General features: G+C 47.7%; 49 protein-coding genes (2 of these 49 cut by a window edge). 26 read left to right on the forward strand and 23 right to left on the reverse strand.

The features are described 5' to 3' along the window. From ABC831_RS15335 to ABC831_RS15350, 4 genes are all read left to right on the forward strand, one after another. Nucleotides 1-1,812, forward strand: partial view of a homocysteine S-methyltransferase family protein gene (locus tag ABC831_RS15335; RefSeq protein WP_343248982.1) — the 3' portion only. The gene continues 612 nt to the left of window position 1, outside the view; the window shows 1,812 of its 2,424 coding nt (coding positions 613-2,424); its start codon lies off the left edge, out of view; the stop codon is at nucleotides 1,810-1,812. A 152-nt stretch (nucleotides 1,813-1,964) separates the two neighbouring features. Further along, on the forward strand, nucleotides 1,965-2,465 hold the full coding sequence (gene ilvN, locus ABC831_RS15340; protein WP_343248983.1) for an acetolactate synthase small subunit: 501 nt from the start codon (nucleotides 1,965-1,967) through the stop codon (nucleotides 2,463-2,465). A gap of 86 nt (nucleotides 2,466-2,551) precedes the next feature. Next, the gene (gene ilvC / locus ABC831_RS15345) at nucleotides 2,552-3,562 is read left to right on the forward strand and encodes a ketol-acid reductoisomerase (RefSeq protein WP_343248984.1); all 1,011 of its coding nucleotides are present in this window, start codon (nucleotides 2,552-2,554) and stop codon (nucleotides 3,560-3,562) included. A gap of 204 nt (nucleotides 3,563-3,766) precedes the next feature. Next, the gene (locus ABC831_RS15350; RefSeq protein WP_343248985.1) at nucleotides 3,767-3,940 is read left to right on the forward strand and encodes a hypothetical protein; all 174 of its coding nucleotides are present in this window, start codon (nucleotides 3,767-3,769) and stop codon (nucleotides 3,938-3,940) included. Here the strand turns inward: ABC831_RS15350 and ABC831_RS15355 are convergent. The 3 genes from ABC831_RS15355 to ABC831_RS15365 are packed head-to-tail and all read right to left on the reverse strand — an operon-like array spanning nucleotide 3,937 to nucleotide 10,173. Then, nucleotides 3,937-6,099, reverse strand: a complete 2,163-nt coding sequence (locus ABC831_RS15355; RefSeq protein ID WP_343248986.1) for a beta-galactosidase — start codon at nucleotides 6,097-6,099, stop codon at nucleotides 3,937-3,939. The two genes, ABC831_RS15350 and ABC831_RS15355, sit on opposite strands and share 4 nt — an antisense overlap. Then, the gene (locus tag ABC831_RS15360) at nucleotides 6,083-9,160 is read right to left on the reverse strand and encodes a glycoside hydrolase family 2 TIM barrel-domain containing protein (RefSeq protein ID WP_343248987.1); all 3,078 of its coding nucleotides are present in this window, start codon (nucleotides 9,158-9,160) and stop codon (nucleotides 6,083-6,085) included. The genes ABC831_RS15355 and ABC831_RS15360 overlap by 17 nt, the downstream gene beginning before the upstream one ends. After that, nucleotides 9,157-10,173: a LacI family DNA-binding transcriptional regulator gene (locus ABC831_RS15365; RefSeq protein WP_343248988.1), complete on the reverse strand. Its 1,017-nt coding sequence runs from the start codon at nucleotides 10,171-10,173 to the stop codon at nucleotides 9,157-9,159. Before ABC831_RS15365 ends, ABC831_RS15360 begins: the two co-directional genes overlap by 4 nt. 452 nt (nucleotides 10,174-10,625) lie before the next feature. Here ABC831_RS15365 and ABC831_RS15370 point away from each other — a divergent pair, with 452 nt between their 5' ends. From ABC831_RS15370 to ABC831_RS15415, 10 genes are all read left to right on the forward strand, one after another. Then, nucleotides 10,626-11,696, forward strand: coding sequence for a sugar ABC transporter substrate-binding protein (locus ABC831_RS15370; protein ID WP_343248989.1), 1,071 nt, complete (start codon nucleotides 10,626-10,628; stop codon nucleotides 11,694-11,696). 120 nt (nucleotides 11,697-11,816) lie between these two features. Next, entirely contained in the window at nucleotides 11,817-13,331 is a 1,515-nt protein-coding gene (locus tag ABC831_RS15375) for a sugar ABC transporter ATP-binding protein (protein WP_343248990.1), read from the forward strand. Nucleotides 13,332-13,361: 30 nt separating this feature from the next. After that, complete coding sequence (locus tag ABC831_RS15380; protein ID WP_343248991.1) at nucleotides 13,362-14,342, forward strand: ABC transporter permease; 981 nt, start codon at nucleotides 13,362-13,364, stop codon at nucleotides 14,340-14,342. Between the two features lie 428 nt (nucleotides 14,343-14,770). Then, nucleotides 14,771-17,047, forward strand: coding sequence for a bifunctional diguanylate cyclase/phosphodiesterase (locus ABC831_RS15385; protein ID WP_343248992.1), 2,277 nt, complete (start codon nucleotides 14,771-14,773; stop codon nucleotides 17,045-17,047). A gap of 78 nt (nucleotides 17,048-17,125) precedes the next feature. Beyond that, nucleotides 17,126-18,067, forward strand: coding sequence for a hypothetical protein (locus ABC831_RS15390; protein ID WP_343248993.1), 942 nt, complete (start codon nucleotides 17,126-17,128; stop codon nucleotides 18,065-18,067). A 92-nt stretch (nucleotides 18,068-18,159) separates the two neighbouring features. Beyond that, nucleotides 18,160-19,431 carry a glycosyl hydrolase family 18 protein gene (locus ABC831_RS15395; RefSeq protein WP_343248994.1) on the forward strand — a complete coding sequence of 424 codons (1,272 nt, stop codon included), beginning with the start codon at nucleotides 18,160-18,162 and terminating at the stop codon, nucleotides 19,429-19,431. Between the two features lie 1,166 nt (nucleotides 19,432-20,597). After that, nucleotides 20,598-23,384 carry a 1,4-alpha-glucan branching protein GlgB gene (glgB, locus tag ABC831_RS15400; protein ID WP_343248995.1) on the forward strand — a complete coding sequence of 929 codons (2,787 nt, stop codon included), beginning with the start codon at nucleotides 20,598-20,600 and terminating at the stop codon, nucleotides 23,382-23,384. A 351-nt stretch (nucleotides 23,385-23,735) separates the two neighbouring features. Further along, nucleotides 23,736-24,644: a mechanosensitive ion channel family protein gene (locus tag ABC831_RS15405; protein WP_343248996.1), complete on the forward strand. Its 909-nt coding sequence runs from the start codon at nucleotides 23,736-23,738 to the stop codon at nucleotides 24,642-24,644. Between the two features lie 45 nt (nucleotides 24,645-24,689). After that, complete coding sequence (locus tag ABC831_RS15410) at nucleotides 24,690-25,934, forward strand: adenosylhomocysteinase (protein WP_343248997.1); 1,245 nt, start codon at nucleotides 24,690-24,692, stop codon at nucleotides 25,932-25,934. Nucleotides 25,935-25,992: 58 nt separating this feature from the next. Further along, the gene (locus ABC831_RS15415; RefSeq protein WP_343248998.1) at nucleotides 25,993-26,403 is read left to right on the forward strand and encodes a DUF3842 family protein; all 411 of its coding nucleotides are present in this window, start codon (nucleotides 25,993-25,995) and stop codon (nucleotides 26,401-26,403) included. Nucleotides 26,404-26,405: 2 nt separating this feature from the next. On the opposite strand, the gene ABC831_RS15420 is transcribed toward ABC831_RS15415, so the two are convergent. Both ABC831_RS15420 and ABC831_RS15425 read right to left on the reverse strand, forming a co-directional pair. Then, nucleotides 26,406-27,584, reverse strand: coding sequence for a hypothetical protein (locus ABC831_RS15420; RefSeq protein WP_343248999.1), 1,179 nt, complete (start codon nucleotides 27,582-27,584; stop codon nucleotides 26,406-26,408). A 53-nt stretch (nucleotides 27,585-27,637) separates the two neighbouring features. Continuing rightward, a complete protein-coding gene (locus ABC831_RS15425; protein WP_343249000.1) occupies nucleotides 27,638-28,192 on the reverse strand; it encodes an ECF transporter S component in 555 nt (184 codons plus the stop codon). A 457-nt stretch (nucleotides 28,193-28,649) separates the two neighbouring features. Between ABC831_RS15425 and ABC831_RS15430 the strand changes: the two genes are divergently transcribed. After that, nucleotides 28,650-29,888: a 6-phosphofructokinase gene (locus ABC831_RS15430; RefSeq protein ID WP_343249001.1), complete on the forward strand. Its 1,239-nt coding sequence runs from the start codon at nucleotides 28,650-28,652 to the stop codon at nucleotides 29,886-29,888. 67 nt (nucleotides 29,889-29,955) lie between these two features. Here ABC831_RS15430 and ABC831_RS15435 read toward each other — a convergent pair whose 3' ends face one another. Together ABC831_RS15435 and ABC831_RS15440 are read right to left on the reverse strand one after the other, a co-directional pair. Beyond that, a complete protein-coding gene (locus ABC831_RS15435; protein WP_343249002.1) occupies nucleotides 29,956-30,297 on the reverse strand; it encodes a cupin domain-containing protein in 342 nt (113 codons plus the stop codon). A gap of 43 nt (nucleotides 30,298-30,340) precedes the next feature. Next, nucleotides 30,341-31,105 (reverse strand): tRNA lysidine(34) synthetase, encoded by a 765-nt coding sequence (locus ABC831_RS15440; RefSeq protein ID WP_343249003.1) that lies wholly within the window; start codon nucleotides 31,103-31,105, stop codon nucleotides 30,341-30,343. A gap of 332 nt (nucleotides 31,106-31,437) precedes the next feature. On the opposite strand from ABC831_RS15440, the gene ABC831_RS15445 reads away from it, so the two are divergent. The 10 genes from ABC831_RS15445 to ABC831_RS15490 all read left to right on the forward strand — a co-directional run bounded on the left by ABC831_RS15445 (nucleotide 31,438) and on the right by ABC831_RS15490 (nucleotide 44,175). Then, a complete protein-coding gene (locus tag ABC831_RS15445; protein ID WP_343249004.1) occupies nucleotides 31,438-32,733 on the forward strand; it encodes an AI-2E family transporter in 1,296 nt (431 codons plus the stop codon). Next, nucleotides 32,730-33,167 carry a D-aminoacyl-tRNA deacylase gene (gene dtd, locus ABC831_RS15450; RefSeq protein WP_343249005.1) on the forward strand — a complete coding sequence of 146 codons (438 nt, stop codon included), beginning with the start codon at nucleotides 32,730-32,732 and terminating at the stop codon, nucleotides 33,165-33,167. Before ABC831_RS15445 ends, dtd begins: the two co-directional genes overlap by 4 nt. A gap of 75 nt (nucleotides 33,168-33,242) precedes the next feature. Further along, nucleotides 33,243-34,049, forward strand: coding sequence for a Cof-type HAD-IIB family hydrolase (locus ABC831_RS15455; protein WP_343249006.1), 807 nt, complete (start codon nucleotides 33,243-33,245; stop codon nucleotides 34,047-34,049). A gap of 115 nt (nucleotides 34,050-34,164) precedes the next feature. Further along, a complete protein-coding gene (locus tag ABC831_RS15460) occupies nucleotides 34,165-35,115 on the forward strand; it encodes a helix-turn-helix domain-containing protein (RefSeq protein ID WP_343249007.1) in 951 nt (316 codons plus the stop codon). 289 nt (nucleotides 35,116-35,404) lie between these two features. Continuing rightward, a complete protein-coding gene (locus tag ABC831_RS15465; RefSeq protein WP_343249008.1) occupies nucleotides 35,405-36,700 on the forward strand; it encodes a TrkH family potassium uptake protein in 1,296 nt (431 codons plus the stop codon). A 62-nt stretch (nucleotides 36,701-36,762) separates the two neighbouring features. Then, nucleotides 36,763-37,428: a potassium channel family protein gene (locus ABC831_RS15470; RefSeq protein WP_343249009.1), complete on the forward strand. Its 666-nt coding sequence runs from the start codon at nucleotides 36,763-36,765 to the stop codon at nucleotides 37,426-37,428. A 1,118-nt stretch (nucleotides 37,429-38,546) separates the two neighbouring features. Then, a complete protein-coding gene (locus ABC831_RS15475) occupies nucleotides 38,547-38,984 on the forward strand; it encodes a MarR family winged helix-turn-helix transcriptional regulator (protein WP_343249010.1) in 438 nt (145 codons plus the stop codon). Between the two features lie 46 nt (nucleotides 38,985-39,030). Next, nucleotides 39,031-40,764 carry an ABC transporter ATP-binding protein gene (locus ABC831_RS15480; RefSeq protein WP_343249038.1) on the forward strand — a complete coding sequence of 578 codons (1,734 nt, stop codon included), beginning with the start codon at nucleotides 39,031-39,033 and terminating at the stop codon, nucleotides 40,762-40,764. Further along, entirely contained in the window at nucleotides 40,757-42,670 is a 1,914-nt protein-coding gene (locus tag ABC831_RS15485; protein WP_343249011.1) for an ABC transporter ATP-binding protein, read from the forward strand. The genes ABC831_RS15480 and ABC831_RS15485 overlap by 8 nt, the downstream gene beginning before the upstream one ends. Before the next feature lie 899 nt (nucleotides 42,671-43,569). Next, nucleotides 43,570-44,175, forward strand: a complete 606-nt coding sequence (locus ABC831_RS15490; protein ID WP_343249039.1) for a DUF4317 family protein — start codon at nucleotides 43,570-43,572, stop codon at nucleotides 44,173-44,175. Between the two features lie 15 nt (nucleotides 44,176-44,190). On the opposite strand, the gene ABC831_RS15495 is transcribed toward ABC831_RS15490, so the two are convergent. The 3 genes from ABC831_RS15495 to ABC831_RS15505 all read right to left on the reverse strand — a co-directional run bounded on the left by ABC831_RS15495 (nucleotide 44,191) and on the right by ABC831_RS15505 (nucleotide 46,692). Next, a complete protein-coding gene (locus ABC831_RS15495; protein WP_343249012.1) occupies nucleotides 44,191-45,246 on the reverse strand; it encodes a tyrosine-type recombinase/integrase in 1,056 nt (351 codons plus the stop codon). Between the two features lie 621 nt (nucleotides 45,247-45,867). Continuing rightward, a complete protein-coding gene (locus tag ABC831_RS15500; RefSeq protein ID WP_343249013.1) occupies nucleotides 45,868-46,020 on the reverse strand; it encodes a hypothetical protein in 153 nt (50 codons plus the stop codon). 327 nt (nucleotides 46,021-46,347) lie between these two features. After that, nucleotides 46,348-46,692, reverse strand: a complete 345-nt coding sequence (locus ABC831_RS15505) for a LysM peptidoglycan-binding domain-containing protein (protein ID WP_343249014.1) — start codon at nucleotides 46,690-46,692, stop codon at nucleotides 46,348-46,350. Nucleotides 46,693-46,938: 246 nt separating this feature from the next. On the opposite strand from ABC831_RS15505, the gene lexA reads away from it, so the two are divergent. Further along, nucleotides 46,939-47,556 (forward strand): transcriptional repressor LexA, encoded by a 618-nt coding sequence (lexA, locus tag ABC831_RS15510; protein ID WP_158353960.1) that lies wholly within the window; start codon nucleotides 46,939-46,941, stop codon nucleotides 47,554-47,556. Between the two features lie 166 nt (nucleotides 47,557-47,722). Here the strand turns inward: lexA and ABC831_RS15515 are convergent, their stop codons facing one another. The 13 genes from ABC831_RS15515 to ABC831_RS15575 form a co-directional block, all read right to left on the reverse strand. Continuing rightward, a complete protein-coding gene (locus ABC831_RS15515) occupies nucleotides 47,723-48,475 on the reverse strand; it encodes a GNAT family N-acetyltransferase (protein WP_343249015.1) in 753 nt (250 codons plus the stop codon). 42 nt (nucleotides 48,476-48,517) lie between these two features. After that, nucleotides 48,518-48,886: a ribosome silencing factor gene (gene rsfS, locus ABC831_RS15520; RefSeq protein ID WP_343249016.1), complete on the reverse strand. Its 369-nt coding sequence runs from the start codon at nucleotides 48,884-48,886 to the stop codon at nucleotides 48,518-48,520. 19 nt (nucleotides 48,887-48,905) lie between these two features. Beyond that, on the reverse strand, nucleotides 48,906-49,559 hold the full coding sequence (yqeK, locus tag ABC831_RS15525) for a bis(5'-nucleosyl)-tetraphosphatase (symmetrical) YqeK (RefSeq protein ID WP_343249017.1): 654 nt from the start codon (nucleotides 49,557-49,559) through the stop codon (nucleotides 48,906-48,908). A 12-nt stretch (nucleotides 49,560-49,571) separates the two neighbouring features. Continuing rightward, entirely contained in the window at nucleotides 49,572-50,204 is a 633-nt protein-coding gene (nadD, locus tag ABC831_RS15530) for a nicotinate-nucleotide adenylyltransferase (RefSeq protein ID WP_343249018.1), read from the reverse strand. A 53-nt stretch (nucleotides 50,205-50,257) separates the two neighbouring features. Continuing rightward, complete coding sequence (gene yhbY / locus ABC831_RS15535; RefSeq protein WP_343249019.1) at nucleotides 50,258-50,548, reverse strand: ribosome assembly RNA-binding protein YhbY; 291 nt, start codon at nucleotides 50,546-50,548, stop codon at nucleotides 50,258-50,260. A gap of 9 nt (nucleotides 50,549-50,557) precedes the next feature. Then, a complete protein-coding gene (gene obgE / locus ABC831_RS15540) occupies nucleotides 50,558-51,853 on the reverse strand; it encodes a GTPase ObgE (protein ID WP_343249020.1) in 1,296 nt (431 codons plus the stop codon). Nucleotides 51,854-52,005: 152 nt separating this feature from the next. Next, nucleotides 52,006-52,290 carry a 50S ribosomal protein L27 gene (gene rpmA / locus ABC831_RS15545; protein ID WP_158344223.1) on the reverse strand — a complete coding sequence of 95 codons (285 nt, stop codon included), beginning with the start codon at nucleotides 52,288-52,290 and terminating at the stop codon, nucleotides 52,006-52,008. Between the two features lie 4 nt (nucleotides 52,291-52,294). Further along, nucleotides 52,295-52,627 carry a ribosomal-processing cysteine protease Prp gene (locus ABC831_RS15550; RefSeq protein WP_343249021.1) on the reverse strand — a complete coding sequence of 111 codons (333 nt, stop codon included), beginning with the start codon at nucleotides 52,625-52,627 and terminating at the stop codon, nucleotides 52,295-52,297. Between the two features lie 2 nt (nucleotides 52,628-52,629). Then, nucleotides 52,630-52,938 carry a 50S ribosomal protein L21 gene (gene rplU, locus ABC831_RS15555; RefSeq protein ID WP_158344225.1) on the reverse strand — a complete coding sequence of 103 codons (309 nt, stop codon included), beginning with the start codon at nucleotides 52,936-52,938 and terminating at the stop codon, nucleotides 52,630-52,632. A gap of 249 nt (nucleotides 52,939-53,187) precedes the next feature. After that, nucleotides 53,188-53,955, reverse strand: a complete 768-nt coding sequence (locus ABC831_RS15560) for an enoyl-CoA hydratase/isomerase family protein (protein ID WP_343249022.1) — start codon at nucleotides 53,953-53,955, stop codon at nucleotides 53,188-53,190. A gap of 126 nt (nucleotides 53,956-54,081) precedes the next feature. Further along, nucleotides 54,082-55,197 carry an acyl-CoA dehydrogenase family protein gene (locus ABC831_RS15565; RefSeq protein ID WP_343249023.1) on the reverse strand — a complete coding sequence of 372 codons (1,116 nt, stop codon included), beginning with the start codon at nucleotides 55,195-55,197 and terminating at the stop codon, nucleotides 54,082-54,084. A gap of 216 nt (nucleotides 55,198-55,413) precedes the next feature. Next, on the reverse strand, nucleotides 55,414-56,391 hold the full coding sequence (locus ABC831_RS15570) for a LysR family transcriptional regulator (protein ID WP_343249040.1): 978 nt from the start codon (nucleotides 56,389-56,391) through the stop codon (nucleotides 55,414-55,416). A gap of 149 nt (nucleotides 56,392-56,540) precedes the next feature. Continuing rightward, nucleotides 56,541-57,671, reverse strand: the 3' portion of a protein-coding gene (locus ABC831_RS15575; protein WP_343249024.1) for an Rne/Rng family ribonuclease. 102 nt of this gene lie beyond the right edge of the window; only the last 1,131 of its 1,233 coding nucleotides appear in the window; its start codon lies beyond the right edge, outside the window — the gene reads right to left on this strand; its stop codon occupies nucleotides 56,541-56,543.

Below are 57,671 nucleotides of genomic sequence, written 5' to 3' on the forward strand. Positions count from 1 at the left end.
GGCGTAAACTGTTCCTCCGGCCCGGACACCATGCTAAACTTCGTGCGGGAGATGAAGAAATACGCCAAGGTGCCGTTGATTGCGAAGCCGAACGCGGGTCTTCCCGGTATCGATGAAGCCGGTGAGACGATATACGATATGGATGCCGATACCTATGTAAAACACATGCACGCGCTGATCGATGCGGGTGCCACGATTCTTGGCGGCTGCTGCGGCACAACACCGGAGTTTATACGAAAGCTCGCAGCATCCCTTCCGGACCGCCGCATCACATTCCAGCCCGCAGCGCCCGTAAGGCTGCTGGCTTCTGAAAGGAAGGTGCTGGCGTTTGGTTTGGGCGATCGGTTCCATATAGTCGGAGAGAGGATCAATCCCACCGGAAAGAAAAAGTTTCAGGAAAAACTGCGGGCCGGAGACTATGGCATGGTTCGGTCCTTTGCGGAGGATCAGACCGAATGCGGCGCATCCGTGCTGGATATCAATGTGGGAATGAACGGTATCGATGAAAAAGAAACCATGTTGAAAGTACTGGATGAGGTGACGGCTGTAACGCCCCTCCCCCTGTGCCTGGATACCAGCCATATCGAAGTGATGGAAGCGGCGCTTCGGCGATATCCGGGACGGGCGCTGATCAATTCCATTTCTCTGGAAACGGAGAAGTTCGAGAAGCTGCTGCCCATCGCCCGAAAATACGGAGCCATGTTCATCCTGCTTCCTCTGTCCGACGAGGGTCTGCCAAAATCACTGGACGAAAAGAAAGAAATCATCCAAAAAATCCTGGACCGTGCGTTAACCCTTGGCTTCACCAGAGAGGATATCGTAGTGGATGGTCTGGTGGCCACCGTAGGAGCGAATCCCAAAGCTGCCTTAGAGACCCTGGAAACCATCCGCTACTGCAAGGAAGAGTTAGGACTGGCCACGATCGTGGGCCTTTCCAACATTTCATTCGGCCTGCCCGAGCGCAGTTTTATCAACGCCGCCTTTTTGACCATGGCGATACAGCAGGGCCTGACGATGGCTATCGCTAACCCGTCCCAGGACCTTCTGGTAAACAGCGCGCTGGCCTCAGATCTGCTCATGAACAAACCGGATGGAGATCTGGCCTACATCCATCGGATGAATGCCAGAAAAGCGGCTGAAACACCTGAAACGAATCCGGCGCAGAAGGCAGCACAAGCAATAGCAGAGCTCCCCCATGTATATGAAAGTGTAAAGAAAGGGAACCGAAGCGGTATTCTGGACCATGTAAAAGCAGCACTTGCAGACGGATACACTCCTTCCGCCATTATCAATGAAATGCTGATCCCTGCCATCCACGAGGTGGGAGAACTCTTCGACAAACAAATTTATTTCCTGCCCCAGCTGATATCCAGCGCGGAAGTTATGAAAAAGGCGATCGAATATCTGGAACCCATGCTGGAGCAGGAGGAAGGCCAAAAAGAAAAACCGGTCATCGTCATTGCCACCGTGGAGGGAGACATTCACGACATCGGCAAAAACCTGGTCGGACTGATGTTAAAGAACTGCGGCTACGACGTCATAGACCTGGGCAAAGATGTTCCCAAGGAACAGATCGCCAAAGCTGCCATGGAATATCACGCAGCCGTCATCGGCCTGTCCGCGCTGATGACCACCACAATGCAGGAAATGCGCCATGTCATCGCCTATGTAAGAGAACTCGGCATCGAAGCCAAGGTAATCATCGGCGGCGCTGTGATAACCCAGAGCTATGCAGATGAAATCGGAGCGGACGGCTATTCTAAGGATGCCGCTGAGGCGGTTAAATTAGTCGAACGGTTGTTGGGGAGATAGGTTTCAGCGAAGGGTCGGGGGTGCAAAGAGCGGACGGCTCCCCTGCTTTCCTACTTAAGCACAGTAAAGTGTTGAAATTCTATTTGACAAAAATTTTAAGACTTGATAGAATAACACTTAGTACAATTCTATAAAGAAAGCAGGTTGTCTGTATGGATCAAACCGTATTATCAATGTTGGTTGACAATACCTCCGGTGTGTTAAGCAGGGTGGCGGGCTTGTTCAGCCGCAGAGGCTATAATATTGAAAGTCTGACCGTAGGAGTGACAGCAGATCCCAGATTTTCCAGGATGACGGTTGTTGTCCGCGGAGATGAGGTGATTATTGAGCAGATCGAGAATCAGCTTCGCAAGCTGGTGGATGTGGTTGATATCAAAAAGTTATTAGATAAGGAATCGGTGAGCAGGGAGTTGATCCTGTTAAAGGTGCGGGCCCAGGCCGAGGATCGCCAGGCGATTATAGCGGTGGCAAATATTTTCCGGGCGAATATCGTGGATGTGGCGCCGGATTCCCTTATTATTGAGTTGACAGGAAACCAGTCCAAGCTGGACGCGTTTATCGGTCTGTTATCCGGATATGAGATTCTGGAGCTGGCCAGAACCGGGATTACCGGACTGTCGCGCGGTTCTAAGGATGTCAGATATTTTGATTAAAGAGTGCTAGAGGCTTAAATAACCTTTAACCATATTTTGCCGGGAGATTCCGGCGTACATTTTATAAAAAATGGAGGATGAGTAAAATGGCAAAGATTTTTTATCAGGAAGATTGCAACCTGGCTTTACTGGAAGGTAAGACCATCGCAGTCATCGGCTATGGCAGCCAGGGACATGCACATGCATTGAACCTTAAGGAGTCCGGTTTTCATGTGATTATCGGCCTGTACGAGGGCAGCAAATCCTGGGCTAAGGCTGAGGCAGCCGGATTTGAAGTATATACCGCGGCAGAGGCTGCAAAGAAGGCAGACATCGTTATGATCCTGATCAATGATGAGAAGCAGGCGAAGATGTATAACGAATCCATCGCTCCGAATCTGGAAGAGGGTAATATGCTGATGTTCGCCCATGGTTTCGCGATTCATTTCGGACAGATCATTCCGCCGAAGAATGTGGACGTCATCATGATCGCTCCCAAGGGACCGGGCCACACCGTAAGAAGTACATATCAGGAAGGCAAGGGAGTTCCCTGCCTGATCGCTGTTCATCAGGATTACACCGGCAAAGCGCATGATATCGGCCTGGCCTATGCACTGGGGATCGGCGGCGCAAGAGCGGGCGTCCTGGAGACGACCTTCCGTGAAGAGACTGAGACCGACCTGTTCGGCGAGCAGGCTGTTCTGTGCGGCGGTGTGACAGCCCTTATGAAATGTGGATTCGAAGTTCTGGTGGAAGCCGGATATGAGCCGGAGAGCGCTTATTTCGAATGTATCCATGAGATGAAACTGATCGTAGACCTGATCTACCAGAGCGGTTTCGCCGGCATGAGATATTCCATCTCCAACACGGCGGAGTACGGCGATTATATTACCGGACCGAAGATCATCACCGAGGATACCAAGAACGCTATGCGTCAGGTTTTAAAGGACATCCAGGAAGGCGTATTCGCCCGCAACTGGCTGTTAGAGAACCAGATCGGATGCACCAACTTCAACGCGAAGAGAAGAATGGAATCCAAACATCAGCTGGAGGAAGTCGGCGCAGAGCTTCGTAAGCTGATGAGCTGGACGGATGAGAAGAAACTGATCGATAACTGATTGGACGGTTCCATCTGAATGTTTCGGCGTAAAGCCGGAGGATATAGAAAATTCGAAATGATTTTTAGATAATAAGTGAGTAAAAACAGACTCCCGATTTGCAATACAGGAATGTGTATTGTAAATCGGGAGTTTTTATATTAACAGAGAATTTCCTGATGTTAATTGGGAAAGTTCTCCAAACAGCCAGCTTTTTTGTGCTAGATGATTCCCCTTCAACTAAAAGATCCTGGAATCCTGACGGTGGAAGCCACCAGGTTCCGCGCGCCCCTTCTCAAAGTACAGCTGGATGAGAAGGATGCGCAGCGAATCGCCTACTCCCCGTACCGTGTCCGGCCGGCATCCTCAAGGCCCCGGTCATTACCCTGGCCCGGCTAAGCCAGTAACGCGGCCGGGCAGTTGAATACCATCACGCCGAATTTCGGAAGAAGGATACTGCCTGAAAAAGTCTTACCGGACAGAAGCTCTGACATCCCGTCCTTTAACTGCACCGCGATCTCATACGGCTTGTAGTTCAGGAGGAACAGATAAGCCATTCTGCCGTCTGTGCGAACGGCTAGTTCACACTCCGGCGGAAGCTCAAGCAGATCACCGGCCGGGCTTCTCAGACCAAAACGCTGCAGGAGCATTGCGGCGATATCCTCTGTCACACTGGCTCCGCAGTAGCAGGCGGCCCCTTTGCCGCATGGATGCACGCTTACCGCCGGATATCCGGCATAATCCCCGTGGACATAGACAGCAGGCACTACGACTTCAGCGGATTCCGGCTGCAGAACATCGTAAAAAAGGGGAACATCCAAAAGCAGTTCTTCCGTCTTTTCTCCCGGATAGGTATCTGCAAGGCGTGCTTTAGGAGTCTCTTCTTTCCACAGAATCTGCTGTCCGGGAGCCAAAGAAGAGACAAAGGTAAAGTCCTCCACCCGCACACCCATGCAGGGTCTGAGATACCCCGGCATATCAAGGGAAAGGCAATGACCATGTTCTTCCTTATAGCCGGTTCTGGGCCCGACGATCAGTATGCCCCCCTGCCGCACATATTCCTCCAGAAGACCTGCCGTCCGTTCAGGCAGGATTGCCAGTTTACTGGCGATCAGTACCCGGTAGTGCAGCAATTCTGACACCGTCAGCGTTTCCGTCAGATAGAGATAGTCAAAAGGGACATGTCCCTTTTGGAGGGCTGCGATCCAGCCGGACTCCCCAAAACGTCCTACCGGGCCGCACCAATTGTCCTGTTCACTGTCAAAGTCGTTGGAATAATCCCTCAGGAGCGCCACATTTGCATAAAAGCGGGTGCCTGTGACCGGGGTAAGCTTTTGGATATCCCTGCCCAGCGCATCCAGCTCAAAGAGGCGGGGCGTGGGAGTACGGCTGTAGTTGTAGAATCCATGCCAGTACATTTCCGAGCCCACAGGACAGGTCCGCCAGCGGAAGAAGCTCACCAGGCCGGCGCCATGGGCAACCGACTGTAATGCCCACAGCCGCATCTGTCCTCTGAGGGGAGTAGGCTGGCTGATCCGCCCGTAGGAACCACCGGGACCGCACTGCTGTTCGGTAACAGCGAAGGTGGGGGACACACAGCGGGCCAGGGCCAGATTCTTTGCCCATTTCCGGTCCAGCAGCCCGGTGGAATCCGCTGTGATATCCTCTGAGAGGATCGATCCCTCTACACCCGCTGAGCCGGTAAACGCGAAATTCGGATAGCTGTCATAGCTGATAAAATCCAGGGATTCCCCGGTCATGGCATGGTAATCCAGATGATCGAACATACCGTTGTGTGTAATAAAACAACCGGGCCTTACGTAACGGCGCAGGATATCCGCCTGCATTCTGCAGTATCTGCGGATCTGATGGGAGATGAATCTTTTTTCTTCCAGCAGCAGGTGCGGATTCGTGGTCCCAACTACCGTCGGCCTGGGAAGATATAACTGGGCCCAGGAAGTGTAGGTCTGATTCCAGAACCGGGCACCCAGCGCTTTATTCAGGGCTTCCAGCGTGACATATTTTTCCTGCATGTATCGGCGGAACGCTTCATGGTCTGCCTCGGAGTGATACAGATTGTTCTCACAGTTGAATTCGTTGTCGATCTGCCAGCCGATGATGGACGGATGCGGACAGTAGTGCCGTGCCAGCTGTTCCACCAGCCTGTGGGACAGCTCGTAATATTTTGGACTGCTGTAATTGCAGTGCCTGCGGAAACCATGACGGTATAACACTCCATTGGGATCGGCGTTCAGGATTTCCGGATAGTCCTGTGTAGCCCAGATGGGAGGGATCGCGGTGGGGGTGCAGAAGATCACCTGCATACCGGTATCCCGGCACACATTCAGAAATTCATCAAAGAAGGAAAAATCGTACTCCCCTTCCCGGGGCTCGAACATTGTCCAGGTGAATTCTGCGACACGGATCACGGATATGTGATGTTCCAGCATGGTAAGAAGATCCTGGCGCCACCAGTTCTTATCCCACATTTCCGGATAGTAACAGACACCCAGGCTGATCTGTTCCGGTTCCCATTTCTCTTTACTTCTTACATTCAAACGAGGCCGCCCCCTTTCCGGAGTCTGTGCATTTATCATATGTTTTTGCCAACCGTTCAAAAGAGAGAAGGAAATCCCAGTGAAATGCGGTTTCGCTGAACCGGTATTCGTCCGCCAATACAGGCCCGCAGCTGTTGGAACCTATCCCGCTCATAGCGTAGTCCACGGTGAGATGGGTGCAGCCGGATTTTATTAGTTCATAACTGTGATTCCTTCGGGTCAATTCCTCTGCGGAGTAGGGCAAAGCCTGGAACGAAAAGGGCTGTTCAGCCGTCACGGTGACGGCATGGTGTGGACTTTTGAGGCGCAGATATTCACATCCATAGTGAGAACCGTTTTCCTGAGGCTTCACATAGTCCTCAAAGAGCTCATCCACCGGCGCATGGAACAGGCCCATATAATCCGCCCGATGTTTATCGCAGTAGCTTTCGTGCGGACCATAGCCGAAATAGGTGACCGATCCGAATTCCAGGGGCAGGGCGAAATGAATACCGAAGCGGGGGAGATAGGGAAAACAGGGATCTTTTTTCGCGTCCACCGATACCCGGATACGTCCGGCGGCATCGATGTGCCAGGTGACGTCAAGAAAGATAGCCGGCTGTAAGGCGACCGCAGTCAGAGACAGGCGGCAGTCAATGCGGACTGAATTTTCCAGGATGCGATATGCGCTATTGTAAACCCGGGGAAAGGTCCTGTCGTAACCTGCGGCTTCCCATTCTTCCCGGATGTACCGGTCATTATCGGTCGGAGCCCGCCACAGAGTGTATGCGGCCGGTTCTGTCAGCAGTTCTTCTCCATCCACACACAGACGGTCCATAGAGGCGCTCAGACGGTTAAACCGGTAGAGAAATCCATTCCCCAGGATGTGATAAGCTTCGGCTTCCTCCCGGACAGTCAGCACTCCTGATTTGTCCAGGCATCCGGGAGCAAATCCGGTTCCCGGGACCGGTAGCTCGAACTGCTCAAATCCATATTCAAATTTCTCGCCGCCGTCTGCGAACGGCACGGTCTGCTTCGCAACCATACGGATTCGCAGAAAGCATCTTCCGGATTCCGGCAGCTGATAGGGGACGTTGAATGTTTCCGTCTGAAGAGGAGGCACGGGGGGGCAGGGGATCCGGCCGGATTCCCATGGAATTCCGTTCCGGGTAATCTCATATTCCAGATCCAGCTGTTCGGACAGATCCGTAAAGGAGAGAAGGCTGGTCAGCGCAAAGGAACCCAGGACCAGGTCGCAGGCTTTGATCCTGGCAGGCCGGAACACATTTTTATGTTCAAACAGCCCGGTGTGCGGCCGGCCGTCCGGATAGGTGATGCCGTCCACGCAGAAGTTGCCGCAGTTGGGAAAATCTCCATAGTCCCCGCCGTAGAAATATTTTCTCCGTCCGTCATCCGTATGTCCCATGTCCGCAGACTGGTCCCGCCATTCCCAGATAAATCCTCCAGCCAGGTTCGGATACCGGCTCATAAGCTGAAAATAGTCCTCGATATCTCCGGGGCTGTTGCCCATACAGTGTATATATTCGGTTAAAATGACCGGCTTTTCCGTGGCGGGATCTGCAAGGAGTGCTTCCAGTTCCGGTATCGGTAAATACATCCTGCTGAACACGTCGATTCCGTCTATGTCCCGGCACATGATCGGATGAGTGCTGCTCTCATAATTCAGAAGCCTGGTGGGGTCCAGTTCTTTTACCAGGCGGCCTCCCGCTTCCATATTAGAACCGTATCCGGTCTCGTTGCCGAGCGACCAGATCAGAACGCAGGGACGGTTCTTATCCCGGGCCACCAGTGCGGTTTCCCGGTCCAGGATCGCGGCCCGAAAGGCGGGATTATCCGCAATCGTACCGTTGGTGCTCTGCTGCATGGCTTTGTATAGCTTAATGATGCCGTGGGCTTCCACATCCGCCTCATCTATCACATATAGTCCGTATCGGTCACACAGTGTGTAAAGCAAGGGGGCGGCGGGATAATGGCTGGTTCTGACTGCGTTGATGTTATGCTGCTTCATCAGGCGGATCTCCTGTTCCAGCTCTTCGGCTGTGACGGTGTAACCGTGCAGCGCGTGAAATTCGTGGCGGTTTACCCCGTGAAACCGAATGGGGGTAAAGTTTAAAAGAACCTGTCTGTTTTGCACCGAAATATGACGGATTCCGACGGATTCCTGAATACATTCCCCGTCAACACGCAGAAGAAGAGTATAGAGCTGCGGATTCTCATCACTCCACAGCCTCGCGTTGGGTACCTCGATCACAAGTTGCTCGTCGGCCGTGGTCCCGGAAGAGATCTTTTGTCCGTATGGGTCTGTAAACACGTAGTTTACCGGAACAGAAGCGCGGCGGTAAACAAAACTGATATGAACATAAGCCGTGGTTCCGCTTTCCGGTACGGTCGTAGTCACCCGATAATCCCGGATATGTTCCGGCGGACGTCTCAACAGATAAACGTCCCGGAAGATACCGTTGAGACGCATCTTATCCTGACATTCCAGATAGGTACCATCGCACCATTTTAATACCAGAACCGCCAGCCGGTTTGTTCCTTCCCTTATGTAACGCGTTACATTAAACTCCGAAGAAGAGTGGGATATCTGGCTGTAACCTACAGGATTTCCATTTACCCATACATAAAAACAGGAGTCCACTCCCTCAAAATTCAGATACCGCTCCAAACCGTCCCGGGGAGAACAGGTGAAGTCGGTCAGATACAGCCCACAGGGATTCTCAACCGGAACATACGGTGGATCATAGGGTATCGTGTATTCCAAGTTGGAGTAATGGTAGTGCTCATAGCCCAGAGACTGCCAGGTGGACGGAACCGGAATGGTGTCAAAGGAATGCAGCGGGAATTCGGGAAAAACCGCCTGTTCCGGGACCTGCCGTGTGTTTTCATAATAGCGGAACTGCCAGTTTCCGCTTAACAGCTGGAATCGGTCCGAGTCCTTTCTCTCCTCAAAATCCGGTCCAGGGACCAAAAGAGGGGAGAAGGGAATATAATAGGCACGGGGATCCTCCGTGCCCACATGAAATACAGACAGATCTTCGTGGTAAGTTGGAAGCTTCATGAATTAACTCCTTTCAAATTGGTTGACTCCCGCACAATGAGAGCCGGGTCGATCAGAATACTGTTGTGGCGGATCGGGTGGTTTTCTATCCGCTCCAGCAGAAGGTCGAATGCGGCGGTCGCCATATCACGCCGCCTGTGGTCCAGAGCAGTGATGGAAGGGGTGGTTGTATCTAATAAAAAGGAATTATCACCTGATATGACGCACAGGTCCTCCGGAACCCGCAGACCCAGCGTGTGAGCGGCCTTAGTGATGGCCGGCGCATACAGGTCTATGACACCGAAAAAGGCATCCGGCTTGTCGTCAAGGCTAAGGATCTTAAGCGCCTCCTGGTATGCAGCGCCGAACTCCATTGTGGGGAGGGAACTCATCCATTCTTTTCGCACCTGGACCTTATGTTTTTTCATGGTATCCAGAAATCCCTGCTGATAGTTTTTGGCAAAATTGGCCTCCAGGGCATAGTTCAGAAAGGCTATCCTGCGCCGGCCGTTAGCCAGCAGATGCTCCGTGCCCATCTGCCCGCATTTATAATCGTCCACCGAGACATAGGGAATCGACGTCCCGGGATTGTGCTCGCAGCACTGGATCAGCGGATATTTGGCCGCCATCTCCTCCAGGTAGGGGATATCCTGATTGTGATTGGCCAGGATCAGCCCGTCTGCCAGCCGACCCTGGAGAAGGCGGATATAAGAGGAGAGTTTGGCCTGGTCGTTGCCGTAGTGGCCCAGCAGGATATTGTAGTTGTTCTCCGTAGCGGCTTGCTGCATAGTATCCATAAAGTCCACATAAAAGGGCTTGCTGATCGTGTTGGCCATGACGATGACAACCCCGCTGCTGGACTGACGCAGGTTCAGGCCCAGCATATTCGGGTGATAATCCAGCTGCTTGATGACTTCCATTACTTTTTCCCGGGTATCAGGCCGGACGTTGGTCTTATGGTTCAAAACGCGGGAGACTGTGGCTACAGACACTCCGGCCGCTTTGGCTACTTGTTGTATTTTGATATTTTCCATGTAAGGGACACCTCCTGGGAAATACTCTGAAAACTCTTTTTTGTAATTTAAAGTCGAAGTATATTGACAAGAATATGGAAACCTGATATTCTGATATCAACGAGTTAGCTATTTTGCTAAATGTAACGCATTTCATTTAATTGCATTATACCAAAGTGCACAAAAAAAGTCCAGAGGAAAAACAATTATTTTAAAAATAGTTGTAAAACGAAGGAAAAAGCCCAAAAGTGTGGTCAAGTTTACCGGACAAATCAGTGCGTACCTGACCAAAACAACGGGAACCAGGGGTGGTGAATACAGAACCCGGAGGTGATGAATGAACGATTTGTTTTTTTACAGGAGAAATGAAACGCGTTACATTTTCAGAAGATGCAAACTCCGGTCATGCAGGAGTCAAATCGGTAACGATAAAAGAGAGTAAAAAGGTAAGGCCATTGAAAGGAGAAGGTTCGATGAAAAAGTATGTCAGTTTATTGCTTGCAGGTCTGTTGATAGGTTCTGTATGTATGAGTGGATGCGGGTCCGGGGAACCGGATAAGGAAGCCGCGCCGGCTGCCGGGGAGGACCAGAGCGGCCAGGTGGCTAAAGGCACTGATGCACCGGCCCAGGGAAAAGAGTCGAAGGACGGGGAAGCGGATTCCTCTCAGATGCTGATCGGTATTGCCTGTTACAGCGCCGACGAGTATCAGAAATCCTGGCTGGATACCTTTGAAGCGGCAGCCGAAAAGAAAGGGAATATAAAAGTAGTCTCTACCAATGCAGATGCCAATGTGGAGAAACAGGTCAGTGATGTGGAATCGCTGATCGCCCAGAATCCGGATGTCATCATTTTACGGGCAGTTGACGCGGATGGCCTGGCGGCTTCGGTGGACGCCTGTGTGACGGCCGGTATTCCGGTGGTGGCGTCCTCTTATGAGGTTAATAATGACAAAATCGCAGCATGGGTGGGAGCAAACCAAAAAGATAACGGAACCCTCCAGGGAGAGTACCTCCAGGGGATTTTAGAGTCAAATCCGGAAATGAAAATGAATCTTTGTTATATCTGGGGCGGGTTCGGACTGACCGGCACCCAGGAGCGTTATGATGGACTGATCGATCCCTTTGTCAACAACTTAAAGGCTGACGGCAGAGGAGAACTGCTGGCGGAGAAAGCCGGTAACTGGTCTGCCAGCGATGCAATGGCCCTGACTGAGGACTGGATTCAAAGCTTCCCGGACATGAACGTGATCGTCTGCCAGAATGATGAGATGGCAGCAGGTGCGGCTAATGCGCTAAAGGCAGCGAACGTGGATATGGACCAGTTCTATCTGCTGGGGATCGACGGCTCGGCAAACGGCCAGCAGTATATCCGAGACGGCCTCATCGATGCGACGATCTGGACCGATCTGAACGATGAGATCAGTACGAATCTGGACGTGGCGGTAAAGGCTGCAGGCGGAGAGACTTATGCGGACCCTGTCTATCTGAACAGTTATAAGCTGATGACAAAGGACAACATCGACGAACTGCTGGGCAGCAAATAACCATAGAAGCCTTAGATAAAGATAACGCGCTGCGGGTAAGAGGCCGCCAGTCTGCGGATTAACGGACCGGCGGCCTTGTTAGAGAATGAAGCGGTATTCCTGTACCCGCGCATAAAGGATGTGAAAAAGTATATGGGAGAAAATGACCTGGTATTAAAGGTAACCGACCTGTCAAAATCCTTTTCCGGAGTGGAAGTTCTAAACAGGATTCAGTTTGAACTGAGAAAGGGAGAGGTCCACGCCCTGTTGGGAGAAAATGGGGCAGGTAAATCCACATTTATGAAAATTCTGTTGGGAATCCATACGGCGGACAGCGGATGTATCCTGTTCAAGGGCAAAGAAGTCCGCTTTAAAGAACCCTACGATGCCCTTCAGGCGGGTATCTCCATGATACATCAGGAAATCAGTCTGATCCCGAACATGACGGTGACGGAAAATATCTGGGTGGGCCGCGAAAAGCAATTTTACAGACATGGATTTATCGACCGGAAGAGACAGCTTGCAAAGACCCGGGAACTTCTGGAAAGTCTGAAAGTTTCCATAGACCCGCAGGCGATTGTTAAAAATTTGAGCATTGCTAATATGCAGATGGTGGAGTTGGTGCGGGCAGTATCCTATCATTCAGACATCATTATTATGGATGAACCCACTTCGGCATTGACCCAGTCAGAGATCGAGGTGCTGTACCGGGTGGTCAGAGGCCTGGCAAAAGACGGGGTATCTGTAATCTTTATTTCCCACAAACTGGAAGAAGTGTTCGAGATCTGTGACCGGGTAACCATCCTGCGTGACGGTCATTATATCGAGACCAGAGAGTGTGCAGGAACGGACATGTCTACACTGATCAGACTGATCGTCGGCAGGGAATTGAATCAGATGTTTCCCAAAGAGGAGGTCCAAATCGGGGAGGAAGTTCTCTCTGTCAGACAGTTGAGCAGAAGCGGCGTATATGAGAACATAAGCTTTCAGGTCCGGCAGGGGGAAATCGTCGGAATCTGCGGCCTTATGGGAGCCGGACGTACGGAGATCATGCGGGGGCTGTTTGGCGTGGACCCAGTCGATTCCGGGGAAGTATCTATCCGGGGAAAAGTACATAAGATCCGCTCCCCCAGGGATGCCATAGGCTGTGGACTGGGCATGGTGACCGAAGACCGGCTGCAGCTGGGCGGAATCCGGATACTGTCCATAAAAGTGAATATGACACTGGTATATCTGAAAAAGTTATGTACCGCGAAATTATTTGTGCGAAAGACAGAAGAGGCCACCAGATGCCGTGACATGATGGAACTCATGGAGGTCAAGGCGGCGTCCATGAACCAGACGATCAGCCAGCTAAGCGGTGGGAACCAGCAGAAGGTGATTGTCGGTAAATGGCTGATGAACCAGCCGGACATTCTGATCCTGGACGAACCCACCAGGGGAATCGATATCGGTTCCAAATCAGAAATCCACCGTCTCATCTCAAAACTGGCCAAACAAGGGATGGCCATCCTGATGGTATCCTCGGAACTCCCGGAGATACTGGGCATGAGCGATCGCATTCTGGTGATCCGGGAGGGTAAAATCGTAGCGGAACACAACCGGGGGGATGTGGATCAGGAGATTCTGATCAAAGAAGAATTCGGTACATCCTGAGTAAATCACGGAAAGAAAGGTGTAGTCATTATGAAAGAAAAAAATCAGGAACGAAGGCTTGGCCAGTTCCTCGTCAATAATAAAGCAATCGTGATCTTTTTGTTTCTGGCAATTGTACTGTCCTTTGCCACAGACAATTTCATGACAAAGACCAACCTTTTGAACATGGTCCGCCAGGTCTGCGTCATGAGTGTTATGTCCATCGGATTCACCCTGATTCTGGCTTCCGGTTCCATCGACCTGTCGGTGGGCTATATGCTGGGTCTGGTTGGCGTTTTCTGCGCTTTGATCAGTAAAGTTCAGGGACTACCGGTGATACTGGTCCTCGTATTCAGCATTTTGTTCGGAATGTTTCTGGGCTTCTGCAATGCATTCCTGTTTCTCACTTTTAAAATGCCCCCTTTCATTGTAACCCTCTCCACTGCACAGATCTTCCGGGGAATCACGCATCTGCTCTGTGACGGAACCCCGGTCAGCGGTCTTCCTGATGCGATCATCGCTATCGGCCAGGACTATTTTCTGGGAATCCCGGTACAGATCTATATTATGGTCATCGTGGCCGTTATCATGGCTGTGTTCCTGCGCTCCACCTATCTGGGCCGTCACGCGATCGCCATGGGTGGAAACGAGGAGGCCGCCCGGGTATCCGGGGTACATGTCAAGCGGATGCGCTACACCGTCTATATCATCATGGGAGCCTGCGTTGCGATTGCAGCTATCATAATGGATGGGCGCGTGGCCTCTGCCCAGCCCACAGCCGGTGCAGGCATGGAGATGGACGCTATCGCAGCCGTTGTGATCGGCGGAACTCCTTTGAGCGGCGGTTACGGAAATGTCCTGGGTTCCGTCTTCGGATGCCTGATCGTAGGTCTGATCAATAATGGACTCAATATCCTGAATGTCAGTTCCTACTGGCAGTGGATCGCCAAGGGCGCGCTGATTATCATCGCCATCATGCTGGATGTGCAGACTTCCTCCCTTATCCGGGCCACAAAGAAGAGAAAAGCCTGAGGTGCAATTACAATATGTCCTGTAGTCATTCACGGGCAAAAACGGCGTTCTTTATGGTTTTTAAACCAAAAAGGGCGTCTTTTTATCTTAATATAATATGAGAAAAAGATATGAATTCAGTTATAACCGTCCGGCACTCAATATTAAAAAGTCATGTAATATAAGTAGATTCAACACTCTGTCCAAAAGGGATACCAAGAATAGCAGAATCGCATGTTTGCAAGTGAAAGGATGGAAAATAAGGGCGTGATGAGTGCTTCCGGAGCTGGAAGTGCTCATCACGCCTCTTATCTCCCGGCCCCTAAAAATACAGTTACAGCCCCCTAATAATACGGTTATTTCTTGTATTTTCCAGTCGATTAAAGTAAAATAGTAAAGTACGCTCTCGTTAGCGTCGCTACATTGTAATAGAAGGATGGCACATAACGATGAAAAAGGAAAAATTACGGGAAGATAAAAAACTGAGACTGGAATTTGCGGGGCTTATTGTCCTTGTGATAATAGTCGCGTGTGTCTGTACGTTCTATGTGAAAAATCTGGAACGGAATATGAAGGTGGAATCCGATCGCTACCTGGGGGAAGTGGCTTCACAGGTGGTGAACGTATTGAACGACAGACTGGACGCCGTATTTCACTCAATGGATATATTGGCGCTTACCTGTGCCAATATGGACAGTACCGATCAGCAATTGAGCTATCTTAAGATCGTAGAGGAAAAGACGCGGGATGAACTGATGGGGGTCGTGGACCTGAACGGAATCATGCGGCTTAGCAGCGGCGGTTCGGTGGATCTCTCAGATGTTCAGGCAGTGCAGAGTGCGTTGGCCGGCACACCATCCCTTTCGGGCTGCATCAGTTCTCCGGCGGATGGCTCGGACATTTTCCTGTATTGTGTTCCCATGAATAGCGGCAATGGCGTAGTTGGTGCGGTCGCGGCCAGCATGTCCGCCGCTCAGTTTCGGGAACTGCTGAACGTGGAGAGCTTTAACCAGGAGGGATACACACAGATAGTGGATGCAAATGGAACCTTCATCATCGACTCCCAGAATAAAAATGCAGTTAAAAATCCGACGAATCTCTTTCAAACCCTGGAACAGCAATGCAGGCTGGATCGGGGATACACTGTAGCCGGAATCCAAAGCAAGATCGGGGAAGGAATGCCCGGCGTCCTGTATTACAGGACGGAAGATGGGATACATAAGGTCATGAACTATCAGCCGCTTGCCAGGGAGGGATGGTACCTGTTGTCCGTGGTTCCGACAAAAGAGACGGAAGATCAGTGGAATTCGTTTATCCTGCTGGCGATTGCCATTAATATCTCTATTGTGCTGCTGTTTGCAGGGCTTATCTGCCTCATGATCCAGATGCAGAAGAAAAACCGCAGGCGTCTGGAAAATATCGCATTTGTAGATCCGGTGACCGGAGGCATGAACCGGACCAGATTTGAGATGGAAGCGCAGGGCCTGATCGAAAAGGCAGAGGCGGATACCTATGCGCTGATTTCTCTGGATATACAGAAATTCAAACTGATTAATGATGCGTTTGGCAGCAGCATGGGGAATAAAACGTTAAAATATGTCCATGATGTTATTCAAAGACATCTAAAGACCGGCGAGATCGTATCCAGGATCTCCGCGGATACCTATGACGTTCTGATGAAAAACCGGCCCCAGGAAGAATTCCTGATCTGGCTGAAGGAGCTGGTGGAAGAGATCAACGCATTTAATGAGGATCTGACAGACAAGTATTTTCTTCCGATCTATGCCGGAGTCTATGTGATCCGGGAAAAAGGACTGCATATGATAACGATGCAGGACAGAGCCAACGTGGCCCGGAAAAATAACAAGCAGATCAATGAGACGAAACTGTACTCCTGTGTATTTTATTCCGATATGGAGCGGGTGAGGATGATCCGCGAAAAAGAGATTACGAACCGGATGCAGACTGCTTTGGAAAACCGGGAATTTGTGGTCTATCTGCAGCCGAAGATGGATATCGAGACAAATACCGTATCCGGAGCGGAGGCTTTGGTTCGCTGGCAGGATCCTGAGAAGGGGCTGCTGCAGCCCGGGGAATTCATACCCGTGTTCGAGAAGAACGGTTTTATTGTGAAAGTGGATTTGTTTGTATTCGAGGAGGTCTGCCGCCTGCTGCGCCGGTGGATCGACCAGGGTATTACCCCGCTTCCCATATCGGTGAATCTGTCCAGGGTCCACCTGAAAAATCCGGATTTCCTGGATCAATTCCGCAAGATCTATCAGCAGTATCAGGTTCCGCCAGAGCTGCTGGAGATCGAATTGACCGAGACGTTAGTGTTTGAGAATCTGGAATTCCTGATCCATGTGATCGAGCAGATCCATGATATGGGCTTCCGCTGTTCCCTGGATGACTTCGGCAGCGGGTATTCTTCGCTGAATATGTTAAAGGATGTCCCGGTGGATGTCTTAAAACTGGACCGGGCTTTCTTCCAGGAAAAGAAAAGCAATGCCCAACGGGGAAAATGTGTCATCGAAAATGTTATAGAACTGGCCAGAAAGCTGGATATGGATACCGTCTCCGAAGGAGTGGAAACCATGCACCAGGTGGAATTTTTAAGAGAGGCCAAGTGCCATATGGTGCAGGGATATGTTTTTTCGAGACCTATCACCATCTCCGACTTCGAGGCGTTCGCGTTTTCCGGGAAATCCAGTGACAAGCCGGAATAGACGAGTCCGGGAAAGGATTCCTTTTCACTTATCAATCTGAATATAGATGACGCCGTCCATGCGTCGCTGGAGGAAATTATGCCTGCTTTTACATTACATTATCTGTTCGGAACGGACACACTGCATGACCTGAATGACGGCCGGATCAAAAGGGCGGCCAGGAACCATCCCTGCGCCTTCTCTCTCGGATTACAGGGGCCGGATATCTTTTTTTATTATCTGCCGATGTATTTAAAAGAAGAGAAAATCGGGACCATGATGCATGACGGCGGCGCAAATCTCTTTTTCCGGAATCTCATGACCTATCAGGAGAAGCTTGCCGATGAGGACGAGCGCCAGCTGGTTCTGGCCTATATGGCCGGTATGCTGGGTCATTATTCCCTGGACACGGTGTTCCATCCTTATGTCTATGCCTACACGGATTTTCACCCGGGTCTAAAGCAGAGCAAATCTTATTATGCCAAACATTTTGCTATGGAATCTGATCTGGACCTGCTATATCTGCGGGAGCAGAAGGGAATATCCCCCGGGGAATTCCGCCAGTACCGTACCATTGCCCTGGGCTATCAGGAACAGCGCAGGATCGCAAAAGCGCTGTGTTACGCGATTCTGCGGACTTATCAACGGGGATTCCCGCTGCCGGCCATGATGGCTGTGATCTACAGTATGCGCCTGGGAACAGCTGCTCTTCGGGATCACACAGGTCTTAAAAAATGGCTGGTCCAAAAGCTGGAGAAACCATTCTTCGGCTGTCCGCTGGTTTCCTCCCTGATCGAGGGAAGCCGGGTTACGGACCCTCATAAACTGCTTAACAGGAATCACGAGAGTTGGAGGAATCCATGGGATCTGACGGTAGAATCCAAAAAGAGTGTAGCGGAGCTTTATCAGCAGGCCAAACTGCGCTATGTCGGGATTCTGAGGCTGCTGGAAGAGTATCCCGGAAGTGACCGCCCAGGGCGGCAGGAACTATGGAGCCGGATCGGCAACCTTTCCTATCACAGTGGTTTAGATATTAAATAAAACAGATTCTTAAAACAGTTTCACGATGTACTTCTGAATAGGCCCCTTTTCTTAATATACTTAGATATAGAAAGGAAAGGGGCTTATTTTTTATGATACATGTTGTCGCAGAGGGGGAAACCCTGTATTCCATCGCAGAACGCTATCAGGTATCCCAGGAGAGGATCCGTTATGACAATCAGATCGTGGACCCTGTTGACCTGGTACCGGGGCAGGCACTTCTGATTCTCATACCCGAAATCGTTCATGTCGTACAGGCAGGAGAATCCCTGTACGGAATCGCGGAAGAATACGGGACTACGGTTCTGGCACTTCTTCGGAATAATCCATATCTGGACACCAGGGCTTATCTCATTCCTGGGGAGGCCATCGTGATCAGTTATGAGGAAAAAGGGACCAGGGACGCTGTTGTGGGCGGCTATGCCTATCCATATATACGGGAAGACATTCTGAGGGAGGCTCTGTTATATATAAGTGAGCTGATGATATTTTCCTATGGATTTAATACACTGGGGGATCTGGTCGCTCCGGATGACGAATGGCTGATCCGGGAAGCATTAAATTACGGGGTGGCACCGATTATGGTACTGACTCCTATCTATGAGGGACGATTTAACAATTATCTGGTAAACCAGGTAGTTGAAAACCCTTCTGTGGCGGAGAACCTGATCGACCAGATCCTGCAGACTGTGGAAGAAAAAGGATATGCGGGGGTCGATGTGGACTTTGAATACATACTGCCGGAAGACCGAGAGGGATATGCGGCCTTTATCCGGGATCTGACCGAACGCATGAATGCCCGGGGCTACCGGGTAAGTGTGGCTCTGGCCCCCAAGACCTCCGCCGAACAGCGCGGGGTGTTATATGAGGGAATGGATTACCGGCTTCTGGGCGAGTACGCGAACTGGGTATTTCTGATGACCTATGAGTGGGGATATACCTACGGTCCTCCCATGGCAGTAGCTCCGATACCAAGTGTGCGAAGAATCCTGGACTATGCCGTTACGGAAATCCCGCCTGAAAAGATATCCATGGGTATTCCCAATTACGGCTATGACTGGCCGCTTCCCTTTGTGCGGGGCACCACCCGGGCCGCTTCCATCGGTAACCCCGAAGCAGTGGCTCTGGCAGCCAGGAACCGTGTTGAGATCCAATTCGACTCCGAGGCCCAGGCTCCGTATTTTTACTACGTGGATTCCGGCGTTACCCACGTCGTCTGGTTCGAGGATATGCGCAGCATCTCAGCCAAATTTTCACTGGTCGAGGAATATGATTTCCGGGGAATGGGGTACTGGAACCTGATGCGGTCGTTTCGGGCCAACTGGCTGCTGCTGAACAGCCGGTTTGGGATTCTGAGGGGGTAGAACTGCTTAGGGCCAGGACTACTTAGGGCCGGAACTGCTAAGGGCCGGGAAGAAATCTGGGGGGTGGGATGGGGGGCTGCGGTTTTGGAACCCGCGTCAGGGCGGGCACCTGTCCGTTGGCGGGCGACGGGCTGTCTGCTGGCAGCTGCTAAGGGAAATCGGCCCCCCGGGTTCTGGAACCGAGCCTATTCACCAGGAACACTGATGTGTTCCCGGTTCAGAGGCTCTTGCCCGTCGGACGTGAAGTCCGCCGTGCATCCAGAACCCGGGGGGCCGATTTCCCTAAGCAGCTGCACAGCCGCCCTATGCTCCGCCAACGGACAGGTGCCCGCCCTGACGCGGGTTCCAAAACCACAGCCCCCCATCCCACCCCCCAGATTTCTTCCCTGCTTTAGTAAAGGGGTGGCAGTTATGTGCTCATAACTATGAATGTTTATCTTTTTGATACTTAGTTCTATTTGCTAATTAATTCTTTGTTTCAATCCACTCTCGGTAATTTCACAGAATACGCCTTTTATTGCTGCGTGCCTTGACCTCATGTCAGTGGGGGCTACCGATTTCTCTCCGCCCACCACTGCCGTTAATCTTGTTTTGGGTGATTCATCTCGCCACCTGCAGAGGTGGGAGAATTCTCACTTATTTCGTTAAAAATAATATATAACATTACCCTGACAAAAAGGCCATCGGTAAAGCAGGGATGAGAGGGCTGGGGCGTGGGCTGCAATGCCGGGCGGCAACTCTCGCGGGGGAAAATCACTTGAGACCGGGCCTTAGAACGAGTTACGCAGATGGTGGGAGAACCTCGCAGGGCCTGGAACACTGTCCGAGCCGTATATTGGCGAGTTTGTTCCAGGCCCTGCTAATAAGAGGTTCTCCCGCCATCGGAGTTACTCGTTCTTAGGTCCGGCCGAAGTGATTTTCCCCCGCGAGAGTTGCCGCCCGGCATTGCAGCCCACGCCCCAGCCCTCTCATCCCGGCCCTTAGTCCCCACCCCCAGCATTTTTATCAGGCAACTACCCACCCAAACTGAACGGCCGGTCAAAAATATGAGAAGATTCTTGTGTTTCATTTTCATTGATGATAGAATAAAACCATAGAATATTCCGAATTACCGTTTCACCGGAGGGGAAATGGCGGGATATGGAACCCGTTAGGAGGATGTTAACATGGATAAAACATTGTATGATTTAATGGATTGGGCCGCGATCGAAGCGATTGTGTATTCGGAAGAGGACAATCCCCACAATATTCTGGGGCCGCATGTGGTGGATGCCGGAGTATTGGTACAGACATTTATTCCTACAGCAGAAAAAGTGACCGTCAAGTTGAAAAGCAATGACAGTGAATACCCAATGGAACAGGCAGATGAAGAAGGCTTCTTTGCCGTACTGCTTCCAAGAAAGTCTGTTCCTGAATATACTTACGTGGTAACGTATGATAATGGAACCGTACAGGAGATCGGAGACCCTTACCGATTCGCCCCACAATTTACAGAAAAAGAGACCAAAAAATTTAACGCAGGTATCCTCTATCAGATTTATGAAAAAATGGGAGCTCATCCCATGAATATAAAAGGAACCGATGGCGTTTATTTTTCAGTTTGGGCACCGAATGCCATGCGGGTCAGCGTGGTAGGTGATTTTAATCTCTGGGACGGGCGCAGACACCAGATGAGACGTCTGTGGGATTCCGGTATCTTTGAACTGTTTATTCCTGATCTGGGAGTGGGACAACTCTACAAATTTGAGATTAAAACAAGAACCGGACTGGTAGTGCTTAAGGCGGACCCTTATGCGAACGCGGCAGAACTGCGTCCCAACACCGCTTCTGTAGTCACGGATCTGAATCATTTTACCTGGAAAGATGATAAATGGCTGGAAAGACGTAAAAAAGCGGACACATACAAAGAGCCCATGTTCATTTATGAAATGCATCTTGGTTCCTGGCGGAAACCGGAAGACGGCAGGAATTTCTATAATTACCGGGAACTGGCTCCGATGGTGGCAGAGTATGTGAAAGATATGGGATATACGCATATCGAACTGATGCCGGTGATGGAACATCCCCTGGACGCGTCCTGGGGTTACCAGGTGACCGGGTATTACGCGCCGACCAGCCGTTATGGGACGCCGGAGGATTTTATGTTCTTCATGGATTACATGCATGAGCAGAACATCGGTGTGATACTGGACTGGGTTCCGGCTCATTTTCCCAGAGATACCTGGGGAATGTCGAACTTCGATGGGACATGCCTGTATGAACACTCGGACCCCAGAAAGGGATCGCATCCGCACTGGGGAACTTTGATCTATAATTATGGACGCCCGGAGGTCAAGAATTTCCTGATTTCCAATGCGCTCTTCTGGATTGATAAATTCCATGCTGACGGAATCCGGATGGATGCGGTGGCTTCCATGCTGTATCTGGATTACGGCAAAAATGAAGGAGAATGGGTGCCGAATATCTACGGCGGACATGAGAACCTGGAGGCCGTGGAGCTGTTTAAGCATCTGAACAGCGTGATTAAGGGCAAAAAGTCAGGGGCCGTTATGATCGCGGAAGAATCTACTTCTTGGCCTATGGTGACCGGAGACGTGGAGGAGGACGGACTGGGATTTGATTACAAATGGAACATGGGATGGATGAATGACTTCATCGGCTATATGCGGTACGACCCGATCTTCAGGGGGGCGCATCATGGTGAATTGACGTTCAGTATGATTTACGCTTACAGTGAGAATTTTATTCTGACTCTTTCCCATGACGAAGTCGTGCACGGGAAAGGTTCCATGATCGGGAAGATGCCCGGCGAGCGGGAGGCAAAGTTCGCGAATCTGCGGGCTGCTTATGGTTTTATGATGGCACATCCCGGTAAGAAGCTGCTCTTTATGGGGCAGGATATGGCTCAGTTTTCTGAGTGGTCCGAGGAGAAGAGTCTGGAGTGGGATCTGCTGGAATACGAAGATCATTCTCATATGAAGAATTATGTGAAGGCACTGGTGACATTGTACCGCACATATCCTGCGCTTTATCAGCTGGATTATGATCCGAAAGGGTTTACCTGGATTAATAATATATCTGCAAATGAAAATATGCTGGTATTTACGAGAAATACGAAAAAAGCAGAAGAGACGCTGCTGGTCGTGTGCAACTTCTCGGCATTGGAATATGAGGACCATAAAATCGGGGTCCCTTATGCCGGAAAATATAAGGAGATATTCAACAGTGACAGTACCCAGTTCGGCGGAACCGGCGCGGTGAATCTCCGGCTGAAGCAGTCCAGAAAAGAGGAGTGTGACGATCGTCCGAATTCGATCAAGATCAAAGTTGCGCCGCTTAGTATTTCCATATTTACCTATACAAAGGCCGTAGAAAAGATCAGTACCAACAAAGCAGCGAAGTCCAAATCCTCAAAGGCAGCCGTACCAGCCGCGAAAAAGGACCTGAAGGCCGAGCTGGCAGCGAAATTCGTGGAAGAGGAATTGTCTGCGGCAGACCCTGTTTTGGAATTGCCTAAAACAAAGGGGGAAAAGTCCGATGGTTTGAAGTCTGCGTCTCAAAAAGCTGAGACTGCGAAAATAGCAACCTCAAAGGCAGAAACAAAAAAGGTTGATATGAGGAAGGTTGAGCCCAAAAAGAAGAAAACTGTAAATGCGGAATCGAAAAAGGCAGAGACAAAAAAAGCTGAGGCGAAAAAGGCAGAACCGAAAAGAGTAGAAACGAAAAAGGTGGAACCTAAAAAAGTAGAAACGAATAAAGTAGAACGAAAGAAAGTAGAGACTGCAAAGGTCGAGCCGAAAAAAGTGGAAACCACGAAGGTCAAGCCGAAGAAAGTAGAGACTACGAAGGTCGAGCCGAAGAAAGTGGAGACTACAAAGGTTGAGGCTAAGAAAGTGGAAACCAAAAAGGCTGAGACCATAAAGGATAAGCCCACGAATGAAGAAATAAAATAACTAAGAAATAAAATAAATTATAGATTATAGGTAATTTACTAAAACAATAATTTGTTTCAATCCACGCTCGGTAATTTCACAGAATACGACTTTTATTGCTGCGTGCCTTGACTTCATGTCAGTGGGGGATACCGATTTCTCTCCGCCCACCACTGCCGTTAATCTTGTTTTGGGTGATTCCTCTCGCCACCTGCAGAGGTGGGAGAATTCTCACTTATTTCGTTAAATAACCATAAGAAATATCAGGAACCAAAAACAAATGAAATCCATTAGGGTGCTTCATTTTATCGACAATCTGCGGGCGCGGTCAGCGCGCCCGTGTTTTATGCGAAAGATAATCAGGAGGAATTTATGTATTTGTTCGCACTGTTGACAACCAGTACGGAAGAGCTGCCGGATTTAAAGGATCTGCAGCCGGAGGACGTTAACCGGTTAGTGAAATATGTCAAAGACTCGATACCTGGTCTGATTGATTTTGGAATTAAAATTGTCATCGCTATCGTTCTGTTTTTCATCGGAACCAGACTAATCAAGTTAATCCAGAAACTGATCTGTAAAGCAATGCAGAGGCATGGATCAGAGGTTGGTGCCGTTCAGTTTGTCGGATCATTTGTAAAGGCGGCTCTATATTTTCTGCTGATCTTTATCCTGGCTGGATATTTGGGAGCAGATACGGCATCGATCGTAGCACTGGTTGGATCGGCCGGTCTGGCGATTGGTCTCGCCGTTCAGGGGAGTCTTTCCAATTTTGCGGGAGGAGTTCTGATCTTGCTGCTGCGTCCCTTCAAAGTGGGGGATTACATCATAGAAGGAACCTATGAGGGCACCGTTGACAAGATCGAGCTTTTTTATACCAGGCTGCTGACTGTAGATAACCGGATGGTGATTATCCCAAACGGGATTCTGTCCAACAACAGTCTGACGAATGTCACCGCCCAGGAAAAACGTCAGATCGATATCCGTGTGGGAATCGCCTACGACGCGGATCTGAAAAAAGCAAAGGATCTGCTTCAGAACATAATGGATCAGGATGGCTGTGTATTAATGGAAGAGGATACAAAAGTGTTCGTAGACAGCCTTGCGGACAGCTGCGTACAGCTGGGCCTTCGATGCTGGGTAAAAACGAATGATTACTGGCCGACCCGCTGGCGGATGACGGAAACTATTAAATTGTTATTTGACGAAAATCATATTGAGATTCCCTTTAACCAGCTGGATGTCAATATCAAAGATAATGCTATAGCAAATAAAGCCAAATAATGGTACATTTGATTACAAAACAGGAAACTACAGGAGGAATACGAAGTGAGCGAAATCAGAGATATCACACTGGCAGAATCCGGTGCCAGAAAAATTGAATGGGTAAAGAAGAACATGCCGCTGCTGCGCAATCTGGAGATTGAATTTGAGAAAGAAAAGCCCTTTGCGGGCAAACGGATCGCTCTGTCCATTCATCTGGAGGCCAAGACGGCCTATCTGTGTAAGGTGTTGGCAGCCGGAGGAGCCGAGATGTACATTACCGGAAGTAATCCCTTGTCCACACAGGATGATATCGCGGCCGCCCTGGTGGAGTGCGGGCTGAATGTTTACGCCTGGTACGGGGCTACGGAGGATGAATATAACCGTCATATCAGTTCGGTGTTAGAGCATGATACCAACATCATCATTGACGACGGCGGGGACCTGGTCCATATGCTTCATACAAAGTATCAGGACAAGATCTGCCATGTGATCGGCGGGTGTGAGGAAACTACGACCGGAATCATCCGTTTGATTGCGATGGAAAAAGCGGGGGAATTGAAATTCCCGATGGTGCTGGTCAACAATGCGGAATGTAAGCATTTCTTCGATAACCGGTATGGCACCGGCCAGTCTGTATGGGACGGTATTATGAGGACGACGAATCTGATCGTGGCAGGCAAGGTAGTCGTGGTAGCCGGATATGGCTGGTGCGGAAAAGGGGTGGCCATGCGTGCCAAAGGGCTCGGGGCACAGGTAATCGTCACGGAGGTCAATCCGGTGAAGGCCATAGAGGCTGTGATGGATGGTTTTGATGTGATGCCGATGAAGGAAGCCGCCGCTTTGGGCGATTTCTTCGTGACCGTTACAGGGTGCAGCGGTGTCATTACAGAGGAAGACTTCCGGGTGATGAAAAATGGAGCTATCCTTTCCAACGCCGGACATTTTGATGTGGAAGTGGACGTGAAGGGGCTGAAAGAGATCGCGCTGGAATCCCGGGAAGAACGTAAAAACATCATGGGTTACCGTATAGACGATGACCGCTGGATCTATGTTCTGGGCGAGGGAAGATTAGTGAATCTGGCCTGCGGCGATGGACATCCGGCGGAAATTATGGATATGAGTTTTGCCATCCAGGCTCTGAGTGCCAAGTACCTGGTGGAACATGCCGGTAAGCTGACTGAAAAAATCATACAGGTTCCCAGGGAAGTGGATGAGGAGGTCGCTGCCAGAAAGCTGAGTTATATGGGGAAAAAGATCGACAACCTGACAGCGGAACAGATCGTATACCTGAATAGTTCTACGGTCTGATGTAAAGATCTGGCAGTGCGGGCGGCACAGGATGCCGTCTTATATAAGGAGATATAACATGCGTATCGTGGTAATAGACGGTCAGGGCGGCGGGATCGGAAGCAGCCTGGTAGGAAAATTAAGGGAAGCGGTTTCCCCGGAGACGGAGATTATCGCTGTGGGAACGAATGCGCTGGCGACATCAGCTATGCTTAAAGCCGGCGCCATGGCAGGCGCTACCGGCGAGAATGCGGTGATTTTCAATGCAGCCAGAGCGGATGTGATAACCGGCCCCATGGGGATACTTCTGGCCAACGCAATGTATGGGGAAATTACCCCGGACATGGCGCAGGCGGTTTCCTCTTCGCAGGCATTGAAGGTTCTGGTTCCTATCTCTCAGTGCTCGGTCCGGGTGGCAGGCGTTGCAGGCAAACCTATGGCCGCTTATGTAGAAGAAGTCGCGGCCATAATTCTGGACTGCAAAAACTGAAATTATGCAGGGTGATCCTGGGGTGCGGATATCATTTCTGTATTATCCAGGACCATATGACAGTTTTCTTTGATTCCATAATATTCGAAATATCGGTTCTCCATAGGAATCCATTCCTGTAAAAAGCGCCGGTGCATATGCGGTCCATTTCTTTGCAGAATGCACCGGCTTTGTGCATCCTTTGAGACATCCAGGAAGATTTTAAGATCCGGTTTTAAGCAGCATCCGGGATGCAGACTGTAGGCGCCTTCCACGATCCGCAGGGGCTTTAAAGGAACTTTTATGTAATCCTCCAGTGTCATCGTGGCGCACTGGAACTTTTGATAGGTAAATTCCCGGTGGCAGAGTAATCCTTCGGCTGTCTCCGCGCAAAAACGTTCATAGTCAATATTTCCGCCTGGTTCTTCCAGGCGTTTTTTTGTGCGCTGCGATGCCTGCAAAAAGAAATCGTCCATATGAATCACAGCGGCATCAAAAACAGAGTTTAACAATTCCGCCAGAGTGGATTTACCAGAAGCACACCGGCCATCGATGACAACGGTCACATACTCCTGTTCCGACAGAAGCTCTGCAATACGCCCGATGACAGGCAGATAGTAGCCGTAAGCCTCATAGACGATCCGGTAAGCGGGCCGATAAGCGGCGTGGTAGGCGGCGCTATGGCTGAGAACCGGATAGCCCATCTCCCGATAGGTATTCATATAACTGTGGTATTCGTCTTCCGGGAAAGGAAGATCACCCCGGCGGCAGCAATTCTGAAGCACCTGGCATTTTTCTTCAAAAGAAGAGAGGGAACCCTTTACCGTATTTGCTGTCAGACAGAACATACGATGGATGCAGCCCAGCAGCTGTGCTGGTATCCGCCCATTTATATAGAGCCTGCACAAACCGCTGCCGATGGATTCATAATATCCGCCGGTGGCGATACCGGCATCCTGACTGGTATCCGCCGCTCCGGCCGTCATGGGTTTTGGAGCACCGGACTTACGATTCTGTCCCCACTCTTGATTCTGTTCCCACTCTTTTTTCAGACGGGCAAAGGCTTCCGGCTCGTTTTGAATCATGTGTCCGCCGCCGAATTCATTCTGATAGATAAGCTTTATCAGATCCTGCAGCTTAAGACACGGATAAGTTTGATATTGCTTGATTAAAATATTTGAGAGTTCATGATGGTCAGCCATAAGGTTCTTCCTTTTCGTTCCATTGGTGTGATCCTGCAGATGGATAGGCGGCGTTACACTCGCACAGGTTCATCGCTGGAAAAAAGGTGTGTCCGTTTCAATGCCAGTACGACCGGAGGAATCACGACCAGCTGTAGGATAATACCGGGAACCGCGTTCAGAACGGCTCCGCCGGCGAAGAACTGCCACGTAAAGAGCGTGCCGGCTATGGTTGACAGAATCATGCTTACGATTCCCCATACAATCCTTCCGCCGATCATAGATAAGATCAGGGACAGATAAACTGTTGACACCTTCTTGCGCAGTTTCCAGTAAAACAGGCCGGAGAGAGCACCATAAGCAGCCAGTTCAAAAGCCATAGCCAATGCCGTGGGAAATAGCGGGGGCATACCAAACAACGCGCTTCGCAGAAGCGGGGTAACGATCCCGACTATGAGCCCTAATGGCCAGCCGCAGATAAAGCCGCATAACAATACCGGAATATGCATGGGCAGCAGCATACTTCCGATCTGAGGAATCTGACCGGTAAAGAATGGTAAGACAATTCCTAATGCGATAAAGACCCCTGCAAATACCAAATTCCTGGTCGAAAAATAATTGGTTTTCATAATTTCGTCTCCTTTGGGTAAGCTTTAAGAGGTGGTTCCTGAACAGAAACACAAAAACACCTCTCAAGAATGAGAAGCAGATACCTTCATGGTAATTAGAATGTCTTCCTGAATTCCGATCAGATAAATGAGATCTGTAAAACATGCCTTCCTGGCATTTTTTTTAATTATACTCTGGAAGAACATTCCAGTCAAATGATAAATACAGCATTTTGCTGCAATTGTTAGGTGAAACAGCAATTGTTAGGTGAAACAGCAATTTTCAGGCGAAACAGCAATTTTCAGCATACGTCAATATTCAGCATATCCCAGCAATCTGGGCTTTTAAAGATACAGGAAACTGCACAATCAAGATTAAAAACTTACAATAAATATTAGAAATCAAAAAAATAAATTGTACAACATGCATAGCTCTGATATAATAAAAACAGTATATTTTGAAATGGAGGCGGGCATCATGAAAGGTAATGTAATTGTAGGACAGTCCGGGGGGCCGACTGCGGTAATCAATTCCAGTATCGCCGGTGTATATCGAACGGCGATCGACAGAGGGGCCAGGAAAGTGTACGGAATGCTGCACGGCATTCAGGGCTTTCTCGATGAAAAATATGTAGATCTGAGTGATCACATCCGCAACGACCTGGATGTGGAGCTGTTGAAGAGAACCCCATCCGCATATCTGGGATCCTGTAGATTCAAATTGCCGGAGATCCATGAAGATCGCGATATTTATGAGAAGATCTTCGGGATTCTGGATAAACTGGAGATAGAAGCATTTATCTACGTGGGCGGCAATGATTCTATGGATACGATCAAGAAATTATCTGACTATGCGATCGTAACCGGACACGATTGTAAGTTCGTGGGAGTGCCCAAAACCGTAGATAACGACCTGGCTCTCACAGACCACACACCCGGATACGGAAGTGCGGCGAAATATATCGGCACCTCCACAAAAGAGGTGATCCGGGATGGGCTGGCATTGACCTACGACAAAGAACAGGTTATCATCCTGGAGATTATGGGGCGTAATGCCGGATGGCTGACCGGGGCGGCGGCTCTGGCCAGAAGCGAGGATTGCGACGGGCCGGATCTGATATACCTTCCGGAGCTGACCTTCGATGTGGACAAATTTAAGAAAAAAGTTGGAGAACTGCTGGAGAAAAAGAAATGTGTCGTGGTTGCCGTATCCGAGGGGATTAAAGTGGCGGACGGCCGCTATGTATGCGAACTGTCGGAAGGCATTAATTCCGTAGATCCTTTCGGGCATAAGCAGCTGACCGGAACCGCCAGCTATCTGGCTGGTATGCTGGCTGCCGAATTCGGCTGTAAGAGCCGCGCCATAGAGCTGAGTACCCTCCAAAGAAGTGCGTCCCATCTGGCGTCCCGGGTGGATATCAATGAAGCGTTCCAGGTCGGCGGTGCCGCGGTGAAGGCTGCGGACGAAGGGGAAACAGGGGTAATGGTAATCCTGGAGCGGGTATCCGACGACCCGTATCAGTGCGCCACCGCGGTTAAGAATGTCCATAAAGTTTCCAATGTAGAGAAACTGGTGTCCAGAAAATGGATTAACAAAGAAGGTACGTATGTGACTGAAGAATTCCTGGACTATGTCAGGCCGCTGATTCAGGGAGATTACCCGCCTGTTATGGTAGAAGGACTTCCCAGACATCTGTTTCATAATAATAAATGGTAATAATGGACAGTCCCCTGCGAAATGCTCCGGCATTTCACAGGGGACTACTTTAAACTGCATTCTTTTGCTATTTCTTTTCATCATTGATGATCAGCGCCATAAATACCAGATCATCTTCCCCGGCATTTGCGATCCCGTGACCGTTGCCGGTGGGCGTATATGTAGTATCGCCGGCAGTTACACTGCGTTCGCTTCCATTATCCGTGTAAATGCCGTTTCCGGTCAGGAAGTGAAATGTCTCACTTTCCCCCATATGCTCATGGTAGCCAATCGAACATCCTTTCGCAAGGGTAATCTTCGCGTACAATCTGCACATACCGTTCATCTGCGCATCATCCAGAATATGCTCAATCACTACCGTACCGTTACCGCCGCGCATACCTTCTCTTTTTTCAACTCTGTTGGACATGACGGAAACCTCCTTTCTAATTGATCAGTTCTTTGTTATTTTATCACAGCCCGGACGGGTTGTCGACTTTTTGCGCCGTGCCGGTATCCAAACGATCGGGCCAGCCGGGTATCCGGCCGTTTAAGATGGCTCGGAACATCCGCTCTCTGGCGCCCGGATGCTCAAAGTTTAACTGCCTGACCAGGTTTTTCGCGTATTCCCGCTTAGTAAAACCATCGATGGGACAGCGGCTTTTCGCCACGGGCAGCTGATACTTGTTCTGAAATCCGATCACATCCGCCTCGTTTACATACATCAGAGGGCGGATCACCGTTACATCCATGCGGTCCAGGTAGGTCTTTGGCGAAAAGGAGTAAAACCTGCCTTCAAAAATCAGGGAGAGCAGCATAGTTTCTATTATATCGTCTTTGTGATGGGCATAGGCGACTTTATTACAGCCTAATTCCTTCGCTTTCGTATTGAAGGCACCTTTCCGCATTTTGGCGCACAGGGCGCAGGGATTGGGTTCTTTTCGGTCCTCAAAGATGATTTTGGCGATCTGGGTATCCACCACGGTATAACGAACGCCCAGCTCCCGGCAGAGTGCCCGTACAGGCTCCACGTCGAATTCTTCGTATCCTAGATGCACGGTAACCGCCTCTATGGTAAACTTCCTGGGATAGAAACGCATCAATCCGTGCAGTGCATAGAGCATCGTCAGGCTGTCTTTTCCGCCGGATATCCCAACGGCGATTTTATCCCCCTCCTCAATCATCTGATAATCATCCACGGCCTTTCTGGTGTAACTCAAAAGCTGTTGTAGTTTCATTCCTATTTCCTCCAGTGGCGCGTACGCTGCGCCATTCATTTCACAGATATCTTATCCTCAGACATTACATCATGATTGCACGCAAGCATACTCCCTCTGGGAGATGCACACTCCGCGCCAAGGCAGGCACTACGGCGCAGCTCTAATGTCTATCGACATTATAGCATGAGCCGCCGGATTCAGAAACTGTTTTTCTGATTGAATTATGATTGAATCGGAGTATTAATTCTGATTTTTTATGGAGAGTGTGGTATAATTTGAAAGGATAATGGTCAGAAAACGACTGCGGGAATCCGAATATGTGAAAAAGAGAAAAAAGGTTGGACAAAAAGATGAAATTCAAATGGGACAAGAAGTATCTGCAATGGGGCATAACGGTATTTCTGACCGCTGCTGCCATTCTTATTTTTTACTATTTTATGTTTCACGGGGATAATATACAGGCAGGGATAATGAAGGTGGTCAATATCTTAATGCCGGTCATTTACGGGGCGATTCTGGCCTATCTGCTGACCCCGATCATCAATTTTTGGGAGAGGCATACCTTTGCCGTATACCGGAGAAAGCATGGCGATCCCTCCCGGAAGCTGTGTAAATTCTTTCGGTTCTTTTATATCCTGCTGGCATTGATCCTGGTGGTCGTCGGTCTGTTCGGCCTGCTCTACATGGTCGTTCCCCAAGTCGTGGCAAGCATCGCCACTATCATAATGGGGCTGCCGAAAACTTTACATGATATGGAAGAGTGGGCGCTGGAGCTGCTGCGGAATAATCCGGATCTGGAGCAGGTGATCAGTAACGTGCTGGAGAATGCCACACAGGATCTTCAGAACTGGCTGACGAACGTATTGCTGCCGTCTGTGAATACACTGCTGCTTCAGATATCCCTTGGCGTGGTGGATGTGGTGGTGGTGCTTAAGAACCTGTTTATCGGCTTTATCGTATCCATCTATATTCTGGTCAGCAAAGAAATCTTCGCGGCGCAAAGTAAAAAACTTTTATTTTCCCTTTTAAGACCCCAGAAGGCAAACCTGCTGCTCTCAAACCTCAGATTTACCAATAAGACATTCGGGGGATTTATCAGCGGAAAATTAATCGATTCCCTCATCATTGGTATTTTATGTTTTATTTACACAAAAATCGTAGGCGCGCCCTATGGGATGCTGGTCAGCGTAATCGTTGGAGTTACCAACATCATTCCCTTCTTCGGCCCTTACATTGGAGCGGTTCCCAGCGCACTTTTGATCCTGATGGCCGATCCTATGCAGTGTGTATATTTTATCATCTTTATCATCGTACTGCAGCAATTTGACGGAAATATTCTGGGGCCTAAGATCCTGGGCGGGTCCACCGGATTGTCCAGCTTCTGGGTGCTGGTCTCCATTCTGCTGGGTGGCGGTCTGTTCGGGATCGTTGGAATGTTCGTGGGTGTTCCATTGTTCGCGGTGCTGTACGCCGGTGCGAAAGCTCTGGTGAATAAGTCCTTAAGCGCTAAGAACCTGCCCACGGATACCCAGGTCTATCTGAAGTTACAGGCCGTGGACGTGGAGACGAAGGAATTTGAATATCCGCAGGAATCTGCCGGACATTTGAAAAAGAACATACAGGAAAAGGAGACAGATAAGAAATGAGATTGGTGATTCAAAGAGTGAGCCAGGCGTCAGTACAGGCTGACGGTGAGACCGTAGGGCAGATCGGCGTCGGATTGTTGGTGTTTGCCGGCGTTTCCGACCGGGATACCAAAGAGGACGTGGACAAGCTGGTTCAGAAAATAATCAAACTGCGAATCTTCGAGGATGAGAATGGAAAAACAAACCTATCCCTGAAAGATGTGGGCGGCGAACTGATGATTGTCTCTCAGTTCACGCTGTACGCTGACTGCCGGAAAGGGAACCGGCCCAGCTTCACCGGTGCCGGCAGTCCCGCGCTGGCGGAGCAGTTGTATGAGTATATGATAACTCAGTGCCGCAAAGAGGCAGTGAAGGTAGAACACGGTATCTTCGGAGCGGATATGAAGGTTCAGCTTACAAATGACGGACCTTTTACGGTCATTTTGGAAAATTAGTTTACGTAATATATTTATGTTTACCATATATTATGTAAAACAAATATGCAGATTTACAGAAAGAGGAGAGGAACGTTGAATAAAGCAGCAGTATTTTTTGATCTGGATGGTACGATCTACGATATAAAAAAGGGAATGCCCGATGACACGATGGAGGCAATTCACAGATTGAAGGCGAATGGGCACAAAGCTTTTCTGTGTACGGGCAGAAGTAGAGCCTATCTGCCCAAAGAACTGTCCGCACTTCACCTGGACGGCATGGTAGCTGCCTGCGGGGCTTATATGGAATATCAGGGGCACTGCATTTACAATGAACGGATGTCTGCCCCTGTTGCTAAAAAAACTGTGGAAATTCTGCGGGCCAACGGTTTGGTTCCTGTCATGGAAGGCTGGGATTATCTCTATTATGACAAAGAGGAATATCACAGCGGTATAGACTGGTACGCGGATCTGATCACAGAACAATTAGGTGGACGTTTGCGGCCGATCCGGAACTATGAAAACATAATGGATATCAATAAAGTAAGTGCCAAACGGACGAAAGGGTGCAGTTATGAAAAAGCCCTCCAGGAACTCTCCGAATATTATGACTATATCAATCATGGGGAACATGGGTTTGCCAGCAATACAATCGAACTGGTTCCCCGGGGGGTGTCAAAAGCGACCGGAATCGAACGGATGATCCGGACGCTTGGGATTGCCAGGGAGGATACCGTGGCTTTTGGCGACAGCAATAATGATATGCCGATGTTTGAATATGTACATACCAGAGTGGCTATGGGAAATGCAAGCCAGCCGTTAAAGGAAATGGCGGATTATATTACCGATGATATGTGGAAAGGCGGAATCACCAGCGGCCTTCATCATTTACAGCTGATCTGAATTTACAGCTGATCTGACGGCAGGCCGCATAGAAGCAACCGATAGTTGACAGGCAGTTGGTAGAAAGTTGCGGGTACGTCTGGTATGATCAGACCAACAGGAAGGAGCGAAGATCATGCTGGGAGAAAAAATCAAAAATCTGAGGGAGCAAAACGGATATTCACAGGAAAGGCTGGCGGAACAGTTGGGAGTCAGCCGGCAGGCCGTATCCAAATGGGAAACCGGACTGTCCAGGCCGGATATGGGAAATTTGATCGCGCTGGCAAAACTGTTTCATATTTCTTTTGATGAGCTGATCGGGAATGGGGAAGCCGATCAAAAGACCAACCCCGCTGTTGTGGAAATGCCGTTTGACAGTGAGACGTCTAAGATAAACGAAAATCCGCAAAACATCCCGGAAGAGTCCAACCATATCAGGCACAGGAGTGCAGCAAAGAAGAAAAAGTATTGGAAGAAAAGCCGGATATACTTCACTGCGAGTTGTATGTTAGTCCTGTTGATATGCGGTTACCTCTATTTCTGCTATTATGACACGAAGGGAACAGGTAACCCGGATTCAGGTAAATCAGGTTTAGGTAAAACGGATACTGATAATACAGATCCAGGTATTCTTGAAACCGGAGGGAGCAAAACAGGAGGGAGCGAAACAGGTGAGATGGGATTAAGTGAAGCCGATCCTGGCAATACGGGGATAGGGCGGCCTACGGCAGAAGATCCTGAAGATACGAATATGGATCAACCGCAGGACAGCCTGAACACGGTGGATAGCGTTCAATTCCAAACAGTAGTACAGAATTTTGCAAATGCCTACTTTCGTTCCGATCCGGAAGAGGCTGCGCGATATTCCGTGATTGCGGAAGATGAGATCGAGGTATATCCAGAGGATATTGCAGAGGATCTCGCTTATATGGTGTTAAAATGGAATCCGGAGGACCTGTCCGACCAACCTGTCCGTGTCCAATATCAGTGGCAGGTAAAGGGAAGCGACAGCGCCGATTATCTTGGCCTGGAGGTCATGAAAATCAATGACGAATGGAAAGTCACCTTATGTTATCTGGAAAAATGAGATTCCGCAGTTAAGACAAGTTAAGAATCGCTAAGAAAATGTTAATTTTCCTGTTCCGCAGTTGACGGCCGCAAGGACCATGCATATAATACGCATATAGCTCAAAATAATGAATGCATTGGAAAGAAGCGCCATGGAACAGGTGGATTGTGAAGCGGACCCATATAATAACTTCATATTCTTATATGTATTTTACAGGCATAGACTGTGTGGAAACAAACGCACAAGTCATGCCTTTTTGTGTGCCAAAAGTTTTACAGGGAATCGGAAATAAAGGGGAGTGACATCAATGATACAGTTTTTGAAAAAGCAATCGCCCGGGCGGTTGATCACTATGGGTTTTGCGAGCGTCATATTGTTAGGGGCCGTACTGCTCATGCTGCCATGTGCAGCCAATGAGGGGGTAAAAGTAACTTTTATCGACGCGTTATTTACCTCCACCAGCGCGGTATGTGTAACCGGACTGATCGCCATTGACACAGCGGATCATTTTAACGTGTTCGGACGAACCGTCGTGGCGATGCTCATACAGATCGGGGGCCTGGGAGTTACCTCCGTAGGGGTTGGTTTCATCCTGATGGCAGGAAAGCGGGTCGGATTCAAAGGACGGATGATGGTACGGGAAGCGATGAATATGAATACATCCAAAGGAATGATCCGGCTGGTGAAATCTATCCTGCTCATGACCTTATGCTTCGAGGCAGCGGGAGCGTTCTTAAGCTTCTTTGTATTTGTCCGGGATTACCCCCCGCTTCAGGCGCTGGGAATCAGTTTGTTCCATTCTGTGGCAGCATTTAACAATTCCGGATTTGATATACTGGGCGGCTTACATAATCTGATTCCATATCAAAATAATGTGATGCTGAATCTGATCACCAGCGGTCTGATTATATTCGGCGGCCTGGGATTCCTGGTTATCCTGGATGTGATCAAAAAACATTCCTTCAAAAAGCTGTGCCTGCATTCCAAAGTGGTTATCACCACCAGTATCCTCTTGTTGGCGATCGGAACGGTCCTGTTAAAATGCACGGAAAATATCAGCTGGCTGGGAGCCTTTTTCCAGAGCGTATCCGCCCGGACGGCCGGTTTTTCCACCTATCCCATCGGGACATTTACCAATGCGGGCCTGTTTGTCCTGACCATACTGATGTTCATCGGTGCTTCTCCAGGGTCCACCGGAGGCGGTATCAAGACAACTACGCTTTTCACCCTGCTGCTGACCGCCAAAAGCGCAGCAACCAATCAGCATTGCCTGGCTTTTCACAGGAAACTATCAGACGAGGTGATATCGAAAGCCTTCATTGTAGCATTCTTATCCCTGTTGGTCGTCAGCCTCGGTACACTGGCGCTGTGCATCTGCGAACCGGAATATTCTTTTATTCAAATTTTGTTCGAGGTAACATCCGCGTTCGGTACCGTCGGCCTCTCCACAGGCATTACACCGGATCTGGGTGTGGCAGGAAAGCTGATCTTAATTCTTACGATGTTCATCGGAAGACTGGGGGCCCTGACGATCACTTCCATCTGGGTATTCAAGACCACCTCCAATGTCAGATATACCGAAGAAATGATAACAATCGGTTAAAGAAAAAGCTCCTAACAATTAACATAACGAAAAGAAAAACAAAACGGAAAGGAAAATATGAGATGAGAGGAAAAGAGACTTATTCATATGGAATTATCGGATTAGGAAGATTTGGAACCGCACTGGCCAAAACCTTATCAGAAGCCGGTAAAGAGGTGGTGGTAATCGATCATCTGGAGAGCAAGGTAAAAGAGCTTCGGCAGTACACAGAAAACGCCTTTGTCTCTGAGGATCTAAGCAGGGAAGTATTAGAGGAGATCGGAATCCAGAACTGTGATACTGTCGTAGTCTGTATCGGTGAAAAAATAGATACCAGCATTCTTACCACATTAAATGTAGTAAGTCTGGGAGTACCGCGGGTAATCGCCAAAGCCATCAGCCCGGAACAGGGCGAGGTGCTGGAAAAAATAGGCGCCGAAGTAGTATACCCTGAGCGGGATATGGCCCTGCGTCTGGCCAAGCGGCTCTTAACCAACAATATCCTGGATTATATCAATCTAAACAATGATGTGGAGATCACAGAGATCAGCATCACCCAGGTAATCGCCGGCAAAACCGTCCTGGAGCTGGATCTGCGCAAAACCTACGGACTCAATATCATTGCGGTGGAGCATGACCGCCGCACAGACACGGAAGTAGGACCAGACTATCGTTTCCAGCAGGGCGATATCATCGTAGTCATTGGTAAAACACAGAATGTCAAACGGTTTGAACAATATCTGTCGTAGGGACTTGGGAGGGTGACTATGGTCCGGGCTGAGAGGGGCGCGGCGGGATCTTCCGGGGATGCGCGGACAATCTCGTGGGGCCAAATCGCTTCGGCCAGCCTAAGAACGGGTAACACAGGCGGAGGGAGAACCTTTTATTAGCAGGACCCGGAACAAACTCGCCAAAAAAACGGCTCGGACAGTGTTCCAGGTCCTGCAAGGTTCTCCCTCCACCCGTGTAACCCGTTCTAAGGCTGACCTCAAGCGATTTGGCCCCACGAGATTGTCCGCGCATCCCCGGAAGATCCCGCCGCGCCCCTCTCAGCCCTGCATTATAACAAACCGAGTTCCATGGTCGATATAGCCAGGATTGTTAAATAGGATCTGGTTTAGTAGGTTTGGGTTAATCCGGACTTATTTATATTCAGATGCTTTATATATTGATGTTTTATATATTGATACTTTATATTAGGATACATTATTATTTTAACTATCTATAAAAACATTATTTTAACTATTGACGGAATTCTAAACTTGTTTGTTCTTCAAATAAATTTATTGATTGATTTTTTGAAATTCTTTATTTTTAATTATCTTTACTATTAATTTTATTTTTACTACTAATTATCACCTTTACTACTAATTATCATTTTTATTTGAACGAATAACTAAATTTAGGAAAATGAATCTCAGGTTTCACAAAAGCAGGGGCAGGAGGGCACAGGGAGAGATTCCGGGGGGCGGAGCAAAAAAGAAACGGGAGCCAAATCGCTTGAGGCCGGACCTTAGAACGACTTACGCAGATGGTGGGAGAACCCCGCAGATCCCGGAACACTGTTTGAGCCGCTTTTTGGCGAGTTTGTTCCGGGATCTGCTAATAGGGGGTTCTCACGCCATCGGAGTTAGTCGTTCTTAGGTCCGGCCGATGCGATTTGGCACCCGTTTCTTTTTTGCTCCGCCCCCCGGAATCTCTCCCTGTGCCCTCCTGCCCCGGCCCTTAGTAAGAATCCCTTAGTAAGAACCCCTTAGTATCCCTATCCCAAAGCAGCCAGCAGAACAGTTAACTTAGGTCTTTACAGTTAATCTTTTAGTTAGTATACTAATAATTAGGTTGCTAATTTAAGAGAGGATGCATATATATGAATCATATAAGGGATTCCCTTCATTTGTTGATATTTAAAACGTTTCGTGCACAGCGTAATAAGATCAGGCCGAAGCTGTCAGGGATCGGTCTGTCGGTGGGGCAGCCTAAGGTACTGCAGTATCTCTCGGAACATACGGAATGCATGCAGAAGGATCTGGCCGCTTATTGTGATGTGGAACCGGCTACTATTTCTAAGATGCTGGATACAATGGAAAAAAACGGGTTAGTGAAACGGGAAGACCGAAAAGAAAACCGCAGGGCGTTTCGAATCGTGCTTACCCACGAAGGAGAACTTCGGCTGGCTGCCTGGGATGAGATCTGCAGGAGCATAGACGCAGTGAGCCTGAATGGATTTACCGCGGAAGAAGAACGGCAGTTTAAGAATTACCTGTGCCGAATGTATGAAAACTTGACAGGGAAGGCCCTGGAATAATATTTTTTTGATTGGGACAAATGAATATGGAAAGGGGAAGAGAGCTGTGCTTCGGCGTTACTTAAAATATTTTCATAATTATAAGAAATATCTGTTTATCAGCTGTATCTGCGTAGTGTTGGAAACCACCTTTGAACTGATTATTCCAATGCTGATGGCCAATATTATTGATATTGGGGTGGCCAACAAGGATCTGTCCTATATTTTTCGCAGAGGCGGTGAGATGGTATTCTGCGCGCTGCTGTCCCTGATGCTGGGGATCTTGTACGCGAAATTCGCGGCGTTATCCGGTCAGGGATTTGGGGCGGAATTAAGAAAAGAGGAATTCCAAAAGCTCCAGGAGTTTTCCTTTGGAAATATGGACCGGTTTTCCACCTCGTCGCTGGTGACTAGACTCACCAGTGATGTCACGATTCTTCAAAATGCCATCAGCAATGGAATCCGTCCTACGGTCCGGGGACCGCTGATGTTAATTATAGCGCTGGCAATGTCCTTTTGGATTAACGCCAGGCTGGCTCTGGTTTTTGTGGTCGCACTCCCGGTACTGGGCGTCGCGCTTATACTCATCATTCGGCATCTGCGGCCCATGTACGGAAAGATGCAGCGGGCCGTGGACCTGGTGAACCGGACTGTCCAGGAGAATCTGATCGCTATCCGGGTGGTGAAGTCTTTTGTCCGCGGGGATCATGAGATTCAGAAGTTCCGGGATGTCAATGAAGAACTGAAGTCTGCCAGTGAAAAAGCTTTTCATTATGCGGTATTGAATATGCCGTGTTTTCAATTTGTCATGTACGGGACGATCATCGCTATCCTCTGGTTCGGCGGTAATCTGATTACGGTCGGGGGAATGCAAGTCGGGGCTCTGACGGGTTTCCTAAGCTATGTATTACAGATTTTGAATTCGCTCATGATGCTCTCAAATGTATTTATGATGCTGACCAGAAGTATCACCAGCGCGGTACGGATCGAGGAGGTTCTGGAGGAAAGAAGTGAAATCACGGACGAAAACGTAAGAGAGATCGAAGTCAGGCGGGGTGACGTGGATTTCGAGAATGTCAGTTTTAAATATAAGTCGGATGCGAAGGAATACGTTCTGAAAAATATTGATTTGCATATGAAAGCGGGACAGACGATCGGTATCATCGGAGGCACCGGTGCCGCCAAATCCACATTGGTTCAGCTCATCCCCAGGCTGTACGAAGTGACGGACGGATCTGTGAAAATCGATGGGATTGATGTGAGGGAATATCCCATGCAGCATCTGCGGGACGCGATCGGTATGGTGCTGCAGCGAAATACCCTGTTCTCCGGATCGATACGGGATAATCTGAAATGGGGAAATGAGAGCGCGGATGACGAGGAACTGTTAAGAGCCTGTGAGATCGCCTGCGCGGATGAATTTATATTTAAAATGCCGAAGGGGCTGGATACCGATCTGGGCCAGGGAGGCGTCAATGTATCCGGCGGGCAGAAACAGCGGCTGTGTATTGCCAGAGCTCTGCTGAAAAAGCCCAGGATTCTGATCCTGGATGACTCTACCAGCGCCGTGGATACCGCCACGGAACAAAAAATCCGCAGGGGGCTTAACAAAGAGCTAAAGGATACCACGAAAATCATAATCGCTCAGCGCATCAGTTCGGTAAAACATGCCGATCAGATTATCGTGCTGGAAGACGGGGAAATAAACGCGGTGGGAACACACGAAACATTGTGCGCCGCGAACCCGATCTACCAGGAAATATATTATTCCCAGCAGGAAGGAGCGGAAGAGAATGGCTAAATTAGTCGACTATAAAAAGCCCAAAAACGTCCGGAAGACTCTGAAACTTCTGTTCCGGTATCTGCGCAGGCACCTGATTGCATTTCTGGCCGTTACAGTGATGGTTATCGTATCTGCCCTGGCCAATATATATGGTACCTATCTGCTGAAGCCGGTCATCAATCAATATATCGTACCCGGCAATGTACCAGGGCTGATTCGAATGCTGTTGTTTATGGGAGCCATCTATCTTACGGGGGCGCTGTGCACGCTGGGTTACACGCAGTTAATGGTTAAAACCGCGCAGCAGGTAGTGAAGGAGATCCGAAGTGACCTGTTCATTAAGACACAGAAGCTGCCGATCGCTTATTTTGATGCAAAGACTCACGGGGAACTGATGTCCCGCTTTACGAATGATATGGATACGGTTCAGGAAGGCTTAAACAACAGTTTTACGATGATTATCCAGAGCTTTATTATCACAGTTGGCACCTTAGTTATGATCGTGGTGCTGAACGCCAGATTGTCTCTGATCGTATTTATCGCGTTTGTCTGCATGTTCGCATTTATCCGCTACAGCAGCAAAAAAAGCCAGCAGTATTTTAACGAGCAGCAAAAGTATCTGGGGAATCTGAACGGTTTTATTGAAGAAATGGTGGAAGGCGCTAAGGTAGTAAAGGTCTTTAACCATGAAGAAAAGAATATGGAAGAGTTCAGCCGCAGAAATGAGGAGCTGCGCAAAGCTTCCACATCGGCATTGACCCATGGCGGCCGGATGGTTCCGGTGGTGGTCAGCATTTCTTATCTGAATTACGCGGTTTCGGCTTGTATCGGCGGTCTGTTTGCCATCAGCGGACTGATGGACCTGGGAAGCCTCTCCAGTTACCTGGTCTATGTGAGGCAGACTGCGATGCCCATCAACCAATTCACACAACAGATGAATTTTATCATGGCGACCATCTCCGGTGCGGAACGGATCTTCGAGGTGATGGAAGAGGCGGAAGAGCTGGACCGGGGCGAAATCACGCTGGCTCAGGTCTGCACACAGCCGGACGGAACTTTGGCCGAATGCATTGTCTCATCTGATGAAAGAGGTATGGCTTCTGAAAAAAATAGGATTTTGCAGGAGAGAGAAGAGGAGGAGTGGGCTTGGAAATGCCCGCAGCCGGACGGCAGCTTTGTGCTCCGGCCGATGCAGGGAGATGTCCGATTTCATGATGTGACCTTCGAATACGTCAAGGGCCAGCCCATCCTTCACGATATAGATTTGTATGCCAAACCGGGACAGAAAATAGCGTTTGTAGGGTCCACAGGCGCGGGAAAGACTACCATTACCAACCTGATCAACCGTTTCTATGAGATTGCGGAGGGAAGTATCACCTATGATGGGATCGATATTAAAAAGATCCGAAAGGATGATCTGAGACATTCTCTGTCCCAGGTTCTGCAGGATACCCATCTGTTCACAGGGACAATCGAAGATAACATACGCTATGGTAAACTGGACGCTTCCTATGAGGAAGTGGTAGCTGCGGCTAAGCTTGCGAATGCGGATTCCTTTATCCGGCGGCTGCCGAATGGATATCAGACCATGCTTCAAAGCGATGGTGCGAATCTGTCCCAGGGTCAGCGCCAGCTGCTGTCCATTGCCCGCGCTGCGATTGCGGACCCTCTGGTATTGATTCTGGATGAGGCGACCAGCTCAGTCGATACCCGAACGGAAAAGCTCATCGAAAAAGGAATGGACCGCCTAATGCGGGGGCGAACTGTATTTGTGATCGCCCACAGGCTTTCGACTGTGCGCAACGCCGACGCGATCATGGTTTTGGAAAATGGACGGATCATAGAGCGGGGAGATCATGATGATCTGCTGAGGCAGAAAGGACGGTATTATCAACTGTATCATGGGATGTTTGAATTGTCTTAGAGATAGGGTACCAGGGCATAATAGAAATCTGTGTCAATAGAAATGGAAATTGTCTGTTTCGGATGCTGTGATTTTCTAAATTATGGTCGAATGAATGGCATAAGAATAAGAGAGGAGAAAATCATAAGAGGTCTTTTTTCTTATTTCACCGGTAACAAGGAGTATATATCTCATAAGCCTGATACAGAAATAGGGATAACTGAATGTTCATAATCAGAAAATACTTGTTGTTTATCTAATAACAACCTAATACAGGAAGTTTTAAACTTTCAGAAATAGATGTATTATAGATTGCAGTATGTTTATTATTTTCAAGAAAGTTTACGTAATATATTTATGTAAACATATAGTTATGTTAATTGACCTGATGTTAATTGAAAATGATCTATATATAGGTTGTTATTAGGTAAACAACCAGTATTTTCTGATTGGGATCAGTTACATTGAAAAAAACGTTATATGGATTAGAGTAAGAAAGAGAAGAGGGGGGCAAAAGTCCCTCTCTTATTTACAGTAATTATTCAATGATAGTGGGTAAATGAAGGTTTACATTGCCAATATTACATAGTAAACTATGTTTATATTATTATAGTGTATTATAGTTTGCTGGTATCGTATGGTTTCTGGTGCCATAGTTCTGGTATCGTATGGTTTCTGGTGCCTTCAGATTGCAGTTATTGTAAGTTTAGATTGATGTTATTGTAAGTTAAATAATAAAGGAAGCATATCAGAACGGTGACTCTGCCTTTATTATTTGATTGATGAAATAAAAAATGATAATCTTAAAATCAGAATGATAATCTTAAAATCAGCAGGAAATGGGATACAAGGGGGATATTTCTATGGTGAATGGTATAGATAAGAAAATAAATATAACAGAGACAATTAATAGAGAAGATATGCTTGAGTTAACCAGGCGCATGACACTGGCGAGAACCTCTATGACAAGGATTGCCGGAAGCTATATGGATGCTGGCGGTGACATCGATGGTACATTTAATACGAATTTTTTAAAGCTAACGCCTGTGGAAAAAGGAAAGAAACTTACGATTGCGAAGGAGATTCCTTTTTCCGGTACAAACGAAAACTTAAAACGATACAGATTCCCGGAGGATGCCACGAAACCCGGCAGTATATGGCAGCTTCTCATGGCAATGAAAACCTGTGGCCTGAAGGATGATGTATTGATGGAAACTTTTTATGATTTGATAGCTGAGAGTTATCAGACAGATCACGATTACGCGGTTTTGGTGTTCCATGACCGTTATGATATCCCGGCGAAAGCATCCGACCATGTAAGATTGTGGGAATCAGAAGAAGTATTTGAATATATAATCTGTGCCATTTGTCCGCTGAAAGGCGATTATGAGCCGGAGAAGCCGGAGTGTGGATTCCTTTTTCCGGCTTATTCCGACCGCTGTGCAAAATTAAATGAGATCGATGTATTTCAGGCAGATACCCGAAACCCCCATATAGCATTATTGAAAATTTTAGGACTTTGCTGACTCTGACTGCTGACCCTAACTTTCCCGAAGTTTTACAGCGGAAGCTGCCTTGCGACGCCGGTTTTCGTCAATTGCCGCGTAGTGTTTTCGAGTAGTATTTACATCTTTGTGGCCCAATACATCCGCAACCAGATAGATATCGCCGGTTTCCTGATAAAGAGTTGTACCATAGGTGCTGCGAAGTTTATGGGGAGTTATTTTTTTCATAGGAGTAATCTGGCGTGTATATTTTTTTACCATATTTTCTACAGCCTGCACACCGATCCGCTTGCGCTGCGTGGACAGAAACAGGGCATTTTCATGGCCCGGCAGCGGATTTTGGTTATCTCTGGAATTCTCCAGAAATTCTTTTAACGCATGTTCAACTTCGTCGCCGAAATAGACAACCATTTCATTTCCGCCTTTTCGGACGACTTTTATTCCATTATTTTTAAAATCCACATCGTTTAAATCCAGCCCCACACACTCTGATACACGGATTCCAGTACCCAAAAGCAAGGTTATGATCGCCAGATCCCTATATTTTGTTTTCTCATAATAAGCCTTTCGCTGACCGGTCAGTTCCGATCCGCAAGTTTCGACATAATCCAGCAGGGAAGCTACCTCATCAGGATCCAAACGGATAATGGCTTTTTCATGGAGTTTCGGCATGTCTACCAGTAAGGTCGGATTCGTCTTGATTAATTGCCGCTTGAAATAATAGGTATAAAAACTTCGCAGAGCGGACATTTTTCTGGAAAGGCCTTTTTCACCGTTAGTGATTATTTTGGAATCGGCGTCGTATACTTTGAGATATTCCTGATATTCTTCAATATCAACAGCCTCTAATCGATCCAAATCCTCAACCTTAAAGTCGGATGAACTGTAATTTTTATATATGGGATTGTTCTCGATGAGAAAATGGAAAAAAACTCTCAGGTCATAGGCATATGAAATGCGCGTTTTTGTAGAGGTGGTTGGCTCAATCGCCCGGAAGTAGTCTTTGGCAAATGGTGGGAGAGTTTTCAGAATTTCGCGGAGCTTTAGTGTGTTATTGATATTGCTCTGTTCATGATAGGTCATTGTATCCATATTTGTTCATCCTTTCCTGGATAAGATTATTAATACCGTTAATTTGTTTAAATTGAAAACTTATTATGGGAATAATTATTTGCCGTAATTCTTCATGTAGATTATGATACATCCGTATGATGATAATAAAGTGTTTCGATTGGAGCAACTGGGTTATATAGTATAACAATAGCATGATTTAAAAACGATACAAATAATTCTGGCGGGGATTGAGGAGAATAAGCATTTATTAATTTTGATTATATCAGATATAGATAATTTTAGCAATATCTATTTAATAAACCTGTATTTGTCGTATAGATTGACCAATGCTTCTTCCAGCCAGTCTAAATTCGTAAATGATGCGCTGCGTTGACCACGCGTCTCCATAATATTTAGTTCCAACATTTATACTTAATTTTTCATGTTCAAATATCTTAATTTTTATAAATAAATAAGATAAATGTAATTTGATTCTGTAATTGCGGGAAAAAATTCTTTTAACTCATAAGGGGCTCCTGTATCTGAATAAATCAGATTTTCCAAATTCAGAATTGTAAAATTCGCCGGGAGTTCAAAAAGTTCTTTTTCATCTTGTAACCCTTTTTCATCTTGTAACCGTGGATTCTAAGGTTTCTTATTCTACTGTTTTCTATAGATCGCTTGGGTACCCATTCCATATTCATCCGTCAGGATCACACCCATCTGTTCTTTATATACAATGCTGTCACTTAGTTCCGAACAGACAGATTCAGGCAGATAACTGCAGTACTTTCTGTTTTCTTTGTATTCCATAGAAATGTTCCGATCTCTGGTTCCGCAATAGTTCCTCAATAGTTCCGCACTATAGATTCCTTTATCCTGAACCTTGTATAAAGTTCTACATTCACTTAAAACCTGCCAGGCAGTCTGCGGCTGATCCCATAGGACTTCCCCTATCTTACCCCCATTCAATAAAATATGATACCAGCGTTCCCCTCTGGCACCCAGCCTCTCTTCTCTCTCGTATATCTCTTAAATTGATATAAATAATAAACAGCCCAGATACAATACCCGGGCTGTTTATTTCTTATCAACGCAATTCCACTGCTATTGATAAGGCACCATAAAATTTTATCGGATTTATCTGATATACTCATGAGAATAATAAGGAACTGTTATATACTGTCCCGCTTGAATATATTCATTCTCCAGATGGTTCATAGAAACCAATTCTTTCATATATCGGTCCAGAGATGGATATTCCTCAGAACAATACTCCTGTGCGATACTCCATAAGGTATCACCAGCTTCCACCTGAATGCTTTTAAAATATTTATAAGTAACATCCGGATCTGCATGGCCTTCTGCTTTTACCGATACCCCAACGCTGATAGATAAAGCGGCCAATAAACAAAATGAAAATACCAGAATACCAAATTTCCTGATCAGAATGCGGTTACCTCTTCTCTTCTTACTATTTTCCATAATAGCTGCCCCCTTAAAACCGAACGTATGATACGAACAAATGTTGCGAACGCATGTTCTTTATATGACTATTATAATAATCGAACAGTTGTTTGTCAAGAGGATAAGAAAAAAATCGAACAGATATTCCGAAAATTTGTTTGCTATTTTAAATGTATCATGTTATGATTAATAAAAATAAAGCTGATTATTATTACAACTGATATAAGAATCTTAATATCCGCAGCGACACAGGAGGTAAAACGAATGGGATATGGAAAGATCACAAAAAAACAGAATGAGATTTTAGAATACATAAAGAACGAGATCTTGAACAAAGGTTATCCGCCTGCCGTACGGGAAATATGTGAAGCGGTCCATTTAAAATCCACTTCTTCCGTTCATTCACATCTGGAAACCCTGGAGAAAAATGGTTATATCCGCCGGGACCCTACAAAGCCCAGAGCCATCGAAATCATCGATGATAATTTTAATCTGGTTCGCCGGGAGGTTGTAAATGTGCCGGTTGTCGGTACGGTTGCCGCAGGATCGCCGATTCTTGCAGTTGAAAATATTGAAAATTATTTTCCGATTCCCACAGAGTATATGCCGAATGAGGAAAGCTTTATGCTGAATGTAAAAGGCGACAGTATGGTGAATGCAGGAATTTTTAACGGGGACCGTGTGCTGGTACAAAAGCAGCAGACCGCAGAGAATGGAGATATTGTGGTTGCCCTGGTGGATGATTCCGCCACAGTAAAAACGTATTACAAAGAAGACGGTTACTATCGCCTTCAGCCAGAAAATGATTCCATGGAGCCAATTATTGTAACAGAAGTTGAAATATTGGGTAAAGTATTCGGCGTATTCCGCCTGTACTCCTGATTTGCGGGATATTGTCTGTTATCAGTTATATTATTGCAAAAAATCAAGGGAGAATACAAAACGGTATCTCTCCCTTGATTTATCACATGCTTGTTATAGTGCTTGTTTTAGCTAATTTCTATTTTAAAACAAAATTCTGTAAAAACGAAACTTCGAAATAATCGTTTCATTTTTTCAATATTCTTTGTACGGCGGAGACATCTAACAAATTTACAGTCTCAAATTTTCCTTTATAAAACACACTCCAATTATTAAATACGCAGGGCAATTCCTTTGCTTTTTGAAGTGTATCCACATGAATAAAAGATACAGGAATGCCATTCAGCTCACAATACTGTTCTATCCCTTCCATATTCTGATAGATATAAGGACACTGCATATCATAATAAATTGTCAGTTCTTTGTTCTCTATTTCATGATTTTTAACATTTTGTGCAAATTTGGGCATTGTCCCGTCAAATGAAAGCGCAAGCAATTCATATCCATCATCCGTAGTGTCAACAACCTCAAATCCGAATTTCTTTGCAAAGGATTGGTCGGAAAGCCAGGCTTTTTGTTTCTTGGCTCCCAGCATACAGACACCTGATTTCCCTTTTGCTTTGGCATCGTCTAAACAATACTCCATCAACGATTTACCATATCCTTTTCCTTTGTAATCGCCAGATACCCATAAGCAATACAAATAATAATAGTTGTCACCAATTATGGGTACCCAAGCAGTTTCAAGAGGTGCATATTCAATAAAAACCACAGCCTTCGCATTTAACTTTCGAAAGACATGGCCTTCCTTTAGCCGTTCTGAAAGCCATTGCCTCTTTGCCTCAACTCCCTGATGGGGTTTTCTGCTTCGGATAATGCAGCATAAATGCTCATTGGCAAGGTTTTCAGATGTTATGTTTATGAAATCCGTATGATTCATGTGTCCCCTCTCTTCACGTGGGAATTTAGCTATCCTTAGCCTCTAATCCGCCTTCAGATCCGTGACCTCAATCGTTCTCCCATCCCGCCAGATCCGTTCCAGATCATAGAACAGACGGTTTTCCGGGTCAAAGATATGAATTATTATATCGCCGTAATCCAGCAATACCCAATTGGCCGTATTGTACCCCTCCTGGTGTTTCATATCATATCCGGCCTGATGGAGAACCTTATCTACATTGTCGACCAACGCCTGGATCTGATTTCTGTTCGTTCCGTTTGCGATTATAAAGTAATCGGCCAGAACACTGACCTGAGAGATATCGATGATCCGGATATCCTCCGCCTTTTTCTCTTCCAGTGCTGCGCAAGCCAGCTGTGCCATTTCCTTGCTGATATTTTTTTCGCTCATTATAATTCTCCTTTCGCATTTAGTTTGGGAGTAATTCGTTCAATTCATTTTCTTCCTGCTGCTTTTTAATATAATTTATGACATCGTCGGAGGAATGTTCGAAATCCTCCTTGTAATATTCAAATGCTTTCTGAGTCATAGGGTCAATATCCCCCCCGTTTTCCGTCAGGTAGTTCAAAGTATCCTTAAGAATCTGAAACAACGCCAGGTTAATATCCTCAAATGCCATTTTCCGCACCACATTAAGATTCGCTGCCTTATAGCGCTGCGGTTCGATATAATCGGCGATATATACGATTTTATCCAGCAAAGACATATTGGGCTTCCCGGTCGTATGGTTAATGATGGCCTGGATAATCTCTTTGTCCTTGATTTTATACTGATTCATAGCCAGAAATGCTCCGACTTTCGCATGGAGTAAAAAAGGCGTTTTGCGCTCTACATCCGTCATCTGGATGTTATGCTTGATACACAGCTGAAGCTTTTTCTCATCAGGGATACATTTGGCACAGTCGTGAAGCAGACCGGCCACCTGGGCCTTTTTTATATCATATTCATAACGCATCGCAAGCGCCGCACAGGTATAGGACACTCCTAACGTGTGCTCGAAACGGTCATCATCCAATACCTTGCGAAGTCGTTTCGTATATTTTTTGATATCATAATCTTTCATTTGCAACACCTGCTATCTTTCCATTTGATAAAGATGATTCCGATAGATATACCGTTCCACATCCGGCGGCACATAGTATTGGATACTTTTGTGTTCTTCCACCATCCGGCGGATCATGTGGGAAGAAATATCTATATTTGGAGTCTTCAGCAGTTCGAAACTACCATTGAACTTAGAAGACAGGTACTCCACCTGCTTTTGAAGTTCCGGATTCTTCAGATTATATCGGGTTGCCGCCAGAACCGTACAGTTTTCACAGATCCTGGCCGGTTCCCGCCATGTTTCAAAATCAAACAGCGAATCCGCTCCCATAATAAAATAATATTCCACATGGGGGTTGATATTCTTCAGAAATTCCAGTGTTTCAAAAGTATAGGAATATCCATTCCGTTCGGCCTCGATCAAAGATAAATCAAAATGCCGGTTATCACTGATCGCAAGCTGAACCATCTGAATTCGATGGCGGATAGGCGTATACAATGTTTCCTTTTTATGAGGCGGATTGCCATTAGGCATGACCAGTATTTTCTCAAGTCCATACTGGTCATAAGCCTGTTCCGCGATAATTAAGTGACCGATATGGATCGGATCAAAGGTTCCGCCCATAATGCCTATCTTTTTATGTGGATCTTGTCCTAATATCATAACTGTCTATCCTCTTACATGAATGCTTCGTACACATGGGTTACGATCGGCAGTCAGGGCAGCACGATTTTTTTCTTTTCGTCTTTTCCCTCTTTATACAATACGATCTTTTTACCAATCACCTGTACTACCTGGGAACGGGTACGCTCTGATATCATGGAAGCCAATTCCCTTGGATCATCGAAACAATTCTTCAGTACGCTGATCTTAATAAGTTCCCGGGCATCCAGGGCTTCCTGAAGCGCTTTTGTAATCTCCGGCGTCAGGCTGTTTTTACCGACCTGAAAGATCGGATCTATTTTCTGTGCCAGGCTCATGAGATATGCTCTTTGTTTACTGGTCATAAGTTCCTCCTATTTATAATAATCAAATTCCAGGCTGTACATACGTACGGTGTCCCCCTCCTGGATTCCTGCGTTTTCCAGGTCAGCTAAAATCCCGCTTTCCTTCAGGAAACGCTGGAAAAATGCGAATCCTTTTTCCGAATCCAGATTCGTATACCCCAGCATACGTTCGATCTTAGGGCCTTCCACCAGATAGACACCTTCTTCCTCCTCCGATTTTTCAACCGTATAAGGAAGATTGTTCTGGATACTCAGGTCTTCGGGGAAAAATTCAGGCTCGAAGACCGTAGTTTCCGTACCGATCTCCTGCAGCTGTTCCCGTACATAATATAACAGTTCCTTAAGCCCCTGACCGCTGACCGCGGATATCGCGAACACATGGATTCCTTTTGGCTCAAATTCCTCTTTCAAACGCCGGATCGGATCGCTTTCGTCCTGCTCGTAGATCGCATCGATTTTATTGGCAGCGATCACCTGCGGTCTGGATGCGATCTCCGGGTTATAGGCCTTTAATTCCTTATTTATCGCATAAATGTCGGCTACCGGGTCTCTCCCTTCTGTGGAAGCGGCATCGACCATATGGATAATCACTTTCGTGCGTTCAATGTGTCGTAAAAACTCGTGCCCCAACCCCACACCCTCAGAAGCTCCTTCTATCAGCCCCGGGATATCGGCGATGACGAAGCCGTCACCGTCGTCAAAATCCACTACTCCGAGATTGGGATTTAAGGTGGTAAAATGGTAGTTGGCGATTTTTGGCCGGGCATTGGTTACTCTGGACAATAAGGTCGATTTTCCCACATTGGGGAATCCAACCAGGCCCACATCGGCGATTACCTTTAACTCCAGCTGCACCATCAACTCCTGTGCCGGCTGCCCTGGCTGCGCGTATTTGGGAACCTGCATGGTGGCGGTAGCATAGTGCATATTCCCCTGCCCTCCGCGTCCGCCTTTTAATACCACCTGGCGAATATTATCCCCGGACATATCGGCGACGATTTTTCCGGTACTCTCTTCCCGGATGATAGTTCCAGCCGGAACCTTTAAAATGATATCCTGTCCGTCTTTTCCGTGGCACCGGCGTTTTCCGCCCTCTTCTCCGTCTACGGCCGCATATTTTCTCTTATGCCTGTAATCCGTCAAAGTATTCAGGCCCTCGTCCACCTCAAAGATGACATCTCCGCCGCGTCCGCCGTCACCGCCATCCGGCCCGCCGTTGGGAACATAGAGCTCTCTGCGGAAACTGACATGGCCGTCTCCGCCTTTGCCGGATCGGATATATATTTTTGCTCGGTCTGCAAACATAGTGATTCACCTCGTTTCTAATATCGTTTATTATACCCTGTTTTATTTATTTTGGCATTTTTTGATTTAAATTTCAACTTATTTCATAGGAGCACTTTCTTATGAAATAAGAAAAAAGACCTCAAATCGCTGATTTGAGGTCTTATGGTCAATTATTTAGATACCGGAACGACAGAAACTTGTTTCTTGTCTCTTCCTTTTCTTTCAAATCGAACGATACCGTCTGATGTTGCAAACAATGTATCGTCGCCTCCACGTCCAACGTTTACACCAGGGTGAATCTTTGTTCCACGCTGTCTGTAAAGAATGTTGCCGGCTTTTACAAACTGTCCGTCGGCTCTTTTGGCACCCAGTCTCTTGGACTCGGAATCACGGCCGTTCTTTGTGGAACCTACCCCTTTTTTATGAGCAAAGAATTGAAGGTTCATCTGAATCATGGTATTACACCTCCTTGAAATTCAATCGGATATAACCTCGGTTATAATGTTGAGCTTCTACTGCTTTCAAACCCAATACCAGGGCATCCATCAGCAGAACTGCCTGACTGCCCGGAGTCTTAGTGAATTTTACAGCCATCAAACCTCTGGATTCATCGGTTTTACATTTCAGCGTCTCTTCTGTCAAAGATTCGATCGCATTGAATGTATTCGTAATCAGCACGGATACCGCAGCACAGACCACATCACTTCCGTAACGGGCCGCACCGGCATGTCCCAGCGCTTTCAAACCGATATAATCCTTATTACTGTTTTTATAAATCGTTATTCGAATCATGATTAAGCATTGATCTTATCGATCTTAAGTTCGGTATACTGCTGTCTGTGACCGTTTTTCTTATGATAACCGGATTTTCTCTTGTACTTGTAAACGATAACTTTTTTTGCTTTGCCATCGCCTACAACGGTAGCATTTACAGTTGCACCGTCTACAGTGGGATTTCCGACCTTCAAACCGTCATTGCTGACTGCGAGAACCTGGTCAAACGTATAAGTAGAACCAGCTTCAACACCGAGTTTTTCTACACGGATAACATCGCCTTCTGCTACTTTGTACTGTTTACCGCCTGTTGCAATAATCGCGTACATATTGGCACCTCCTATATCCATTACTCGCCAACTGTGGTGGATGAGATTTTATTTGAAAATACCATCACTTATAACCTCGTTGCGCGGCACACTGGTATAGTCTACCATGATTTGGTATCCCTGTCAAGGGATTTGAAATTTATATATTATTAAAGGTTCCAAGCGATTCTAAGGGCTCAGCCCGTCCCCCATGAAACTTTCCTATGAAAATCAAAAAAAGGCCGGCAATCAACCGGCCTTACAAGCAGATTACTTTTTCTTTTTTGCAGCCATCCAGGCCTTGGCCGCTTCGGCTCCTACTCCGATTCTGGAGATGTAATTCATGTAGTCACGTTCGGCGATCAGGCCTCTCTCATTGGTCATATCCTCGGAGACATCAGCGACTCTCTTCACAACAGACAACATTTCAACCGGCATCATGGCCAGCTTTCCGGCCAGTATCATAACTTCTTCCAGAAGCTTATCTGCAGGAACTACCTTCTGAACCAGGCCCAGCTGGAACGCCAGCTCAGGCGCGATGGTGTCGCCGGTCATAGCCAGATATTTGGCCCATTTGGAACCGGCACATTTAGCTACTTTGGAGATTCCTCCGCAGATTGGAATCGCACCGATCTTGATCTCAGGGAGCGCCAGTTTGGTGCCTTCAGCTACATATATCATGTCACACATGAGGGCTAATTCAAAGCCTCCGCCCATGGCTACACCGGAAACTGCGGCGATGACCGGTTTCTTGCAACGGGAAATCTCTCCGACACATTCCTGCATCAACGCAGTCCAAACATCTCCGTCTGTGACTGCACCGCTGGTCATATATTTGATATCGTCTCCCGCTGAAAATGCCCGCTCGCTTCCCTTAAGAACGATTACCCGGATATCGGGATCATCTCCGGCCTCGATGATGGCGGCTTTGATTTCCTGGAAGGATATATTGTTAAACGCATTCAGACATTCCGGTCGATTCAGGGTGATTACCGCGATTTTATCTTGTTTCTCATATATTAAAGTTTCATATGCCATTCTTGTACAACTCCTTTCTGTTTCAAGCACTGCTATTTTTTATAGCTATGAGCACTTAGCGGCTGTCTTTTAGCCGCTTACGTGCGATGCATGAAAAATAGTCAGCGAGGTTTTTTTCGAGCGCTACTATTTTTTATCCTGTTTCGCCAGCTTTTTTGCGATTAGGTCGTATTGAATGTCTGAGGTCAGATCACCTACGGTAGTGCCCATGGCGTCTCTCATGTAGTGGGCGATACCGGTATCTTCACAATACCCCAGGCCGCCATACAGCTGGACGCATTCTCTGGTACAATCTACGGCGGTTTCCGTTACAAAGGCCTTTACCATTCGGATCAGCGTATTATCCGGGCGGTTTGCCTCGATTAGAGTAGATACGTCATTGATAAAGGAACGGCATACTTCGATCTTCGTCTTGATTCGGGCCAGCTTATGGGCGGCCACCTGCATTTCGATGATCGGCCGCATCTTGTTGGTACGGACGTTCAGATATTCACGGGTCTTCTCGTAAGCTCCTTCCATCGTCCCAAGAGCCACGGCCGACATATGCAGATAACCGGCGGCCAGATTCGGCAGATAGCTTGAAACGATCAGCTGATCGGATACGGGGATGCGGACATTATGTAAGGTGATCGTCCCGTTGCTGGCTCCGTTCATACCCATTTTCCGCTCAATATGTCCGCTGCCAAAGCCGGGGGAATCCTTCTTTACAAAAAAGTCGCAGGGCTTTCCTTCACACAGGCCGGATACCATGTAGTAGTCCGCTGCGTGGGAATTCGTCACAAATAATTTGGTTCCGTTCAGGACGAATTCGTCACCTTCCCGGACCGCTAAAATCGGCCATTCTGCCATATTCAGCACACCCGCCGGGTCTGTCTGGGCGATGGCTCCCACTTTTTCTCCGCTGATTAATGGTTTGATATATTGCTTATGTTCCGGGTTGGCACTGCAGCACAGGAACAGGGGGAGGGTCATGCTGACCATCATACTGCATCCTAAGGCAGGGCACTCTTTGGAGATTTCCTCCAGAATCAGCAGCGAGGAATTGATGTCTAATCCCGCTCCCCCGAATTCTTCCGGGACATCTGCGCCGATAAAACCTAACTCCCCGCAGCGCTTGTTCAGATCAAACGGAAAGGTATTGCCCAGATCCACTTCCATCGCGCGGGGACGGATCTCTTCCACCGCGAACTGACGGACAGTCTGCATAATTAATTGCTGTTCATCTGTTAATAAACGCCCCATAACATAAAAACCTCCTTATTTTCGCTTTTTGGTTTTGCCTGTTTCACACATGAAATTATGTGAAATTCCTGTCAAAACAATTATATAGCGAAAAGAAGGAGGTGTATAATACTCGAAACTTGTATGTGCCATAGACAGAAGATATACCGAATGGAGCAGATCCGGCTGCGATCCCTCCCGTAAGGGCATGCATTAAGGATGCTGTATAGTATCTCCCTATCTGGCCTCCGGCACAGGCACGAATTGATATAAATTAGTTTGTTTGTATTTCTTTGCGATTTTTTTCATGCAATCGAGAAATCCGTTTTCCGGAATCGAATATTCCCTTCCCTTTCTGCTGATTACACCGACAATCAGGGATTCATTCAGGTCTGCGATCTCTCGTACTTTTACAAGACCCATCTGGATAAAAACATTATTGATGGCAAAGGAATTGGGAAGAACCGCGATCCCGTGATTGCTTGCCACCAGATTTTTAATATTTTCGCTGTCATTCAGCAAATATAAAGACTGGCTGCTGCCCTGATGACTGATGTTGGCAAAAGAATTTCCGTTCAGGACCGTATTATAGCGGAAATCATCATAGGTAATGATCGTTTCCTTCTCCAGGTCCTTCAAAGTAATATATTCCTTATCCGCCAGCGCATGATTTTTATTGACATAGGCACAGATGCCATTGGCAAATAGAGGGGTAAAATGCAGGTCTGCGTTTTTGATATGCTGTTCATAGGTATCCCTGTATTTTGCGCCGATCCCCAGGATGCCCACAAAGGCGGACGAGTCCATCAGGCCGTTGATCATATCGATATTCTTTTGCTCCACCACCACCAGATCTATTTTCGGGAACCGTTTCTTCATCTCGAACATCGTCTCGATAATCAGCCAGTTACAGAACAAAGGGACACACAGCACCTGCAGTGTCGCTACCTGATTAGCCACCTCATTATATGAGATAGCCATAATATCATCCACTTCCCCCAGGACCTTCCGGGCCTTCTGGATAATCTGCATCCCAAATTCCGTGGCAGTCACACCGTCCCTGCCGCGCTCAAACATAGAGGCACCCAACTCTTTCTCCAGACTGGAAATCGCATTGCTCAAAGAAGGCTGTGACATAAATAATTTCTTAGCCGCTCTGGATATGGATTTTTCCTCGTACACGGTCAAAATATAACGCAGCTGCTCGATCCGCATTTCTTTCACCCCATATTCCTATAACCTGCCCGTTTACAATCCCAATTACTTCAATCCCGGCCATAGCCGCAGACTATGCCCATCTTTATTTTACCATCGAATGGCGGTAACAGCAATCGAAACTCTATAGGAAAGACGCATTATTCCAATTAATAGAGGAACCCGGTCCCATGGCAGACCGGGCAGACCTGCGTCAGCTGTTCGCACAGTGGCCTTCGGATCTTTTTCCGGGTTAATTCCACCAGATTCAATTTGCTGATCCCCACCAGTGAAGTTTTGACGGGGTCCTGCTTCAGGGAATGGTGAAAGGAGTCCATCAGCATCTGACGGTCCTCGTTTCGTTCCATATCGATAAAATCCACGATAATAATACCGGACAGATTGCGTAGCCTTATTTGCCGGGCAATTTCTTTCGCGGCTTCCAGATTGATCTTTAAAAATGTGTCCTGCATTTGCTTATGCCCGGAGAATTTACCGGTATTTACATCAATGACTGCCAGGGCTTCTGTCTGCTGAATCACCAGATAAGCGCCGGATTTCAGCCATACCCGCTCTCTTAACGCGTCCTGTAAAGCCGATTCCAGATTATACAGCTTTATTAAGGGGAAGGGATCGTGGTACAGCTTCAGCTTTTTCTGATCTTCCGGCTGTTTACATGACAGATACGACAGCATTTCTTCATACAACGCCGGATCATCGGTCAGTATTTCATCCAGAGATTCCATATACGTATCCCTTAAATGAGTCATATGTCCTTCCAACGCTTTGTGGAGCAGGGTAAAACACGGACGGTGCGCTGCGATTTCACAAAGCTCCCGGTATTGAACGGTAAGCTGCCGGATCTCCTGGAGCAGCTCCTCCTTGGAGGCGGCTTTGGCATTGGTTCGTACCACAAATCCGTAATCCCGGGCTGCAAAAGGCTCTACCAGCGCTTTCAGTTCCGCTTTTCTGTCTTCCGGGATCTTGGCGGATACACCGATCCGTTGGCTGCCCGTGGTTAATACCGCATATTTTCCGGTAAAATTCAGGTTGGTGGTAACCACAGGAGCCTTTGTTTTCACTGCCTCCTTGCTGACCTGAACCAGCAGCTCATCGCCAACTTTCAATTTCTTCCCGGTTTTGGCGGAAGTAAAGATCGGATTTTTCAGATCCTGAAATGCCAGGTAGCAGATAACCTGATTGCTTATTTCCACAAAGGCTGCCTGGATGTTGTCAACAATATTCCTGACGCGTCCGATGTAGATATTTCCCAGCAGCTGCCCTGCTGTTTCCTCCTCGCA

This window comes from Diplocloster hominis, assembly GCF_032380655.1.
Lineage (GTDB): Bacteria > Bacillota > Clostridia > Lachnospirales > Lachnospiraceae > Diplocloster > Diplocloster hominis.

Coding starts and splice junctions, on each gene's coding strand:
- ABC831_RS15440 (WP_343249003.1), bottom strand. CDS start 31,105: ATGAAACTACAACAGCTTTTGAGTTACACCAGAAAGGCCGTGGATGAT.
- glgB (WP_343248995.1), top strand. CDS start 20,598: ATGGATAAAACATTGTATGATTTAATGGATTGGGCCGCGATCGAAGCG.
- ABC831_RS15485 (WP_343249011.1), top strand. CDS start 40,757: ATGGCTAAATTAGTCGACTATAAAAAGCCCAAAAACGTCCGGAAGACT.
- ABC831_RS15420 (WP_343248999.1), bottom strand. CDS start 27,584: ATGGCTGACCATCATGAACTCTCAAATATTTTAATCAAGCAATATCAA.
- ABC831_RS15390 (WP_343248993.1), top strand. CDS start 17,126: ATGCCTGCTTTTACATTACATTATCTGTTCGGAACGGACACACTGCAT.
- ABC831_RS15370 (WP_343248989.1), top strand. CDS start 10,626: ATGAAAAAGTATGTCAGTTTATTGCTTGCAGGTCTGTTGATAGGTTCT.
- ABC831_RS15490 (WP_343249039.1), top strand. CDS start 43,570: ATGCTTGAGTTAACCAGGCGCATGACACTGGCGAGAACCTCTATGACA.
- dtd (WP_343249005.1), top strand. CDS start 32,730: ATGAGATTGGTGATTCAAAGAGTGAGCCAGGCGTCAGTACAGGCTGAC.
- ABC831_RS15550 (WP_343249021.1), bottom strand. CDS start 52,627: ATGATTCGAATAACGATTTATAAAAACAGTAATAAGGATTATATCGGT.
- rplU (WP_158344225.1), bottom strand. CDS start 52,938: ATGTACGCGATTATTGCAACAGGCGGTAAACAGTACAAAGTAGCAGAA.
- ABC831_RS15505 (WP_343249014.1), bottom strand. CDS start 46,692: ATGGAAAATAGTAAGAAGAGAAGAGGTAACCGCATTCTGATCAGGAAA.
- ABC831_RS15570 (WP_343249040.1), bottom strand. CDS start 56,391: ATGCGGATCGAGCAGCTGCGTTATATTTTGACCGTGTACGAGGAAAAA.
- ABC831_RS15425 (WP_343249000.1), bottom strand. CDS start 28,192: ATGAAAACCAATTATTTTTCGACCAGGAATTTGGTATTTGCAGGGGTC.
- ABC831_RS15395 (WP_343248994.1), top strand. CDS start 18,160: ATGATACATGTTGTCGCAGAGGGGGAAACCCTGTATTCCATCGCAGAA.
- nadD (WP_343249018.1), bottom strand. CDS start 50,204: ATGATATTAGGACAAGATCCACATAAAAAGATAGGCATTATGGGCGGA.
- ABC831_RS15495 (WP_343249012.1), bottom strand. CDS start 45,246: ATGGATACAATGACCTATCATGAACAGAGCAATATCAATAACACACTA.
- yqeK (WP_343249017.1), bottom strand. CDS start 49,559: ATGAAAGATTATGATATCAAAAAATATACGAAACGACTTCGCAAGGTA.
- ABC831_RS15470 (WP_343249009.1), top strand. CDS start 36,763: ATGAGAGGAAAAGAGACTTATTCATATGGAATTATCGGATTAGGAAGA.
- ilvC (WP_343248984.1), top strand. CDS start 2,552: ATGGCAAAGATTTTTTATCAGGAAGATTGCAACCTGGCTTTACTGGAA.
- ABC831_RS15445 (WP_343249004.1), top strand. CDS start 31,438: ATGAAATTCAAATGGGACAAGAAGTATCTGCAATGGGGCATAACGGTA.
- ilvN (WP_343248983.1), top strand. CDS start 1,965: ATGGATCAAACCGTATTATCAATGTTGGTTGACAATACCTCCGGTGTG.
- ABC831_RS15360 (WP_343248987.1), bottom strand. CDS start 9,160: ATGAAGCTTCCAACTTACCACGAAGATCTGTCTGTATTTCATGTGGGC.
- rsfS (WP_343249016.1), bottom strand. CDS start 48,886: ATGAGCGAAAAAAATATCAGCAAGGAAATGGCACAGCTGGCTTGCGCA.
- ABC831_RS15500 (WP_343249013.1), bottom strand. CDS start 46,020: ATGGAATACAAAGAAAACAGAAAGTACTGCAGTTATCTGCCTGAATCT.
- ABC831_RS15350 (WP_343248985.1), top strand. CDS start 3,767: ATGATTCCCCTTCAACTAAAAGATCCTGGAATCCTGACGGTGGAAGCC.
- ABC831_RS15565 (WP_343249023.1), bottom strand. CDS start 55,197: ATGGGGCGTTTATTAACAGATGAACAGCAATTAATTATGCAGACTGTC.
- ABC831_RS15475 (WP_343249010.1), top strand. CDS start 38,547: ATGAATCATATAAGGGATTCCCTTCATTTGTTGATATTTAAAACGTTT.
- rpmA (WP_158344223.1), bottom strand. CDS start 52,290: ATGATTCAGATGAACCTTCAATTCTTTGCTCATAAAAAAGGGGTAGGT.
- yhbY (WP_343249019.1), bottom strand. CDS start 50,548: ATGACCAGTAAACAAAGAGCATATCTCATGAGCCTGGCACAGAAAATA.
- ABC831_RS15560 (WP_343249022.1), bottom strand. CDS start 53,955: ATGGCATATGAAACTTTAATATATGAGAAACAAGATAAAATCGCGGTA.
- ABC831_RS15430 (WP_343249001.1), top strand. CDS start 28,650: ATGAAAGGTAATGTAATTGTAGGACAGTCCGGGGGGCCGACTGCGGTA.
- lexA (WP_158353960.1), top strand. CDS start 46,939: ATGGGATATGGAAAGATCACAAAAAAACAGAATGAGATTTTAGAATAC.
- ABC831_RS15435 (WP_343249002.1), bottom strand. CDS start 30,297: ATGTCCAACAGAGTTGAAAAAAGAGAAGGTATGCGCGGCGGTAACGGT.
- ABC831_RS15365 (WP_343248988.1), bottom strand. CDS start 10,173: ATGGAAAATATCAAAATACAACAAGTAGCCAAAGCGGCCGGAGTGTCT.
- ABC831_RS15460 (WP_343249007.1), top strand. CDS start 34,165: ATGCTGGGAGAAAAAATCAAAAATCTGAGGGAGCAAAACGGATATTCA.
- obgE (WP_343249020.1), bottom strand. CDS start 51,853: ATGTTTGCAGACCGAGCAAAAATATATATCCGATCCGGCAAAGGCGGA.
- ABC831_RS15405 (WP_343248996.1), top strand. CDS start 23,736: ATGTATTTGTTCGCACTGTTGACAACCAGTACGGAAGAGCTGCCGGAT.
- ABC831_RS15415 (WP_343248998.1), top strand. CDS start 25,993: ATGCGTATCGTGGTAATAGACGGTCAGGGCGGCGGGATCGGAAGCAGC.
- ABC831_RS15385 (WP_343248992.1), top strand. CDS start 14,771: ATGAAAAAGGAAAAATTACGGGAAGATAAAAAACTGAGACTGGAATTT.
- ABC831_RS15515 (WP_343249015.1), bottom strand. CDS start 48,475: ATGAATCATACGGATTTCATAAACATAACATCTGAAAACCTTGCCAAT.
- ABC831_RS15465 (WP_343249008.1), top strand. CDS start 35,405: ATGATACAGTTTTTGAAAAAGCAATCGCCCGGGCGGTTGATCACTATG.
- ABC831_RS15380 (WP_343248991.1), top strand. CDS start 13,362: ATGAAAGAAAAAAATCAGGAACGAAGGCTTGGCCAGTTCCTCGTCAAT.